Source organism: Glycomyces albidus, from assembly GCF_009451885.1.
Classification (GTDB): domain Bacteria; phylum Actinomycetota; class Actinomycetes; order Mycobacteriales; family Micromonosporaceae; genus Glycomyces; species Glycomyces albidus.
Genome location: NZ_WIAO01000008.1, coordinates 57,215 through 114,885, shown reverse-complemented (window position 1 = coordinate 114,885; position 57,671 = coordinate 57,215). Strand labels below are relative to the sequence as shown.

Below are 57,671 nucleotides of genomic sequence, written 5' to 3'. Positions count from 1 at the left end.
CCTCGAGCAGCGCATCGACGCCGACATCGACACCGGGCGCGCCGCGGGCGCGGTCGAGGAGCTGCGGCAGATCATCGCCGCCCACGACACCCGCCAGCGCCTCGTCGCCCTCCTCATGCGCGCCCTGCACGCGTCCGGTCGCACCGCCGAGGCGCTCGAAGCGTATGCGGCGCTGAAGGACCGGCTCGCGGACGCGCTGGGCGCCGACCCCGACCGGGAGCTCGTCGCCCTCCACACCGCGATCCTGCGCGACCAGCCGGCCGGCGTCCCCGAGGTGCCGGTCGTGCCCGCGCCGACGACTACCACGCCCGCGATGCTGCCGCGCGCCACGCCCCGCTTCACCGGCCGCGAGACCGAGATCCGCGCCCTCGACCGGTTCCTCATGGACGCCGGCGACGAGGCCGGGCTCGCCGCCGTGACCGGCATGGGCGGCATCGGGAAGACCGCGCTCGCCGTCCGCTGGGCGCACCGCGTCGCCCACCGCTTCCCCGACGGGCAGCTCTACTTCAACCTGCGCGGCTTCGACCCCGCCGCGCCCGGCGCGAGCCCCGAGGACGTCCTGGGTGAGGCGCTCGCCGCGCTCGGTGCGGCCGCGGTCCCGGCCGGGCTCGACGAGCGCGCCGGGCTCTACCGGACGATCCTCGCCCAGCGCCGGGTCCTCGTCCTGCTCGACAACGCCCGCGACGCCGCGCACGTGCGGCCCCTCCTGCTCACCGCCCCGGGCAGTTTCACGATCGTGACCAGCCGGGACCGGCTCGTCGGCCTCGACATGAACGAAGGCGCGGAGGTCATCCACTTGGGACCCATGCCGGAGGCCGAGTCGGCGGTGCTGCTCGCCCGCCGCATCGGCCCCGAACGCGCCGACGCCCACCGCGACGCCGTGGCCCGCATCGCCGCCGCGTGCGGGCGGCTCCCGCTCGCGCTCACCCTCGTCGGATCCTGGGCCGCCGCCGACCCCCGGCTGGCCCTGGACGCGCTCGCGGACCGGCTCGCGGGCGCCGCGAACGTCCTCAACGTGCTCGTCTCCACCGATCACGCCTCCGACCCGCGGACGGTCTTCGACTGCTCCTACCAGCTCCTGTCGGACCGCGACGCGTTCGCGTTCTCGCTCTTCGGGCTCCATCCCGGGCCCGACCTCACCGCGGAGGCGATGGCCAGCCTCATGGGCGCCCCGCTCGCCGAGGCCCGGGCCGCGCTCGACGCGCTCGCCGAGATCAACCTCATCGAGCCGCTCCCCGGCGACCGGTACTCGATCCACGACCTGCTGCGCGCCTACGCCGCCGAGTGCTTCGAAGACGAAGTGCTCGAACCCGAGCGGCGCGCGGCGGCGCTGCGGATGCTCGAGCACTACCTGCACGCCGCCGTCCGGGCCGACCGGCGGCGCCTCCCCCGCGTCCTCGGCGTCGACCCGGGCCGGCCCGCACCCGGCGTCCACCTCGAGGACCCGGGAGGGGACTGGTTCGACGCCGAGCACCGGATCCTCCACGGCCTCCTCCGCATCGAAGCGGGCTTCCAGGCGGACCTGCGGGTGTGGCAGCTCGCCCGCATCCTCGCCGAACGCGCGACCGACCGCACCGGCGGCCACGAACTCCTCGAGGCCCAGACCCTCGCGCTCGCCGCCGCCGAGCGGCGCGGCGGCGTCCGCGAGCAGCTCGTCTGCTTGGGCTACTTGGCGATCGAGCACGAGAAGCTCGGCGACCTCGACGCCGCGCGCGCGTGCGCCGACCGCGCCTCGGCCCTCGCCGGACGCGAGGGCGGGGCCTGGGCCGCGGCGCTCGACTCGTACCTGCGGGCGCGCCTGTGCCGCGACGACGGCGACGGCCTCGTGCACGCGCGCCGCGCGAGGAACGGCTTCCGCGAGGCCGGCGACCGCCGCTGGGAGCACCGCGCCGTGGAACTCGTCGGCCGCCGCGCCACCGCCGCCGGGGACCTCGCCGAGGCCCGCGGGAGCTTCACGGCCCTCCTGTCCGCCGCCGACCCGGTCGCCGTCGCCGCCGCGCACGCGGGGCTCGGCCTCGTCGCGCACCGCGAGGGCCGCCACCGCGACGCCCTCGACCACTACCGCAGCGCCGTCGAGGGGTTCACCGCCGCGGAGGCCCCGGACCGCGCCGGCCAGGTCCGCGAACTCGTCGGCGACACCCGCGAGGCGATGGGCGACACCACTGCCGCCCGCACCGAATGGCGCCTCGCCGAGCAGCGCAGCACCGCCTCGGGGGCGCGCGCCGAAGCCGCCCGCGTCCGCGCGAAACTCCATGCGCTCCAAGACGACCGGTGAGACGCGCAGCATGCGGGAAACTCAGAGCCCGCGCGGCCGGGCCGGTGCCATGATGGCCGCATGAGCGAACCGCACCCCGCCGACCCGCACTCCACGGAACCGCGCCCGATCGAGTTGTGCTGCCTCCTCCGCGCCCGCCCCGGCGCCGAAGCGGCCATGACCGCCTACGAGGACACCGTCCTCGCCCTCGTCCCCGAGCACGGCGGCGAACTCGTCTCCCGCGCCATCGGCGACGGCGCCGACGGGCACCCCCACGAAGTGCACACCTACCGGTTCCCCGACCAGGCCGCCATCGACGCCTACATGGCCGACCCCCGCCGCACCGCCCTCACCGCCGAACGGGACCGCGTCGTCGAGTCCACGATCCTGTTCCCCGTCCGCATCGCCTGAGCCGCACCGCAAGACCGCACCGGCCGCCCCGACTGTCGGATACCCGACAGGCCCGGGGGCGAATGTCGACGTCCACCGGAATCGCCGCAAACGGGCATCACCTCGTCGACCGGTCGACGAACCGCGCTCATGGGACCGCCTCACGAGATCGACCCCTCGAACCCGCCGTCCACCGAAGGGTGCATCCACACCACCGAAGGCGCGATCGCCACCATCACGTTGAACAGCGCCGGATGGAACGGCGATCACGCCGAAGGCGAGGCCGACGTGACCGTGTGGCATCGGGTCGAGTGACCGCGCCGATTCGCGGCAGGCGGCGGTCCGACCCCTATGGGACACTGGACGTTCCCCCGAGCGAAAGCGGAGCCATGCCAACCCTCGACGTGCGCCTCCTCGGCCCCCTTGAGGTCCGCATCGACGGCGCCGAGGTCGCCGTCCCCCGCGGGAAGACCGCGACGATCCTCGCGATCCTCCTCGACGACGCGAACAGCGTGGTCCCCCTCGACAGCCTCATCCGCGCCGTCTACGGCATCGACCTGCCGAAGGACCCCGACACCCAGATCCAGAACGCCGTCGGCGTCCTCCGCACCAAACTCGGGGCCGCCCGGGAGCGGATCGAGACCGTCGGCCGCGCCTACCGGCTCCGCATCGCACCCGGCGAACTGGACCTGCTGCGCTGCAAGCAGAACGAGGACCGCGCCCGGTCCCTGCGCCTCGAAGGACGCATCGAGGAGGCCGCCGCCGCCATGCGCGCGGCCCTCGCCGAATGGCGCGGCCCGGCACTCGCCGACCAGGCCGGCGCCGCCGTCGAATCGATCCGCCGCCGATACGACGAGCACCGCCTCGCCCTCCTCGAACGCCGCCTCGACCTCGACCTCGAACTCGGCCGCCACAGCGAGGTCGTCGACGAGCTGCGGCAGGTCGCCGCCGCCTACGGCACCCGCCAGCGCCTCACCGCGCTCCTCATGCGCGCCCTCCACGCCTCCGGACGGACCGCCGAAGCGCTCGAAGCATATGCGGCCCTCAAGGACCGGCTCGCCGACGCGCTCGGCGCCGACCCCGACCAGGAGCTCGTCGCCCTCCACACCGCGATCCTCCGCGACCGGCCCGCCGCGGTCCTGGAACGCCCCGTCGAACCGCCCGCGCCGGTCAGGGTCCCGTGGCTCGCCCCCGCCACCCTCCCGCGCGCCATCACCCGGTTCACCGGCCGCGAGACCGAGATCCGCCTCCTCGACGACGCGCTCGAGGCCTCCGAGGACGAGGCCGGCCTCGCCGTCGTCACGGGCATGGGCGGCGTCGGCAAGACCGCGCTCGCCGTCCGCTGGGCCCACCGCGTCGCCCACCGCTTCCCCGACGGGCAGCTCTACTTCAACCTCCGCGGCTTCGACCCGCTCAGCGACGGCGCCGACCCCGCCGCCGTGCTCGCCGAGGCGCTCGTCGCGCTCGGCGTCCCCGTGCAGCACCTCCCGGCCGGCCTGGACCAGCGCGTCAGCCTGTACCGCACCGTGATCGCGCGCCGCCGGATCCTCGTCGTGCTCGACAACGCCCGCGACGCCGCGCAGGTGCGGCCGCTCCTGCCCGTCGCCCCCGGCAGCTTCACGCTCGTCACCAGCCGCGACCGGCTCTCCGGTCTCGACGCGGGCGACGGCGCCGACGTCGTCGCCCTCAACCTCATGTCCGAAGCCGACGCGTGGGCGCTCCTGGTGCGCCGCATCGGCCGCACCCGGGCCATGGCCGAAGAGGAACCGGTCCGGCGGATCGTCGCCGCCTGCGGGCGCCTCCCGCTCGCGCTCACCCTCCTCGGGGCCTGGGCCGCCCGGCACCCGGACTTCTCCCTCGCCTCGCTCGCCGACCGGCTCGAGCAGACCACGAACGTGTTCAAGGTCCTCGCCGCGGCCGACCTGGCCTCCGACCCGCGCTCGGTGTTCGCGTGCTCCTACCAGGTGCTCGGCACCCGTGCGGCGCAGGCGTTCCGCCTGTTCGGGCTCCACCCGGGCCCCGAGGTCACGCCCGCGGCGATGGCGAGCCTCATGGGCGGGAGCGTCGCCGAGGCGGAGGCGGCCCTCGGCGAACTCGCCGAGGTCCACCTGGCCGAGCAGCCCCGCGAAGGCCGCTACGCCATGCACGACCTGCTGCGCGCCTACGCGAAGGAGCGGCTGACCGAGGAGGTCGCGCCCGAGCGCCGAACCGCGGCCGCCGACCGGGTGGTCGCCTACTACATCCACTCGGCCCGCGCCGCCGACCGCCTGCTCACCCTCAACGGCGAGGGGATCGACCCGGGCGGGCCCGGCGACGGCGTCCACCCCGAGCCCCTCGCCGACGCGCACGCCGCCCTCGCATGGTTCGAGACCGAGTACCCGGTCCTGTTCGACCTCGTGGTGCGTCCCGGGGCCGTCGCGGACGCCGCCGCCTGGCGGCTCGCATGGAGCCTCGCCGAGTACATGGTCATGCGCGCACTCAGCGCCGACCTGCACGCCGCCCAGACCGCCGCGCTCGCCGCCGCCGAACGCACCGGCGACCTGCTCGGCCAGGTCGTCGCCCACGGCTACATCGGGGCGGCCGCGATCCTCGCCGGCGACAAGGAGGGCGCCGAGCGCCGCCTCGAGGAGGCCGACCGCCTCGCCGACGCCTCCGGGCAGCCGTGGGCGAAGGGCTTCACCGAATACGGCCGCGCCGCCCTCGCCGCCAAGAGCGGCGAGGACGCGCCCGCGCTCGCCCACTGCCGCAACGCCCTCGAGCACTTCCGCCGGTCCGGCGAGCGGTTCTGGTCCTACCGCGCCCTCGCCGGGATCGGCTGGCACAGCGCCGCCCTCGGCGAGTTCGCGGAGGCCCGCCGCTGCTTCGACGACCTCGCGGACGCCGTCCGCGACTCCGACAACCCGCTCGCCATCGGCAACGCGCGGCTCGGGCTCGGATTCATCGACCACCTCCAGGGCCGCCACGACGCGGCCCTCGCCCACTACGCCGAGGCCGAGCGGATCCTGGTCGCGGGCGGCAACCTGCCCACCGCCGCGTTCGCCCGCGAACTGACCGGCGACGCCCGCATGGCGGCGGGCGCCGCCGCCGCGGCCCGGAACGACTGGCGGGCGGCCGAAGCGGTCTACAGCGAGTTCGGCTGCGTCTTCGAACTCGCCCGCGTCCGCGCGCGCCTCGCCGGCCCCGTCGAGGACGCCGCCGCGGAGGACGGGCTCATCGTCGTCGCCCCGGGCGCCGCGCACGAACGCGTGGAGGCCGCGGTCCGGGAGGCGCTGCACGCGTTCGGGTACCGGGTCCGGGAAGCGGAGCCCTCGAACGATGAGGCCGTCCGATGAGCACGCCGGCACCCGGCGAACCGCACGAGTGGAAGCACGCCTTCACGATCGTTCCGCTGGACGGGATCGGGCCCGAGGGGCTCGCCGCGCTCGCGGAGGCGGTCGAGGCCCGGGTGGCGCCGAACGGCCGCACCCCCGACCGGCCGCACCCCGGACCGGCCGAGTTCGATCATGTGCAGGTCGACTCGGTCGCCCGCCTGATCGACTCGCTGCACGGCTGCACCGACGCGGTGGTGAGCCTCCCGCCGCTGGTCGTGGTGAAGTCCGGCGGCCGGCTGCGCGCGCACCGGTTCACTCCGGAGGAGGCGGCCGACCCGGCGCTGACCCCGGCCGTCCTGCACTCGGCGGCGGACCTGATCGTCCTGATCGACCGCCTGGTCGCCGAACGGGCGCTGAAGGAGGGCCCGGGCCGGCACCGCCGCCCCTGAGACGGCCGCCGGGGACGGCGAAGGGCCCCGCCCGAAGGCGGGACCCTCACACCGGACTGGCCCTAGGCGGTCTCGGCGTCGAAATCGGTCGCCAGGAGCGCGTCGACCGCGCCCTGGTAGGAGTCGGTGCCGGACTGGGCGATGCTGGCGATGCCCAGGAACCCGTTGACGCCGTCGACGTCGACCACGAGGATCGCGGTGTCCTCGAACGTGTCGGTGCTCGAGGCGGTCGAGGTCCAGGAGTTGCGCCACTCGGCGAGCACGCCCGCCTTCCCGTCGACCTCCACGTCGGTGTAGGTGATCTCGCCCATCTCGTATCCCTCGACGGATCCGAACGCGCCCGACAGCCACACCTCGGCGGCGGTCGAGGCGCTCACCCGCAGGTCGGTCGGGTCGTGATGGGCGACCGCGTTGGAGAACAGGCCCACGCCGAAGAACGAGATCCACTCCTCGGTGTGGTGGAACGCGTAGGCCTCGGAGTCGGTCATCGGCTCGGCGCTCTCGCCCGGCCCGAAGTACGGCTGCCAGTCGCCGGCCGCCGGGATCGGCGTGACCGAGCCGATCGACTGGACCACCAGGCCGGTCCCGGACGGCGCGGGCGCCTCCTCCTCGGGGGCCTCCTCGCCGGACTCGCCCCCGTCGGGCTCGGCCTCCTGCGACGTCGCCGCGTCGTCCTGGGCGCCCGACAGCTCGCCCTCGTCGCGGTCGTCGCCGCCCAGCCAGAAGTACCCGCCGATCGCGCCGAGCGCCATCAGCAGCACCACGCCGATGACGAGCAGCGCGGTGCCGCCGCCGCCCTTCGTGGTCGCCTGCACCGGCGGCGGCCCGTACTGCTGGTACGGGCCGTACGGCTGGTTGGGGTCGTACCCGGGCTGCGGGTAGTACTGCGCGTTCGGGTCCGGCTGGTACGAGCCGGCCGGGAGCTGCGTCGTGGGCGGCGCGGTGGGGTAGGACGGCCCCACCTGGCCGGGCGCGTAGCCTCCCGCGGGCGGCTGCGCGGCGGGCTGGGACTGGCCGTAGGGGTCCGGTGCACCCGGAGGCACCGCGCCGGGCTCTTGCGGGGGGTACGTCATGGACCGATCGTATCCGGACCCCGCCGCCGCTGTCGCTGTCCGTTTCCTTAGAAAGCACGGCTTAGGAAGCGCTGCGCGGGCCGAACGGTAAACCGGGACGGGTTCGCACCCGCCCCGGTTTCAGGGATCCAAACTCATCCCCAGTATCACCGACCTGTCAATATCGGAATCGTTAGCTGACGAACACGGCCACCGTCCGGCCCGGCACGGTGAACGTCCCGGTCGCGTCGTCGAAGGCCGCGTCCTGGAACGCCGGGTCCGCCGAGTCCTCCAGGACCGGGTGGAGCCCCGCGCCCGAACCGGCCGCCTCCGGCACCGTCTGGTCCACCGCCTCCGGGGAGGCGTTGAACACGACCGTGACCGACGTGAACGCGTCGTCCAGGCCGGCCAGGTCGATCCGCATGGTGATCACGCCCGGCGCCTCCGCGGCGGTCCCCGACAGCGGGAACGAGACCCGTTCGGCCACCGCCTCGCCCGAGCCGAGGCTGAACGCGCACGTCGACGACGCGATCTCCAGCAGCTCCAGGTGGCGGTCGCCCGCGAGCGCGATGTCCCCGCACGACGGCGCCTCGACCGCGTCGAGCGCGGCCTCGGCGTACGGCCACTTCGCCTCCGTGGTCCACGCGGGCGGCAGCCCCGACCCGAACCCGTTCGACGAGGACCCGAACCCGTCGGTCCCCTCGCAGTCCCAGCGGATCGCGTTGAACCAGTCCCCGGAGTCGTACGAGTCCCGGTCGAGGGACTTCGACCGCAGCAGCTCCGAGCCGGCCGTGGTGAACCCGGTGCCCTGGCTGAGCACCGCGGTCGCGAGGCTCAGGACCTGCATCCGCGCCCGGTCCGCCCCGGAGGTGTCCGGGCCCAGCTTGTACGCCAGGGCGTCGAACAGGATCTCGTTGTCGTGGGCGTCCACGTAGTTCACCGCCTCGCCGGGGTCGGCGGTGTACCCGGCGGGCGCCCCGTTGTAGTCGAGCCCGGCGCCGGTCGCCTCCGTCCCGTCCGAAGCCGTGAACGAGTAGTCCGCGAGGTTCCCGACCAGGCCCAGCTTCGTCAGGTCCTGGGCGTGCATGAGCGCCGCCAGCTCCGCGTCCGTGGCCTCGCCGTCGTTGTCGGCCGTCCACAGGCCCGAACCGAAGCCCTGCACGGTGGGGTCGGCGTCGAACGGGCCGCCGCCGCGCACCGCGTCGCGCATCCGGTCGTTGAACGTCCCGATCCCGGTGCCGGCCATGTTCGCCTGCGTCGCCTGCTCGAACAGGGCGTCCCCGGCGACCTCGCCGAAGTCCCAGCCCTCGCCGTACAGGAGGAGGTCCTCGTCCAGGGCCGCCTGCACCGCGAGGAGGTTCGACTTCGGGTGGTGCCCCATGAGGTCGAACCGGAACCCGTCCACGTGGTAGGCGTCCTGCCACAGCACGGTCGACTCGACGATGAACTTGTCGAACATCGGCCGCTCCGTCGCGGTGTTCGCGCAGCACGTCGACGTGTACACCTCGCCGTTCGGGTCGAGCCGGTGGTAGTAGCCGGGCACGATCCGGTCCAGCACCGACTTCCCGGCGGTCCCCGACGCGGCCGTGTGGTTGTAGACGACGTCGTTCACCACCCGCAGCCCCATCCCGTGCAGCGCGGCGACCATCTGCCGGTACTCCAGGATGCGCTGCGCCCCGTCGGCGTCGGTCGCGTACGAGCCCTCCGGCGCGTTGAAGTGCAGCGGGTCGTAGCCCCAGTTGTAGGCGTCGCCGGCGCGGACCGCCCCGACGCACGCCTGCTGCCCGGTCGAGTTCGCCGCCATCAGGTCCAGGTCGCAGTCCACGACGGACTGGCCGGTCTCGGGGATTGACGCGATGTCGAAGGTCGGCAGCAGGTGCACGTGCGTCAACCCGGCCTCGGCGAGCGCCGCCAAGTGCCGCACCGACACCGAGTCCTCCTGCGTGAACGCCGCGTACGTGCCGCGCAGCTCCTCGCCGACCGACGCGTCGGCGATCGAGAAGTCCCGCACGTGGACCTCCCACACCTGCGCCTCGGCCGGAGCGACCGCGGCGGGCGCGTCCTCGCCGTCCCAGCCGTCCGGCTTCAGGTCCGCGTCGTCCAGGTTCACGATCTGGCTGTGCGTCGAGTCCGCCGCCAGTGACAGCGAGTACGGGTCCGTCACCGAATACGACTCGACCGCCTGCGACGCCGGATGCCACACCTCGACCGCGAACCGGTAGAACTTGCGGTCCCAGCCCTTGGCGCCCTTCACGGTCCACACGCCCGTCCGCTCCGAGAACGACATCTCGTGCAGCTCAGGGGAAGTGTCGTCCGGCGAGTCGTACAGCTCCAGGCTCACCGACCGCGCCGTCGGCGCCCACAGCGACAGGTGCGGCTTCTTCCCCTTCCACGTCACGCCCAGGTCGGCGTCGAGCGCCGCCGCGTACACGTCGTCGACGGCCCCCGCGGTCTGCACGCCCGTCGCGTACCAGGCCAGGCCGGTGTGGTCGCGTTCGACCGCGACGAGCTGCCCGCGCAGCGCCTCCCGGATCGCGTCGCCGCCCGCGTCCACCGTGAACGCCCGGTAGTCCCAGTACTGCGGCCACGCCCGCCGCTGCGCCTCGGTGAGCCCGCCCGCGGGCGTGAGGCCGATGGTCTCGAACGAGCCGGTGAGCGCGCCGTCCTCGACCGCGATGGAGCCGTCGGCGCTGGCGAGCAGCTCGAAGACCTTCCCGTCGGTGGTCTCGGTCTTCAGCGCGATCGTGTCGGCGTCGAGCCAGACCGCCTGCTCCTGCGCCAGGTCGAGGTCCGGGCCGCGGCCGGTGGAGGCCCCGGCGGGGCGCACGTAGCCCTCCGTGGCGGCGGTGATCCACACTTCGTGGCCGTACTCGGCGAACACGAGCCGCTGATCGGTCGGGAGGTCCTTCTGTTCTCCCTTGTGGAGGATGTACGAGAGCGCCTCCGCGCCGTCGGCGAGGTCGACTTCGTAGACGGCGCCGAAGGAGTCGGTGCGCACGGGCTGGAGTCCGGCGTTCCAGTCGGTCGGGTCGGCCGCGCCCTCCCAGGTGTGGAGGGTCCAGCCGTCGTGATCGCCTTCGGGGCGCTGGTAGTGGATGACGGCCTTGCCGTCGGCGGCCGCCTGCGAGGCGTGGGCGCCGGCGTCGGTCACCCAGGTCTCGCCGAGCTGCGAGGGGGCGAGCAGGATGTCGGCGTCGTGGAGCTTGGCGTCGCCGGCGTGGACGATGAGGCCCATCTGCGCGTCGACGTCGTCGACGGGCACCTGCCAGTACCGGCCCCATTCGTCGGTGCCGTCGGGCGGTCGCGGTGCGTCCCAGGCGGTCTCGGCGCCGGGGGCGAGGGCGTCGCCCCACAGGTGGAGGCCCCACGGGGTGCCGTCGTCCGGGGCGTGGACGGTGACGTACCCGTTGGCCTCGGCGAGCGAGTGGGCGATGTCGCCGGTGCCGGCATCGAGCCAGATCTCGGGGGTCGCGCCGGGGTCGAAGGACCGGTCGGCGGGGTGGTCCTTGTTCCCGTCCTCGTCGATGACGAGGAACCCGACCTCGTTGGCGTCCTCGGCGAGCCTGATCGGCGCGAAGGACCCGTAGGAGTCGGTGCCGCTGAACGGGTTCGAGTCGGGCCAGACGGTGCTCGACTCCTCGGCGACGTCGCCCCACACGTACAGGCCCCACTGCTCGGGGTCGCCGTTGTAGTGGATGTTGGCCCAGGTGGGCGAGCCGCCGGCCTGGGCGGGGGTGGCGACCGCGGTGGCGGCCTTCGCCGAGGCGCTGCGCCCGGAGCGGTCGACCGCGACGGCCTTGAACTCGACGGTCTGGTTCCCTTGCAGCCCTGCGAGGTCGTAGGCGATGCGGTGGTCGGGGCCGGGTGAGGTCCCGATGTAGGTCCAGTCGCCGCCGTCGACGGAGGCGGCGAAGGCGACGCGGGCGAGCGGGTCGCCGGCCACGTCGGCCTCGACGTGCGCGGTGGTCGCGGACTCCGCTGCGACCGTGAGCGTGACGCCCGGGGCGTCGCCGGATGGGACGGGCTCGTCGGCGCGGAAGACCACGGCCGACAGCGGCGGGACGGTGATCGTCGCGGTCCCGTCGGCGGCGTCGATCGCGCCGTCGCCGTAGACCGGGCTGAACGTGTCGGAGTAGGTCTCGACCGCGACGGTCTGCGACTCGGTCGAGTTCGAGACGGCGACGAGGTATTCGACGCCGTCGCCGTCCTCGATGCGCGAGAACGCGAAGACGCCGTCCTCGGCGGCGCGGGTGACCTGGGTGCCGTTCGCGAGGGCCGGGTGGTCCTTGCGGAGCCGCCCGAGTTCGGCGATGGCCTGGTAGACCGGGTGGCCGGTGTCGTAGTGGTCGTCGGCGTGGGTGGCCTCGGTGCCGATGAGCTCGTCGTCCAGGTATTCGTCCACTTCGGAGGCGAACATCGTCTGGCGCGAGTAGTCGTCGCCGCCGGAGCCGGTGAAGCCCTGCTCGTCGCCGTAGTAGACGACCGGCTGGCCGCGGGTGAGGAACATGAGCTGCTGGGCGAGGATCGCGCGCTGCGTCCAGGTCGACTCGTCGGTCGTCTCGACGATGGTCCTGCCCACGCGGCCGATGTCGTGGTTCGACACGAAGGTCGGCATCGACAGCGCGTCGGTGCCGGCGGCGGTGAACAGCGGATCCGATCCGTAGAGCGTCGCCAGGCCCTCGGGCCCGGCGCCGCCGGTCGCGAACCCGGTGGCGGCGCCGTGGAACCCGAAGTCGAGCACCGCGTCCAGCTCGCCTTGGCGCACATAGGTGCTGGTGTAGGTCGGGTCCCCGGAGTACACCTCGCCGAACGCGAAGAAGTCGATGCCCTCGGCCTCGGCCGCGTCGCGGATCCCGTCCATGAACTGCGGCCAGAACTCGAGGTTCACGTGCTTCGCGGTGTCGAGGCGGAAGCCGTCCACACCGGACTCGGCGATCCAGTCGGCGTAGACGTCGATCCAGCCGTCCACGACCTCGGGCCGCTCGGTCCACAGGTCGTCGAGGCCGGAGAAGTCGCCGTACGTGGAGGACTCGCCGGTGTAGGTCGAGTCGCCGCGGTTGTGGTACATCGCCGGGTCGTCGAGCCAGTCGGGGGACTTCAGGTCCTCCTCGCCCGCTTCGAGGACGGGCGTGTACGGCGAGCCCTCGGCGGTGACGTCGGGGAACTCGTCGGCGGCCGCGTAGTTCGCGTCGTCGAACGGCCGTCCCTCGGCATCGGTGTAGGGGGAGTCCTCTTTCGGCACATAGGCGTTCGCGTCCTCGGCGGGCTCGATCACGTCGGCGGTGTGGTTGACGACGACGTCGAGGTAGATCTCGATGCCCCGGTCGTGCGCGGCGTCGATGAGGCTCTGGAGCTGGGCGTCGTCGCCCAGGTGCGGGTCGACGGCGGTGAAGTCGGTGCCCCAGTAGCCGTGGTAGCCGGCGCCGGTCCAGGTGTCGGAGACCTGCACGGGCTGGTTGACGACGACGGGGGTCAGCCAGATCGCGGTGGTGCCGAGGCCCTCGATGTAGTCGAGCCGCTGCTCGACCCCGGCGAGGTCGCCGCCCTGGTAGAACATGCGCTTCGTCGGGTCGTAGCCGGTGGCGGTCGCGTCGCCGTCGAGTCCGCCGGTGTTGTTGGACGGGTCGCCGTCGGCGAACCGGTCGGTCATGACGAAGTAGAACTGCTCGGCGTCGTCGGCGGGGGCTTGGGCGAGGGCGGCGAGCTGCGAGTCGGCCGGTTCGTCGGTCCAGGAGCCGTCATCGGGCGGGTCGCCGGGGCTGGTGCAGGCGGTGAGGGCCAGGGCGGCGCCCAGCACTCCCGCCGCGGTTCGGGCGGTACGCGGCATTGCGCTTCTTCCTCCGGGGGTCGATCGGGGGTCGGGGTCGTCGGCGTGACGGGCGACGCACCCCGTGTGCGCAAGAACATACCACCTCTGAAATTTCCTTACAACATTCTGATAATCCGTTGCGAAGGCGCGAAGGCGCGAAGGCGCGAAGGCGCGAAGGCGCGAAGGCGCGAAGGCGCGAAGACGCGAAGAGGCGCGGAGGGCACGGAGAGGCGGAGACGCCGAGTCGGACGCGGGCAAGCAAGAAGCCCCCCGCGGCTGCGGAGGGCTTCGAAGCGTTCGGGGACTAGTGGCGCTCGTCCTCGAGGTGCCGGGCCGGGACCGGGCCGGTGTACTCGTAGTGGATCGTCGCGGCCGGCACGGGGAACGCGGAGGTCCCGAACGGCGACGACGCGCCGATCACGCTGGAGGTGAACTCCCCGACGTCCAGGTGTCCGGGCTTGACCGGGCGGGAGCGGAGGTTGGCGTCCTTCTGGGCGGGCGCGCTGTCGCTCTCGCGGCCCACCAGGTTCGAGTCACTCATGACCTGGATCTTAACGGGCGCCTCAGCGGCCGGGAACCGGATCACGGGTGCCTCGGGTCACGCCCGGCCGGCACCGCAGGATCCGCGCGAGCGCGAGCCGCCCGCCGGTGAGCAGCCCGTACCGCGACACCGCGCGGTACCCGTAGCCCGAGCAGCTCGGCACGAACCGGCACTGGACCTGGACGCGCGGGGACAGGTGCCGCCGGTAGCACGCGATCGCCCGGAGCCCGAACCGCCGCGGCCCTTCGCGGCGCCGCAGCCGCGCCCGCTCGAGCCGCTCGGGCGTGAGCCGCCCGAACCCCAAGAGCCCCAGAGCGAACGAATGGAACGGCCCGGGGTCGGTCGCGCCCCCGCAGGCCGCGGCGCAGGCGTTGCACGGCCCGCCCGGGTCGCACGAGGCGGCCATGGGTCCGCCGCAACCGGTCGAGCAGCCCGGTTCGTACACGCTGACGCACCCGGAGAACTCCACCCGACAATTTCTACACGCCGACGCGGCTCGCCCCGGACCGGATCAGCGAGGTGGGGTGAGATCGCGAACCCCGCGGCCCGGCGCCGAATGGGACGCCGCACCCTGCGGGCTCCACCCCGGACCTGCCCGAGGGCCGCGGCACGCGGCTCGGTCGGGACTGCTCGGCCGTGCCGCGGACGGCATGAACCGATGCCGTGGCCCGGCGTCGACCGACCGCTCGGCGCGCCGCGCGCCGCACCGATCCGATGCTTCGATGTCGATTGGGGATGGTTGCGGCGGTCTCGTGTCCCAAGCACGCACACCGTCCGTTATAGACCGAACACCCCTGTATCAGGGAATTGCCAGGTTCGGTTCAGGGCGCGCTCAGTCTCATGTCCCACGGTGAAGACCTCGGGGAATGAGGGGTTCCCGAGGGGTTATGGAACCCGGTGGGGCTATCGGACTCATCCTCCACTGACGATCGCCGCCGGCCTCACCGGGCACTCTTCCACCACCCCGCGCCACCCGACCCGAGCATCAATCACCTTGTGCCCCAGTGGATCCACCTGTCACACCCGTATGGCACGGTTCTTGAACCGGGGGCCCATCACTCGGAACATTTCGGGAATATCCCGAAATATCAACCGATCAGCGATATCGCTCGGGATTCGGCAGCAGCTCGTTCATCGCGCCCGACCGGAAGCCCTGCTCGTCGAGCCGCACCTCCGCGAAGCCGACCACGGCCGCGAGCAGCGAGGGCCGCGCCGCGACCTCGGCCACCAGTTCCGCGTCCACCTCCACTTTCGCGGTGCCGCCGCCCATGTCCCGCACCCGGAGGTTCCGCACCGGGATCGCGGCGGCGGCGAGCGCCTCCCGCAGCGCCTGCTCGGCGTCGGCGACCCGCCGGAGCCCGTCCGCGGTCACCTCCACCCCGTACGCGATGCGGCTGGCCAGGCAGGCCGCCGCCGGCTTGTCCCAAGTGGACAGTCCCCATGCCTTCGAGGCGGTGCGGATCTCGGCCTTGGTGAGCCCGGCGTCCGCGAGCGGCGTGATCGCCCCGGCTCCCGCGGCCGCGCGGATGCCCGGACGGAACCCGGCCGCGAGGTCGTCCGCGTTGGTACCGGTCGCCACCGCGGCGACGCCGCGTGACGCGGCGAGCGGGCCGACGACACTCATCAGCTCGGTCTTGCAGAAGAAGCAGCGGTCGCCCGCGTTGGCGCGGTAGCCCTCCCGGGACAGCTCGTCCGTGGCCGGCGCGTGGTGGACCACCCCGAGGCCCTCGGCGAACGCGCGGGCGCGTTCGAGTTCGGCCTGCGGCAGGGACGGCGAGACCGCGGTGGCGGCCTCGACCCGCTCCGGCCCGAGCGCGCGGACGGCGGCGGCGAGCAGGAACGCCGAGTCGGCGCCGCCGGAGAACGCCACCATGAGCGAGGGCAGCGAGGCGAGCCGTTCGAGCAGTGCGTCGACCGCGCCGCCGGCGGCCTGATCGGCCGGGGCGGGGGTCGTGTGGGGAGTCGCCTGAGAGGTCACCTCACAGAGCTTATCCCGCCGCGAGAGTCGCATCGTTTTCAACGGACATAACGGAAATGTCCCTACCGATGGGCCCCCGGTTCAACAACCCTGCCCCACGGGTCCGACGAATCGCCTGACGCGAGGGTCATTCGAGGTCGGTGGCGACTGCGCGGAGGAGTTCGGCGATCTTCGCCCCGGTCTTGCGGTCGGGGCGGCGTCCGCGCGCCAGCGGCGGCATGACCTGCTGCTCGAGCACGCCGATGAGGTCCTGGAGGAGGCTGTTGAGCTCCTCGGGCGAGCGCTTCGCCGCCTCGGGGGCCGCGGCGGCGCCGGTCTGCGGAGCGGCGAGCACGTGCAGGCCCATCGCCTGGACGCCGCGGCGCGTGTCGATGATGCTGTACTCGACCTTCGTTCCCTTGGCGAGTTCCTCCACGCCTTCGGGGAGCGCGTCGCGGTGCACGAAGACGTCCTTGCCGCCGTCGTCGCGGGAGACGAATCCGAATCCCTTCTCGGCGTCGAACCATTTCACTCGACCACTGGGCACCGCTGAACCTCGAACTTCTCTCTCTTTGCCGGCTACTGCTGAGTCCGTCAAGCCTAGCGTGGCATGAACCGGGCGATCCGGACCGTCGGGGTGAGCGCCCCGCCACGGACCGCGACCGGCGCTCGGCCGCTAAGGAATCGGGATGCGGAGCTCGGGAAGGAGCCCGAGTTCGGCGCCGCCGCCCAGGAGCCGCTCGACCGCGGATCGGCCCTCCTCGCCGAGGTCGCGGGAGAACTCGTTGACGTACAGCTCGATGTGCTTGCGGCACACGTCGTCCGACATCTCCTGGGCGTGCTCGGCGACGTACGCGCGGCTGGCCTCGGGGTTCGCCCACGCGTAGTCGAGCGAGGCGCGGATCGCGGCGGTGATCGCGTCGGTGTCGAGATGGGACTTGGCGACGATCGCGCCGAGCGGGATCGGGGCGCCGGTGCTGCCCTCCCACCACTCGCCGAGGTCGACCATGCTCTCGAGGCCGTACTCGCCGTACGTGAACCGGGCCTCGTGGATGACCAGCCCGGCGTCGAAGCGGCCGTCGCGCACCGCGGGCATGATCTGGTCGAACGGCACGACCTCGACCGCGACGTCGGGTGAGCCGAGGTCGCGCAGCCACAGGTTGAACAGGAGGAACGCGGTGCTGCGGTCCGAGGGGACCGCGACCTTCCGCCCCTCCAGGCCCGCGAGGCCGCCGGGCCCGGTGAGGACCAGCGGCCCGCATCCGCGCCCGAGCGCGCCGCCCGCCGGCAGCAGCCGCCATTCGGGGCCGAGATGCGGCAGGGCCGCGTAGGAGATCTTCGCGACGTCGAACTCGCCTCGCGCGCAAGCGCTGTTGGTGACGTCGATGTCGGCGAACGTCAGCCGCGTCGCCGGGGCGCCGTCGATGAGGCCCGACGTCCAGGCGTGGTAGATGAAGGTGTCGTTGGGGCACGGCGAGTGCGCCAGGTGCAGCGCGCCCTCCGCGGCGCCGGGCGCGGCGTCGTCGGCGTCGAACGGGATTCCGAGTGCGGCCATGCCTACAGCTCCCTGATGGCGGAGGTGAGGGACTTCAGGGCCGAGCCCCAGTCCCACTGCTCGACGTCGCGGTCGCCGACGAAGTTCGAGACCGTGCGGATCTCGGCGAACGGCAGGCCCGCCTGCTGGGCGGCCGTGGCCACGCCGAAGCCCTCCATCGCCTCGCCGACCGCGTCCGGGTACCGGTGCGCGAGGTTCGCGGCCTGCCCGTCGGAGCCGGTGATCGACGCGAGGGTGAGGATCTCGCCGCGCACGCCCTCGACCGCGACGGTGAGCACGGTGTTGCATCCGATCCGGTTGGTGCCGAAGCCGATCTCGTCGATCGGCTGGAACCGCCACGGCAGCGCCACCCCGAGTTCGGCGTGGACGGAGTCGGTGGCGATGAGCACGTCGCCGATCTTCGCGCGGCCCTGGAACGCGCCGCAGATGCCGGCGTTGACGACGACGTCGTAGGCGCGGCCCATGTGGCTGTTCTCCGCGATGGTCCGCGCGGTGGCGGCAGCGGCGGCGGCGGGGCCGACGCCGCAGACGAGGATGTCCAGCTCGTGGCGGAGGGATCGCCCGGCCTCGACGGCCTGGGCTTCCTCCGCGACCGCGCACACGACGAGTATTCGCATGAAAGCAACGGTACCGGCCTCGCGTGCCCTGCTGCCGCGGCAGTGAACGCGAGTGAGCGGCGAGCCGCCGGCGACAGCACGCCGTTGACCTCTGGGTGAGGAGCCCCGGTTTCAAAAGTCGCCCATGGGTCCGACATTTCCGGGCCCTCCCGGCCGGAATGTGGCGCATCCCGCGCCCCACCGGGCGCACCGACCGCCGGAGCCCGGCACGAGCTGACCTATGCTTGAAGACGTGCCTGACAGCTCCACCGCCTCCGCCAAGTCCCGGACCCGCAAACCGCGCCTGGACCGGGCCCTCGCCGATGCCGTCGACCTTGCCCGCGAGGCCGCCGAAGAGGCCGGCGAGGGGATCGGCGAGCACCTGGACGTCGAGGCCGAATCCGAGCGCGTCGTCACCCACTACTTCGAGTGCACCCTCGCGGGCTACCGCGGCTGGCGCTGGGCCGTCGTGCTCACCCGCGCCCCGCGCGCCCGCGCCGCCACCGTCTCCGAGACCGCGCTCCTGCCCGGCCCCGACGCGCTCCGGCCCCCCGCGTGGGTGCCGTGGGCCGAACGCCTCCAGGGCGGCGAGGTCGGCACCGGCGAGGTGCTCCCCACCGAGGACGACGACGACCGGCTCATGCCCGCGTACCAGCTCTCGGACGACGACGCCGTCGAGGACATCGCGTTCGAGCTCGGCCTGGGCCGCGAACGGGTCATGAACCGCGAGGGCCGCGCCGAGACCGCGCAGCGCTGGTACGACGGCGACCGGGGCCCGAACGCCCCGATCTCCGAGGCCGCGCCCGCGTCCGCGCGCTGCGGCACCTGCGGGTTCTTCCTCCCGCTCGCCGGCTCGATGCGCCTCGCCTTCGGCGCCTGCGCGAACCTCTACTCCTCCGAGGACGCCCGCGTCGTCTCCGCCGACCACGGCTGCGGCGCGCACTCCCAGATCCACGAGTTCGTGGACACGACGCCGCAGGGCGTCGAGAAGTCCGAGGTCATCTACGACGACGAGGGCTCCGAAATCCTCTAGTCCCCGTTCGGGTGACAGCGAGGGGCCGTGGGCCCGGAACTGTCGCACCCGTCGGCGACCGTTGAAACCGGGGCTCCTCACCCAGAGGACAACGGCGGGCTGCGCTCGTACTAGCTCCGGCCCCGCGCCGGTCGCCTGAAATGCCGCCGGTCGGCGATCACCATCGCGGCGGTGCCGAGGAGGCCGACGATGACGCCGGTGAGGGCGCACGACACCCACCATTCGCGCCCCGAATCGGCGAGTTCGTCGCGGAAGACCTGGGTGAGCACCAGGGCGATCGTCCACAGGAGAGTCCCGGCGGCGGCGATGGGCGTCATCCGCAGCTTCACCGCCTCGGGCGCCGGCAGCTCGGGCGTCTTCTTGACCCGGTGGTAGGCGGCGCGGGGGTTCGCCGACGAGCCGGACGCGGCCGGGGGCTGGGAAGTTCCGTCGGTGGACACGCTGCCAATGTACGCTGCGACAGTCCCCGCGACAATCGGTCATGCCGACGCGAGTCGGGTTCGCTCCGTCGCCGACGGGCCACTGCGGGGAGCCGAATCCCGTCGCGCCACCGGGATCGGTTATCGGCACCCCGCCGGTTGTGGTCCGCCGGTAGGGTTGGGCGTACGCTCGGATGAGCTGGCAATGCGGCGCTGACGGAAGACACGAGGGGTGGAAGGCATGAGGCCGGTACGGTTCGTAGCCCTCTCTGAGGACGGTCATGCGCTCGTGCTCGCCGACGAACTCGGCCGTCTGCTGGCGCTCCCGCTCGACGAGCGGGTCGCCGCCGTGGTCGACGTCCCCGAAGGCGGCAGCGCCCTCCGCGCCAAGACCGACGCCCCGGCGTCCAAGCCCGCGGCCGCGAGCCGGCCCGTGCCGCAGCGCCCGGCCGCCGTCAACCTGTCCCCGCGCGACATCCAGACCCGCATCCGCGCCGGCGAGAGCGCCGAGGACATCGCCGCCTCCGCGCAGGTCGCCGTCGACCGGGTACTCCGCTACGCCGGCCCGGTCCTCCAGGAGCGCGCCATGCTCGCCCAGGCCGCCCGCCGCTCGCGGCTGGCGACCTCCGAACGCGGCGAGCGCATGTCCAATGTGGTCGACGTGAAGCTCGGGACGCACGGGGTCGACCCCGAGGCCGTCTCGTGGGACGCGTGGCGCACCGAGGACGGCTCCTGGCTCGTGCAGGCGTCGTGGTCCTCCGGGAAGACGACCGCCCGCGCGCGCTGGAAGCTCGACCGGGCCCGCCAGACCGTGACGCCGGACGACGAGATGGCGCAGTTCCTCTCGACGCCGCTGCCGCAGCAGGTTCCGGGCCACAACGACGCGCCGAGCGACCTCGGGATCCGTCCGGGCGACCCGGTGCGGCCCTCGCGCGACCCGATGCACGGCCTCCGCGACCACGAGGACGACTCGCGTCCGGACCCGCTGCGCCGCGACCGCCTCCGCGAGGTCCTCGAGCGCCCGCTCGACGACATGCAGGGGCGCGGGAAGCGGACCTCGCAGCTCGGCCTGCCAGGCACGACCGCGCCGGAGCAGCGGGAGACCCCCGAGGTCCCCTCGCTCGCGGTGCTGCGCCCGAACAAGCGGCCGACGTCCGAGGACCTGAACGAGCTGCCGCTGGCGGCGGCCGGGTCGAAGCCGCGCAACCAGCTTCCGGGCTGGGACGACGTGCTGTTCGGCAGCGCCGGCAAGGACTAGCCTCCTCCCGCTTCGGACGAATCCGGAATACCGGATTCGTCCTCTGTGGTCGCCCCACTCCTGACCGTATCCGGCGGGTGCGACGGCCGGGGAATCCGGATCGATGCTTTCGCGGCGGGGCGGGCCTTCGGGTCCGCCCCGCCGCAGTGTTGTCGGGAGGTTCAGCTTTCTTCGGACGCGCTCGCGCGATGATGCCGTCGGGTGCGGGTGCGGGTGCGGGTGCGGGTGCGGGTGCGGGTGCGGGTGCGGGTGCAGTGCCGTTTTCGGGCAGCATCATGGCAATCGGAGCGCTGGGCCCCTGAGACAACCCTGCCACTGGGGTACGACAGCTGGTGAAAATCGGACTCGGACTCGGACTCGGACTCGGACTCGGACTCGGACTCGGACTCGGACTCGGACTCGGACTCGGACTCGGACTCCGCGTTTGGGGCTCAAGGCTTGGCCCGGACCGAGATTCGGACCCGCGTTCAGATTCCGGCCGGGAGCGGTGTGCTCCGGGTCGCCGAGAGAACTCGGTCATAATCCCTGGCTTGCCGACCGGTAAGTAAATATCATCGAATGCGATGTCTCCGGTCCTCCTCGGCCAGCTGCGCCACACGTTCAGAGCCCTCGCCTACCCCGCCTTCCGGGTGTACGCCGCAGGGCAGCTCCTGGGCACCCTCGCGTTCTGGCTCCAGACCACCGCCGTCTCCTGGCTGGTCCTCGAGCTCTCCGGGAACTCCGGCACCGCCCTCGGCTGGACCCTCGCGCTCCAGTTCGGCCCCTACCTCCTCTTCGGACTCCACGGCGGCAAGATCGCCGACAGCTTCGACAAGCGCCGGGTCCTCCTGCTGTGCTCGCTCGCCTCGGCGGCGGTCACCGCGTGCCTCGGCGCCGTCGTGCTCACCGGCCACATCGAACTGTGGATGGTGTACGTCGGCATGGCCGCCTTCGGCACCGTCTCCGTCGTCGAAGGCCCTGCGCGCCAAGCGTTCTACTCCGAGATCGTCGAGCTCGAGGCGCTCCCGAACGCCGTCGGCCTCGGCAGCGCCATCTTCAACACCAGCCGCATCGCCGGCCCCGCCCTCGCCGGGGTCCTCATCGCCGTGACCTCGACCGGGACCGTCATCATCACGTGCGCCGTCCTGGCCCTCGGCCCGGCAGCCGCCTGCATGGTCCTGCTGCGCCGCAGCCTCTCCAACCCGGTGCGCCGCCGCGAGGACGCCGGCGGCATCCGCGAAGCCCTGCGCTACACCGCCGCCCGGCCCGACATCATCGCCGTTCTCGTCGTCTCGCTCCTGGTCTCGGGCTTCACGTTCAACTTCGCGCTGACGCTCTCGATGCTCGCCCGCACCGAGTTCGAGACCGGCGCCGACTCGTACGGCCTGCTCCTGACCGCCCTCGCGGTCGGCGCGCTCGCCGGTTCGCTCGCCTCGGGCCGGCGCTCGGGGCGGCCGACGCTGAACACGATGCTCCTGTCCTCGGCGCTGCTCGGCGTCGGCACCCTGGTGGTCGGCTTCGCTCCGACCCTGTGGACGGCGATGGCGCTCCTCGCGCCCACCGGCTTCGCGATGGTCTACTACGCGCAGGCCGCGAACCAGCGGGTCCAGATGGGCGTGCGCGCCGACTACCGCGGCCGCGTCCTGAGCCTGTACATGCTCGTGTTCCTCGGCTCGACCGCCGTGTTCGCGCCGGTGGTCGGCTGGGTCATGGAGGAGTTCGGCGCCCGCTCCGGCCTGTGGCTCGGCGGGATCGTCGCGATCGCCGCCCCGGCGATGGTCGCGCTCGCCAAACGCTCCCAGATCCGCCGCCGCGCGGGGGCCCTCGCCGGCAAGGCCATGCCCTAGCGGGCGTGCCCTACGCTGGGGTCGATTCCACAAAGGCCCGCACCCGGTCGTTCAAACGGTGAATACCAAAGGTTGAACTGCGCTGAATTCCGCGTTCCCGCAGGTTGCCCGACTTCTCCGCAAACGCCCCGAACCTCCTGCGGCTCTACCGTCCCACGAGTGAACTCGAACGTTACTTCCACGAAATTACTGTCCCGTCCAATGGGATTTCACTGAATGAACGTCAGAGGATCCTGCGAGGATAGGCACATCGTGACAGCCCTCGACCACGCCGCGTCGACACACCATTCGCCGCAGGCGCGGGTCACCGATCCCGAGTAGAGCCCCTGGAGGGAATCCAGTGAGTGCCTCCGCCACCGCGACCGTACAGGCCGCAACCCAGGTACGGACCGAGCGACTGTTCGTCGCGCTCCCGCTTCCCGACAACGCCGTCGCCGATCTCGCCGAAGTCGTCTCCGACCTCAACATCGCGCGCCGCGGCGCTCCGAGCCGCCCCGGCGCCGCCGGCCGCAGGCCCGCCTCCGGCCGCCTCGTCCGGTCCGAGAACTGGCACCTCACGCTCGCCTTCCTCGGCGACGTCCCCGTATCGCGCAGCGCCGAGACCGCCGAGGTCATCGCCGCCGCCGCGCGCGAGGCCGCGCCGATGCGGCTGTGCGTCTCCGGCGGCGGGCGCTTCGGCCGCGGCCGCTACTCGGTCGTCTACGCAGGACTCGACGGCGACGTCGCCGCCCTCGTCGACCTCGTCCACAGCATCCGCGCCGGACTCCTCGCCGGGAACCTCCCCGTCGACCAGAAGCAGTACCGGCCGCACGTGACCCTCGCCCGCCCCGGCGACCGCGTCACCAACCAGCAGGCCGCCCAGGACCTGCTCACCCTGCGCCGCTACTACGGCCCGAGCTGGACCGCCGGCGAACTCGTCCTCTACAAGTCCGACTTCGGCAAGGGCCCGGTCGGAGCCCAGCCCAACTACACCGCCGTCGCGGCCGCGCCCCTCGGCGGCCGATAAACCGGCTCGCGATCTGGGCGAAAGCCCGGATCGCGCCGCCGGTGACCGGTAAAAAGAGGGCATGTCCCACAACGCCTCCGGTGCCGGGCGCCATCGCGCCTACGCGGCCCCCCAACCCGCGACCGAGTCCGGGCGCCCGCTCGCCCGCGTCTTCCTCCGCGCCGCCGGGATCACCGCGATCGCCTGCTGGGCGGTGCTCCTGGCATGGGCGGTGTTCGGGAACGGCGCCAGTTCGGGCTCCTCCGGGATCTACATGATCATCGGCACGGTCGCCTCCGTGCTCATCGCCGCCGCGGTCATCGCCATCGCCGCCGCCCGCCCCGGTCTGCGCGTCATCATCGCCGCGCTCTTCGCCGCCGTGTACGCCGCCGCCTGCGGCTGGGCCGTGTTCACCTCGATGCCCGAGGTCGGCCCCGGCCAGTTCATCACCCACCGGGACGGGATCGCGGCCCTCGCGTACGGCTTCGGCGTCCTCGGCGGCGGGCTCCTCGCCCTCTCCGAGTTCGTCGTCGAAGGCTACGCGGGCGGGCGCACCAGGCCCCCGAAGGCCATGCGCCGCAAGGTCGGCGTCTTCGCCGTCACCGTCGTCGTCCTCCTCGCCGCCGCCCTCGCACCCGCCATGCAGCACTGGGCGGAACTCGCGAACCAGGACGTCCACGTCGGCGACGCCGCCACCGTCGAGGCCGGCCTCGACGGCCTCGCCGCCCTCGCCGGCGTCGAGCGCTTCACCGACACGCCCTTCGGGCTCCTGCGCACCGACCACCCCACCGACCCGACCCCGCAGGCCGTCACCATGCTCGACCCCGCCAGCGGCGCGGCCATCTGGTACCACCGCCGCTGGAACTGGCTCGCCTCCCAGCAGCCGGTCCTCTCCCACGCCCAGGACCTCGTCGCCCTCACCGGCCCCCGCGCCGACAACCGGAACGACTTCCAGACCCGCGTCCTGCGCACCCGCGACGGGGACGAGGTCGCCACCGCCGACTTCGACGGCTCCCCCGGGACCCTCCTCGCCCTCGCCGACGACCGCCTCCTCTTCGCCGAGGACGGCAGCGAGGTCTTCCACGTCTACGACTTCGGCGGCGGCCTGAAGTGGGACGCCGAGCTGCCGCCCGGCTGCGAAGGCGCCGCCGCCCAGGTCGCCGGCCACCGGGTGGTGCTCCTCGCCGACTGCGTGCCCGCCCCCGACCGGACCGTCGCCCGCGACTACATCCTCGCCTTCGACCTCGACGACGGAGCCCCCGCCTGGGAGCAGGAGGTCGACAAGAGCGCCGAGATCCTCCCCGAGTCCTTCCTCGTCTCCGGCGACACCCTCCTCATCGACAGCCGCGTCGAGCACCGCGTCAGCGACGGCCCGTTCTCGGCCCGCCGCTTCGAGCACCGGCTCATCTCGTACGACATCGACGACGGCGACCGGCGCTGGCGCACGCGCGGCCACACCTTCGGCTCCACGAACTCCTCGGCGTGCGGCGGGACCCTGCACCTGTCGCAGCCCACGGGCACGTCCGCGTCCGGGGTGACCGCCGGGGGCGAGGCGAAGGCCGACGCGCCGCGGAGCGAGCGACGGACCGTACAGGTCATCGAGTGCTACACCGCGAAGGACCGCGAAGGCTCCTGGCTCGGCGTGATGGCCTACGACGCCGATTCGGGCCGGCGGCTCTACCAGGCCGAGGTGCGCCTGGGCTACACGCCGCTCGACCCCGAGGTGGCGCGCGGCTGGGGCACGGTGCTGCCGGACAACCGGGCACTGCTCGCCGCGGACCTCTCGCTCGACCCGACCCGGCCGGACTGCCGGCTGTACCAGGTCGACGAGGGCGTGTCGAGCGAGATCGAACTCGGCGACGAGGCCGGCGTCCCGGCGAACTGGTGCCACGACGCCCAGCTCAGCGCCGTCGGCTCGAGCGCGGCCATCAGCTACGTGACCGAGGACGGCACCCGCGGCATCGCCGTCGTGTCCTGAAGCGGCGCGTCTCGGAACGGCGTGCCGTGAAGCGTCGCGTCCTGACGTGTCGTGTCTTGAGGCGCCGTGTCTTGAGGCGCCGCTTCCAGGGGGATCGGCTCTGACGCGCCGCCTCCTGCCGGTTCGTCGCTCGTCGCCGCCTCAGCGGGCGCGTTCCGGCGGCCGTGCCGCCGGCGCGCGCGCCCGCGTCGCGCGATAGGCGCGCGTTCCGGGGTGCGCGCCGACACGTGAACGCCCGGTGCGGCCGGCCCCAACCGGGGGCGTCCAGGCGGTGAACGCAGGGCGAACACCCCAATGATCAAACTGTGTGATCGATTCCTACTGATCCGCGCATGAGTGATGCGCGAAACTGCGGTAGGGTTTCTCGCATGTGTGGAATCGTTGGATACGTCGGCGACCGGAAGATCACCGACGTCGTGCTCGACGGCCTGCGCCGTCTCGAATACCGCGGCTACGACTCGGCCGGCATCGCGCTCGTCGCCAAGTCGGACGCCGCGGACACCCGCCTGGAGGTCGAGAAGCGCGCGGGCAAGCTCGCCAACCTCGAGGCCGCGCTCCGCGAGCGCGACCTCGACCTGGACTTCGGCTGCGGCATCGGGCACACCCGGTGGGCGACGCACGGCGTCCCCTCCGACCGCAACGCCCACCCCCACCTCTCCGCCGACGGCCGGATCGCGCTGATTCACAACGGCATCATCGAGAACTTCGGGCAGCTCCGCGCCGAGCTCGAGTCCGCCGGGATCGAGTTCCTCTCCGACACCGACACCGAGGTCGCCGCCCACCTGCTGGGCCGCGAGTACGGCGTCGACGGCGACCTGACCGCGGCCATGACGCGCGTGTGCGGCCGCCTCGAGGGCGCGTTCACGCTCCTCGCGGTCGCCGCGGACGACCCCGACACGGTCGTGGGCGCCCGCCGCAACTCCCCGCTCGTGGTCGGCCTCGGCGAGGGCGAGTACTTCCTCGGCTCCGACGTGGCGGCGTTCATCGCCTACACGACCGAGGCGATCGAGCTGGGGCAGGACCAGATCGTGACGATCAGCCGCGAGGGCGGCGTCGTCGTGTCCGGCTTCGACGGGAGCCCGTCCGAAGGCAAGCCGTTCAGCGTCGACTGGGACATCGCGGCCGCCGAGAAGGGCGGCTTCGACACGTTCATGGCCAAGGAGATCCACGAGCAGCCGCAGGCGGTCGCGGACACGCTCCGCGGGCGCATCGACGAGTCCGGGCAGATCGTCCTCGACGAGGTGCGCATGTCCGACCAGGACTTCCGGGACATCGACAAGGTGTTCATCGTCGCGTGCGGCACCTCGTACCACGCGGGCCTGGTCACCAAGTACGCGATCGAGCACTGGACGCGGATCCCGTGCGAGGTCGAGCTGGCGAGCGAGTTCCGGTACCGGGACCCGGTGCTGGACCGGTCGACGCTCGTCGTCGCGATCTCGCAGTCCGGCGAGACCATGGACACGCTGATGGCGGTGCGGCACGCGAAGGACCAGAAGGCCCGGGTGCTGTCCATCTCCAATACCGTCGGCTCGACGATCCCGCGCGAGTCCGACGCGGTGCTGTACACGCGCGCCGGGATCGAGGTCGCGGTGGCGTCGACGAAGGCGTTCCTGACGCAGCTCGCCGCCTGCTACCTGGTCGGCCTGCACCTCGCGCAGGTGCGCGGCATCAAGTACGCCGACGAGGTGTCGGCGGTGCTCGACGAGCTCGTCGCGGCGCCGGGGAAGATCGCGAAGGTCATCGAGGGCCTCGACCCGGTGCGGCAGATGGCCCGCGAGTGCGCCGGCCAGGACCGGGTCCTGTTCATCGGCCGCCACGTCGGCTACCCGGTGGCCCTCGAGGGCGCGCTGAAGCTGAAGGAGCTGGCGTACCTGCACGCGGAGGGCTTCGCGGCGGGCGAGCTGAAGCACGGCCCGATCTCGCTGATCGAGGCGGGGACGCCGGTGGTCGCGATCGTGCCGAGCCCGCGGGGCCGGTCGCTTCTGCACGACAAGATCATCTCCAACATCCAGGAGGTGAAGGCGCGCGGCGCGAAGGTGATCGCGGTGTGCGAGGAGGGCGACAAGATCGCGGCCGTGCACGCCGACTTCGTGATCGAGACGCCCGCGTCGCCGACGCTGCTCGCGCCGCTGCTGACCGCGGTCCCGCTGCAGGAGTTCGCGGCCGAGCTGGCGACGGCCCTGGGCCGCGACATCGACCAGCCGCGGAACCTGGCGAAGTCCGTCACGGTGGAGTAGGCGCGGCCGAAGCGGCCCAGTCGAAGCGGCTCGGTCGAAGCGTCCCAGTCGAAGCGTCACGGTCGCGGCGGCGAGGTTTCAGCGTCAGAGTCGAACAGGTGCGGCCGAGACGGCGCGGTCGAAGCGGCGCAGCGATGCGGCGCGACCGAGTCTGAACGGCCGCACGGGACGGCGGCTCACCGCCTCCGACCGCACGCCCCGACACTGGCACAGTGGACTGCCGATCGGCGCTGACCGGGCGCGGCGGCGGGGAGTACGCTCCCCGCCGCCCTCGCGTTGCCCCCGGGAACGGCGATATCCGGCACTTCATGCCGTATGCGCGCAAACCCTGTCCGCTCCGCTTTTAGACTGCGGCTGTGAAGAAACGAACCCTCATATCGAGCGCCGTGGCGGTCACCGCCGCCGGTGCTCTCACCTTCGCGGGCACTGTGGTCGCACAGGCGCAGGAGACCGGCGACGAGGCGCTCGCCGCCGCGATCGACGCGATCCTCCAGGACCCCAAGCTCACCGACTCCCAGTCGAGCATCATCGTCAAGGACGCCGCCACCGGTGAGGTCGTATACGACCACAACGGGAACCAGCGCGGCCTCCCCGGATCGAACCAGAAGCTGACCACCGTCGCGGGCGCACTGGAGACCCTCGGCGAGGACTTCACCTTCGCCACCGAGGTCCTCGGCGACCGGCCCGTCGACGGCGTCGTCTCCGGCGACCTGTATCTGCGCGGCTCGGGCGACCCTTCCATGCTCGAAGCGGACTACCAGCGGCTCGCGGCGGACCTCGCCGACCTCGGGGTCAGCCGGATCGACGGCGACCTCGTCGCGGACGACACCGCGTTCGACGCCGCCCGCCACGGCGACGAGTGGGCCTGGGGCGACCTCCAGTACCAGGCCGCCGCCGAGATCTCCGCGCTCACCGTCGGCTCGGGCGCCGAGCACTGGGCCGGCACCGTCCGGCTGTTCATGACCGGCGGCGCCGCCGCCGGCGACCCGGTGCAGGTCGAGATGGTGCCCGAGAACGACTACGTGACCGTCGTGAACGAGGCGACGACCGGCACGACCACGAACCTGTCGGTCAACCGCGACGAGCACGCCAACACGCTGCGCGTCACCGGGACCGTCAAGGCCGGGGAGACCCCGGACTACTTCACCCGCGCGGTCATCGACCCGACCGCGCTCGTCGCGGACGTCTTCGCGAACGCGCTGGCCGACAACGGCATCGACCTCACCGGCGGCATCCGGCTGAGCGAGCCCACCCCGCAGGGCGCGGGCGAGTCGCTCGCCGTCCACGAGTCGGTCCCGCTCTCGCAGCTCTCCGCGGACCTGCTCAAGCCGTCGAACAACTCGTACGCGGAGGCCCTGTTCAAGACGATCGGGTACGCGAACACCGGCAAGGGCACCTTCGCCTCCGGCAAGGCCGGCGTCTACGCCGCGATCGAGAAGTACGGTGTGGACACCGACCCGATCCGCCAGGCCGACGGCTCGGGCATGTCCCGCTTCGACCAGGTCACCCCGGACGCGATCACGGACCTGCTGATCGGCGCCAAGGACGCGCCCTGGTTCGACGCGTACTACGACGCGCTGCCGGTGGCCTGCCAGGACGGCACCCTCGCCGGCCGCCTGTGCAACACCCCGGCGGCAGGGAACGCGCACGCCAAGTCCGGTTCGCTGACCTCGGTCTCGGCGCTCTCGGGGTACGTGACCGACGCCGACGGCCGGGAACTGGTCTTCAGCATCGTGTTCAACGACTACCTGGCCAGTACGGTCAAACCGCTGGAGGACAAGATCGTCGCCGCGCTCGCCGGCTACAGCGCGTCCTCGACCGAAGCCGAGATCACCGCGTTCGGCAACGTCGAGGAGGCCGAAGCGGCCGCCGAGGAGATCCCGGGCGACCGGGAGTGCACGTGGTACGAGCCGGCCGTCTGCTAGACGACCGCTGAAACCGGGGGCCCGGCCGCGCTCGCGGCCGGGCCCTATCGTGTCTGACTTACATGCGGCCGTAGGTGAGGCGGCGCAGCAGCACCTCGAACGGGCCGCGCATCCCGGCGCGGGCCATCCAGGCCGCGAGGACCACGGTCGCCGCCCAGATGAGGACGGCCACGCCGAAGGCCGCGGCGTCGCCGAGCACCGCCCCGAGGTTCCCCGCGTACGGGGTGAACAGGGCGGTGAACGCGACGGACTGGAGCAGGTAGCAGGTGAGCGACCGCTGCCCGCACGCGGCGAGCGCCCGCGTCAGGGGGCCCGCGGTGTCCTTGGCGCCGTTGCCTCCGTTGCCGTTCCGGGCCGCGGCCAGGGCCACGAACGCGGCGAGCCCGATCCCGGCGGGGATGCCGGTGACGGAGTGGAGCGCGTACATGGCGACGGCGACGGGCGCTTCGGGGTGCCACAGCTGGGTGTCGGCGAGCATGAGCGGGAGCCCGCCGACCACGCCGATCGCGATGCCGGCGAAGGCGGCGCGGCGCAGCAGCGGCAGGTGCCGGCCGGGTTCGTCGAGGACGCGGCGGCGCGCGGCCCAGATGCCGATCGCGAACGCGGGCACGACCGAGACGACGTAGAACGTGGGCGTGAGCGCCGACCACACCGTGAGGCGCATGACCACCGCTTCGACGGGGTCGGCGACGATGGTCGGGCTGGAGTTGGCGTGCCCGGCCGCCTCGGCGGAGGCGCCGAGCGCGGCGACGACGAGGACGTGGCAGGCCATGACGATCCAGGCGGCGCGCAGGAGCGTCCGGTCCTTCGCGGCGAGCAGCCCGGTGAAGACGAGCCCGATGAACCCGTACGCGGCGAGGATGTCGCCGAAGAACAGCAGGGCCGCGTGCGCGGCCCCGAACGCGAGCAGCCACCAGGAGCGGCGGCGCACGAGCTTGCGGGCCTGCGGCCAGTCGGCCCCGGATGCGGTGCGGCGCTGGACGAGCCGGGCGAGGCCGTAGCCGAACAGGCCGGCGAACATCGGCAGCGCCCGGCCGTCGACGAAGAGGACCTGGAGCCCGGCGACGACGCGGTCGAGGGCGGTGCCGTCCACGGCGTAGCCGCGGAACCCGGTGGTCTCGTGCGCGAGGAACATGTGCGCGTGGGCGAGGGCTATGAACAGGAGCATCGCGCCCCTGGCCAGGTCGGGTGCGAGCGAGCGCTCGGCGACGGGGGTGCTCATAATGGCGGGCGGGGAGAGTGACATCTCGACTCCACGAGTTTTAGGTACACGACTGTATCTAAAACGATAAGATACACGACTGTAGCTAAAACTTGGGGGCGGCTCATGTCCGAAAGCCGAACACGGCGGCGCGGCAAAGACCTGCTCGACGCCATCTACACCGCCGCCATCGCCGAAGCCGCCGAATCCGGACCCGGCCGACTCACCATGGACGCCATCGCCAAACGCGCCGCCACCGCCCGCACCACCCTCTACCGCCGCTGGTCCGACCCCGTCGACCTCCTCCTCGACGCCCTCGCCGAACGCCACCCCCGCGAACAGCCCGCCCCCGGCGCCGACGACCTCCGCGGCGACCTCATCGCCGCCCTCCGCCTCATGGTCGACTGGGGCTTCAGCCCCGCCGGCCGCGCCGTCCTCGCCATCCTCGCCGACCCCGCCCGCGACCCCGCCGTCGTCCAAGCCCTCTGGGAACGCGTCTTCGACCGGCACGGCGGCACCTTCACCCAGACCGTCCTGCGCCACTACGCCGACCGCGGGGCCCTCGACCCCGCCCGCCTCACCCCCGTCGTCCTCGACATCGGCGAAGCCATGGTCACCAAGCGCATCATGGACACAGGCGAAGCCCCCGACGACGACTACCTCGCCGCCATCGTCGACCAGGCGATCCTTCCGGCCGCCGGCCTACCGCCCCAACGCATCTGACACCGGACCGCCCCATCCCGTCCCACACCGTCCGCACACCGTCCACACCGATCCCGGTCCCGGGCGGCGACCAGAACCCCACGCTCGCGGATGAACCCGCCCGAACAGGGGCGGGACGCCCGATCCCGTGGCACTCTTGACGGGTGATCGTCGCCGTGGGCATAGACGTCGTAGCCGTGGACCGGTTCGAGCGCGTACTCGAACGGACCCCGCACGTCGCCGAAAAGCTCTTCACCGAAGCCGAGCGAAGCACCCCCGACGGGCGCCGACGCCGCACCGAATCCCTCGCCGCCCGCTTCGCCGCCAAGGAGGCCGTGGCCAAAGCCCTCGGCGCCCCCGGCGGCATGCACTGGGCCGACTGCCAAGTGCTCTCAGCACCCGACGGCCGGCCCTCGCTGGCCATCACCGGATCGGTGGCCGCCGTCGCCGCCCAGCGTGGCGTCTCGCGCTGGCACGTGTCGCTGTCGCATGATGGCGGTATAGCGACAGCGGTGGTGATCGCAGAAACGGCCTGACGGCCAACGAGGTTCCGGAGAGGAACAGCCATGGACGGTGCCTGGTCAGCAGCGGCGGTCCGCCGCGCGGAAGCCCAGCTGATGTCGAAGCTGCCGCCCGGAACCCTCATGCAGCGCGCGGCGGCCGGCCTCGCCGCCGAATGCGCCGCACTCCTGAAGCAGCAGCGCGCGACCCGCACCGCACGAGCGGGCGTGTACGGCTCCACCGTGATCGTCCTCGCCGGACCCGGCGACAACGGCGGCGACGCGCTCTTCGCCGCCGCCCGGCTCGCCCAGCGCGGCGCCAGGGTCTTCGCCGTCCCCGTCATGGGCGAGCGGGTCCACCCCGTCGCCGCCGCCGCGCTCACCCGCGCGGGCGGGCGCCTCGTCGCCGAGCCGCCGCGCCACTGCGACCTGCTCCTGGACGGCGTCCTCGGCATCGGCGGCCGCCCCGGGCTCCCCGGGCGCGCCATCGACCAGCTCTCGTCCATCGACGCCGACACCATTGTGGCCGTTGACGTCCCGTCCGGCGTCGACGTCGACACCGGGGCCGTCCCCGCCAGCGCCGTCACCGCCGACGTGACGGTGGCGTTCGGGTCGCGCAAGCCCTGCCACGTGCTCGGCCGCGCCGCGCTCCTGACGGGGCGGCTCGTCCTCGTCGACATCGGCCTCCTGCCGCACCTCGACCCGCACCCGGCGGTCCGCGTCGCCTCCGAGGCCGACATCGCGCAGTGGTGGCACCGGCCCGGACCCGACGACGACAAGTACACGCGCGGCGTCGTCGGCGTCGCCGCCGGCTCCGAGCAGTACCCCGGGGCGGCCGTCCTGTCGACCAGCGGCGCCCTCGCCGGGCCCGCCGGGTATGTGCGGTACGCGGGCAGCGCGGGCGACTTCGTGCGCCGCGGCCACCCCGAGGTGGTCTGCACGGCCACGGTGAAGGAGGCCGGGCGGGTCCAGGCGTGGCTCGCCGGGCCCGGGCTCGGCACGGACGAGGCCGCGCTCGGCGAGCTCCGGTCGGTCCTCGACTCCCCGGCTCCGGCCGTCCTCGACGCCGACGCCCTCACGCTCATCGGCGAGTATCCGTCGGTGCTCGCGCAGCGGGACGCGCCCGTCATCCTCACGCCGCACGACCGCGAGTACGAGCGGCTCTACGGCTCGCCCCCGAGCGAGGACCGCGGCGCGGCCGCTGCGGGGCTCGCCAAGCGGCTCAACTGCACCGTGCTCTTGAAGGGGCACCACACGGTCGTCGCCTCGAGCGACGGCGTGGTCTGGGCTAATCCGACCGGCCGGCCCCAGCTCGCGACCGCGGGCTCGGGCGATGTGCTCGCCGGCTTCATGGCCTCGCTGCTCGCGTCCGGAATGGACGCTGTGAGGGCCGCGGTCGCGGCGGCCTACCTCCACGGCCGCGCCGGCGGCATCGCCGGGAGGAACCACCGGACGATCACCGCCTCAGACGTCGCCCGGGCCCTCCCCGGCGCCGTCGGCGACGTCCTCTCCGCAGCCGGAGCCCCCACCCGCCGCCGCTGACCGGCTGTCGACCGGTCTCGGTGTCGGACCGCGCGGCCAGGGTTTGACCGGGGCCCGTCGATGCCCGTTTTGCGGTAGGCGCTCCGTTCACGTTCGAGCCGGCTCCGCCGAGCGGGCCCGCTGCCACAGGTCGCCGTCGCACCCCGCGGCTAGGGTTTGAACCGGGGGCCCGTCGATGTCCGATTTCTGGTAGGCCCTCCGTTCACGTTCGGCCCGTTACCAGTCCGCGCCCGCGCGCAGGATCTTCGCCGGGGCGAGGCCCGTCTCGTCCAGCAGGTACGTCCGCATCGCCTCCAGGCCCGGCGAGTAGACGTGCAGGCTCACGGCGGGCTCGTCGGAGTCGTTCCGCATGGCGTGCACCGTCCGGTCGTCGACCGTCGCGATGCCGCCCGCCTCGAGCGCGGTGCGCCGCAGGCCGGGGAAGTCGCCCGGTTCGACCGTGTACTCGGTGAGGCGGCCCGAGACGACCGCGACGGCACCGGCGGCCGGGCGGGCGACGCCGCCGTGGTCGTGGAGGTCGGTGCCCTGACCGGGAAGCCAGGCCAGGAGCCACGCCTCGTGGCCGGGCCCGGCGAGCACCCGGCGCGCCCAGCGGCTGCCCTTGGTGAAGCGCGGGCGGAGCGTGAGGTTCGCGGCGTAGAACCCGGCGAGGGCTTCGAGCCGAGCCGACTCGAGGACGCCGGGAGCGGCTCCCGCGGCAGCGCTGCGGACGGCGCCGTCGCCGAGCGTGCGGCCGAGGCGGGCGGGTGCGACGGGATTCATGGCGGACGTGCGCATGTGAGCGGAAGACCTTCGGTGTGTCGGAACGGTTGTCGGTGGCTGGGCGCGCCGAACCGCCGCAGGCGGGTCAGCGCTGGTGACAGCGGCGACAGGGACACGACTGGAAGGTCATGCCGGCCATCGTACCAACTCCCAGGCAACTCACAGGCGCGGCACACCAACCGTGGAAGCCTCGCTACGCTGCGAATTTGTCACGACGGGGGTCTACCGAACCGAAAACGGCCGCGCTAGGCTCATGTTCGGTCTCGCGGCGCCGTCCAGTCGCGCCGGTGAGGCCCGCCCTCGGAGAAGCCCCGGTACGCATCCCGACCTCCCGAATCCCGAAGGAGCACCCTCCTCGTGAAGCAGTCGTCTGTCCGACGCAAGTGGACCTCCGCCGCCATCATCGGCGGCCTCCTGGTCTCGACCGCCGCTTCCGCCCCCGCCTGGGGCCAGCGCGACACCGGCGACATCAGCGACGAACTCGAGCAGACCGACGAGGACCTCGCCGCGGTCGTCGAGGAGTACAACCAGCTCGCGCAGGAGATCGAGGACAACCAGCACCTCATCGAGGAGACCCAGGTCTACCTCGAGGATGCCGAGGCGAACCTGAACACGCTCCGCGACCAGCTCTCCGCGTACATCCAGTCCGCCTATGTGGACCAGGGGATCGGCGACGCGGCGATGCTGCTGGACGCCGGCTCCCCCGACGCGTTCGTGGAGCGCCTCGACCGGCTCAACTCCGCGAACCTCTACAACTTCGAGCTCATGGAGGAGCTCCGGGCCGCCTCCGAGGAGTACGCGACCCAGAGCCAGCTCCTGCTCGACCTCCAGGCGGACCTCGAGGCCGACCAGGACGCCCTCGAGGTGAAGACCGAGGAGCTGACCGAGCGGGTCGACGAGCTCAACGAGGAGTGGCAGACCGTCGCGGGTGAAGAGGTCCCCAGCTTCAACGAGTACGACCTGCCGGCGATGACCGACGACGAGTACACCGTCGTCAAGTTCGCGCTCAACCAGCTCGGCGAGGACTACGTGTGGGGCTCGGCCGGGCCGAACACGTGGGACTGCTCGGGCCTGATCATGGGCGCGTACGCGGAGCTCGGGATCGACCTGCCGCACAACGCCGCCGCCCAGTACGGCCGGACCGCGAGCATCAGCGAGGACGAGCTGAAACCGGGCGACCTGGTGTTCTACAACGGGCTCGCGCACGTGGGCATGTACATCGGCAACGGGTACATCGTGCACGCCCCGAACTCGAGCACCGTCGTCAAGGTGGTCCCGCTCCACCACGGCAACTCGTACTACGGCGCCACCACCATCCTGCACTAGGGCACTGACACGTCGAAGGCCCCGCGAGCGGTTTCGCGGGGCCTTTCGCTTGCGCCTCTGTGTATTCCGAGGGGCATGGCTTTCCGAGGGGCGCGGCATTCCGAGGCTCCTGCCGTGCTCCGAGGAGCGGGCCGTCAGAGGGGGTCGCAGCGGACGACGAGGATCGCGATGTCGTCCCGGGGCGACTCGGGGGAGAACGCCTCGACGGCCTCCAGGAGCGCCGTGGCGATGCTGCGGGCGTTCTTGCCGGCGGCGCCGCGGACGGCCCGCTCGATGCGCTCGTGGCCGAACATGGCGTCGCCGTCGCGGCGCTCGGTGACGCCGTCGGTGAAGAACACGAGGGCGTCGCCGATGCCGAGGCGGACCTCCTCGGGGTTGACCTTGACATCCGGGAACAGTCCGACGGCGGTGCCTTCGCGGCCGACCCATTCGATGCCGCCGTCGGCGCGCAGCAGCAGCGGGCGCTCATGGCCCGACAGGCAGAGCGTGGCGTTCACCGAGCCGTCGGCGTCGCGGTCGCGGTCGAGCAGCGCGGACGCGATCGTGGCGTACCGGAGGTCGCCGGGCTGCTCCAGGAGCGTGGCGTTGAGCAGTTCGAGGGCGCGCGGGAGCGGGCGGCCGTCGCGGGCCATGACCCGCAGGACGTCCCGGACGACGCCGGTGACGGCCGCGGCCTGGGCGCCCTTGCCGCACACGTCGCCGATCGCGACCCACAGCCGGTGGTCGGGCAGCTCGGTCGCGTCGTAGAAGTCGCCGCCGACCTCGGTGCCGGCCACGGGGCCCGGCCCGGAGCCGGGCAGGCGCCGCGCGGTCGCGGGCAGGTACTCGGCGGCGAACGAGACGCCCGAGACGTCCGGGAGCGACCCGGGCATGAGCGCGGCCTGGAGCTCGTGGGCGACGGCCTGGCGCTCGGCGTGGATGCGGGCGTTGTCGAGCGCGAGCGCCGACCGCTTCGCGAGGTCGGCGACGACCGCGCGCTCCTCGGAGGAGTGCTGCCGGTCGACGTGGCGGCCGACGGTGAGGACGCCGATCGTGGCGCCGCGCGCCGAGAGCGGGACGGCGATGCAGTCGAGGCCGCGCGGCACCGGCAGTTCCATGCCCGTCCAGCCGTCGGTGGTGAGCGCGGCCGCGAGCGGCGGCGACGCCGCGATCAGGCGGGTGCGCAGCAGCTCGAGTTCGCTCTCCTCGACGTGGGTGAGCGCGGCCAGACGCAGGCCCGCACCGTCGCCGGTGAGGTGGACGGCGGCCCAGCGGCCGAGCTGCGGGATGATGAGCTGCGGGATGAGCGCGACCGTGAGGTGCTCTTCGAGGGAGTGCGCGAGCAGCTCCCCGGCCTCGGCGAGGTAGGTGAGCCAGCCGGAGCGGCGCTGCTCGTCGGTGCGCATCCGGTCGATCTGGACGGCGAGGGCGACGCGTTCGGCGACGAGCTCGGCGAGGGGCCGCCAGGACGGCACCGGCTCCCCGGCGAGGAGGAGCCGTCCGTTCGCGGGCGCGGTGAGCGGCAGCGGGACCGCGACGGAGGCGGTGCCGATGTCGCCGAACTTGGCGATGATCTGGGTGCCGGTGCCGTCGCCCGCGTCGTACTCGATGGCGCCGCCGTCGGCGGCGGTCGCGTCGTGGCAGCGGGCGAGGAGTTCGGTGACGATCTGGTCGACCGGCAGCCGCGACTGGAGCGCGGGCGCGACGGTGAGGAGCGCGGCGAGCTGCGCGAGGTCCGGTTCGGGCTCGCGGTGGCCGGAGTCGGGGACCGGCCGCGGCGCCGGGGGCTTGTCGGGGTCCCGGTCGATGCGGAACCAGATCGACTTGCCGGTCGCGTCGTGGGTGGTCCCCCACGAGGACGCGAAGCGGTCCACCAGGAGCAGGCCGCGGCCGCCTTCGGCGGTGACCTCCGGCATGGCCGTGTCGAGCGGGTCGATTCCGCCGGAGCGGTAGTCGGTGACGGTGACGCGCACGCCGATCGGGTCGGCGGCCACGGTCAGGTTGATGTCGGTGCCGGCGTGGACGACGCCGTTGGTCGCGAGTTCGGTGGTGAGCAGCAGCGTCTCGTCGAGCAGCTCGGTGAGCCCGGCCTCGGCGAGCACCGCGCGGACGGCGGCGCGCGCGGCGGCGGGGGAGCGGTCGTCGGCCGGCAGCCGCAGCCGCCGGGCCGCCCTCTCGGGGTACGTCACGGGGCCAGTCTATGCCCGTCGCGTCCGGGGCCGCTGCACCCGTTCGGCACCGTTCACCAGCCTTTGGGCCGGGCAGCGCAACGGCCGCCCCGGTCGACATCCGACCAGGGCGGCCGCTGTTCAGTGCGTCGCCGCGAAACCTTGCGGCGCAGAGTGAACCGGCGTCGGCGCGCGCGTTCGAGGTGACTGGGAACTCACTTCTGCGCAAGCGCTCGACGCGATCGGGCTACTCCCAGTGCTGCGCGGCCTTGCGGCGGCGGAGCATGAAGAACACCACGGCGCCGGCGAGCAGCGCGGCGGCCGCCGAGGAGACCATGATGATCGAGGAGTTGCCGGTCACCGGGAGGCCCGGCTCGTCGGCGGTGGGGACGTCCGGCAGGACCAGGTCGGCCTCGAAGTAGAACAGGCCGAAGTCGAAGAACCAGTCGCCCTCGGAGCCCTCGGTCTCGACCAGCTCGAACTGGTTGTCCGACTCGAGGTCGTAGAAGCCCTCGGCGAGCGCCTCTTCGAGGCCCGCCGCGTCGACGTCCACCGCGTAGTAGGCGGCGGCGTCATCCTCGTCGACCTCGCCGACGATGTCGTAGTACAGCGGGGTCGCCTCGGACGGGGTGTAGGTCTTGCCGGCCTCGGCCTCGAAGTCGGTCACGATGCAGGTCGCGCCCCACTCCCAGATCGTGCAGTTGTCGTACATCGGGGCGGCGTACGCGTGGTGGGTGAGGTTCCACGAGCCGTCCTCGAGCAGGTCGCTGAAGCTCATGCTGTCGGTGAAGACGAGCACGGTGGCGGCGGTCAGCTCGGGGTTCGCGGCCGCCTCCTCCACGTAGAACTCGGGCTGCGCGAGGACGGACTCACCCTCGTTCGCGCCCTGGAGGAGCTGGTCGAGGTACTGGTAGGAGTAGACGTGCTCCCAGCCCTCGTCCTCGTCGTCCTCGTTCTCGGCGGGCAGCTCCCCTTCGGGGACCTCCTGCTCGGGGACCTCGTCGTCGGCCGCGGGGTCCTTCTCGTCCTCGACCTCGGTGTCGTCGCCGGCGTTCTCGTCCTCGGTCTCGGTCTCCTCCTCCGTCGCCTCGGTCTCGGTCGACTCCGTCTCCGCCGGGGTGGTGGCCTCGTCGCTCGGGGTCTCCTCCTGCGCGAAGGCGGGGGCTCCGGCCGCGAGCGCGATCGCCGCGGCGGCTCCGGCCGCGGCGAGGCGCAGGCCGGTCTTGTTGAGGGTGGACATAAGTCTCCTATACAGGTTTCCATCTTGGGGGTGCGGCGCCGTGCGCTTCCGCGGGGGTTGACGCGGGTCAGCAAAGGGCTGCACCCGTATAAACGCGCCTCAGTGGACAACGGTTGCGAGTAGTCGTCACTTTTCTTTCCGTGACTTCAGGTGACCGGGTACCTCCCCCTGCGTAACCTGCCTTCACGTTTGCCCCCAGGATGTGACAACCTGGAAGGACCGCCTGTCTCCGCAGCTGAGGAATCACGCCATGACGGACACCGTTTCCCGTACAGCGAACCCGACCGATGAGTCCGACCTGCTCCGAAGCCTGGCCGATGCGCTGGGCGCCGTCGAGCGGGGCGACTTCTCGGTGCGGCTGCCACGCGGGGAGGGCCTGGCCGGGGAGGTGGTCGACCGGTTCAACGCCGTCGTCGAGCAGGCGGACCGGCAGACCCGCGACCTCGCGCTCATCGCCCGCGTGGTCGGCGAGGAGGGCTCCTGGAACCACCGGCTCATCGTCGAGCACCTCGACGGCGGCTGGTCCGAGGGCGCGGCCAGCGTCAACCGGCTCGTGGAGGACCTGATGCGGCCCACGGCCGAGCTCGGGCGCGTCCTCGAGGCGGTCGCCGCCGGCGACCTGTCCCAGGAGGCCGACCTCGAGATCGACGGCAAGCAGCTCCGCGGCGAGTTCCGCCGCCTCGGCGAGACCGTCAACCGGATGGTCGGGCTGCTGCGCTCCTTCGCGGGCGAGGTGACGCGCGTCGCGCGGGAGGTCGGCACCGAGGGCCGCCTCGGCGGGCAGGCCGACGTCCAGGGCGTCTCGGGCACCTGGCGGTCGCTGACCGACGCGGTGAACACCATGGCCTCGAACCTGACCGAGCAGGTCCGCTCCATCTCGACCGTGACCCAGGCCATCGCCTCGGGCGACCTGAACCAGAAGATCACCGTCAAGGCCTCGGGCGAGGTCGCCGAGCTCGCCGACACGATCAACTCGCTCACCGAGACCCTCCAGGTCTTCGCGGGCGAGGTGACGCGCGTCGCGCGCGAGGTCGGCACCGAGGGCCGCCTCGGCGGCCAGGCGGACGTGCCCGGCGTCTCGGGCACGTGGAAGGACCTCACCGAGTCGGTGAACGACATGGCCTCGAGCCTCACCGACCAGGTCCGCGACATCGCGAAGGTCACCAGCGCGGTCGCGCGCGGCGACCTGAACCAGAAGATCGCCGTCTCCGCCCAGGGCGAGATCCTGGAGCTGAAGACCACCGTCAACACCATGGTCGACCAGCTCTCGAACTTCGCCGACGAGGTCACGCGCGTCGCCCGCGAGGTCGGCACCGACGGCCGCCTCGGCGGCCAGGCGCAGGTGTTCGGCGTCTCCGGCACCTGGCGCGACCTCACCCAGAACGTGAACCAGCTCGCCGCGAACCTCACCGAGCAGGTCCGCAACATCGCGAAGGTCACCAGCGCGGTCGCCGCCGGGGACCTGGGGCAGAAGATGACCGTCGACGCCAAGGGCGAGGTCGCCGAGGTCAAGACCACCGTGAACACGATGGTCGACCAGCTGTCGCGGTTCGCCGACGAGGTGACCCGCGTGGCGCGCGAAGTCGGCTCGCAGGGCCGGCTGGGCGGCCAGGCGGACGTTCCGGGCGTGTCCGGCACCTGGAAGGACCTCACCGAGAACGTCAACCTGATGGCCGCCAACCTGACCGCGCAGGTGCGGAACATCTCCTCGGTCGCCAGCGCCGTCGCCTCCGGCGACCTGAACCGGCAGATCACCGTCGACGCGCAGGGCGAGATGCTCGAGCTGAAGTCGACGATGAACTCGATGGTGGCGCAGCTCTCGCAGTTCGCCGACGAGGTCACGCGCGTCGCCCGCGAGGTGGGCACCGACGGCAAGCTCGGCGGGCAGGCGAACGTGCAGGGCGTCTCCGGCATCTGGGAGGCCCTCACCGACAACGTGAACTCGATGGCCTCGAATCTGACCAGCCAGGTGCGGAACATCTCGTCCGTGGCGAGCGCGATCGCCCGGGGCGACCTGAGCCGCCAGATCACCGTCGACGCGCAAGGGGAGATGCTCGAGCTGAAGACGACCATGAACGCGATGGTCGACCGGCTCTCCTCGTTCGCCGACGAGGTCACCCGCGTCGCCCGCGAGGTCGGCACCGAGGGGCGCCTCGGCGGCCAGGCCACCGTGCCGGGCGTGTCCGGGACCTGGAAGGACCTCACCGACAACGTCAACTCGATGGCGACGAACCTGACGCTCCAGGTCCGCAACATCGCCGAGGTCACCACCGCGGTCGCGCGCGGCGACCTCACCGGGCAGATCACCGTCGACGCCCAGGGCGAGTTCCTCGAGATGAAGAACACCGTGAACACGATGGTCAACCAGCTCTCGAGCTTCGCCACGGAGGTCACGCGCGTGGCGCGCGAGGTCGGCGTCGAGGGCAACCTCGGCGGCCAGGCCGAGGTCGCCGGCGTCTCCGGCACCTGGCTCGCCCTGACCCGCAACGTGAACTCGCTCGCGGCGACGCTGACGCTGCAGCTCCGCGCGATCGCGAACGTCGCGCACGCCGTGGCCCGCGGCGACCTGACCCAGTCGGTCGACTTCGAGGCCGCAGGCGAGATCGCCGACCTGACCGAGTCGATCAACCAGATGATCACCGCCCTGCGCGACAAGACCCGCCAGAACACCGACGCGGACTGGCTGAACTCGAACCTCGCCCGGATCTCCTCGCTCCTCCAGGGCCGCCGCGGCGTCGAAGAGGTCACCCGGATGGTCCTCGACGAGGTCACGCCGCTCATCGACGCGCAGACCTCGACGTTCTACGTCCGCCACGAGGACGTCGCCGGGCACGTCACGTACCGGCTCAACGCCGTCTACGGGCACCCGAACCCGGGAGAGAAGAAGCTCATCGAGGACAACGAGGGCATGGTCGGCCAGGCGGCCGCGTCGAAGCGGACCATCCACCTGCACGACATCCCCGAGGGCTACCTCGAGATCTCCTCCGGGCTCGGCCAGGCCACCCCGACGGACCTGATCATCCTGCCGGTCCAGTTCGGCGACAAGGTGCGCGGCGTCATCGAGTTCGCGTCGTTCAACACGTACTCGGGGCTGCACAAGCGGTTCCTGGACGCGCTCGCCCCGAACGTCGGGGTCACGCTCGCGACCATCGAGGGCAACGCCCGCACCGAGGTGCTGCTGCGCGAGTCCCAGCGGATGGCGCAGGAGCTGCGGGCCCAGTCGAACCGGCTGCAGGAGACCAATGTCGAGCTCGAGGAGAAGGCGCAGCTCCTGTCGGCGCAGAACAAGGCGATCGAGCTGAAGAACGAAGAGGTCGAGACCGCCCGCAAGGACATCGAGGAGAAGGCCGAGCAGCTCGCGCAGGCGTCGAAGTACAAGTCGGAGTTCCTCGCGAACGTCTCGCACGAGCTGCGCACGCCCCTGAACTCGCTGCTCCTGCTCGCGCGGCTGCTGTCGGAGAACTCCGACGGGAACCTCACCGAGCGGCAGATCGAGTTCGCGCGGACCATCTACAACGCCGGCACCGACCTGCTCACGCTCATCGACGACATCCTCGACCTGTCGAAGATCGAGGCGGGGCGGATGGTCGTCTCCGTGCACCCGGTCGACCTCGCGGAGGTCCTCGGGGACATCGAGGCGGCGTTCCGGCCCCAGGCCGAGGACAAGGGCCTGGAATTCAACGTGGACGTCGGCCCCGGGGTGCCGCAGCTCATGCAGACCGACGGGCAGAAGTTCCAGCAGGTCCTGCGGAATCTCCTGTCGAACGCGGTCAAGTTCACGCGGGTCGGATCGGTGACCCTCGCGGTGCGCCGCGTCCCCGCGGACCTGCGGTTCGACGCCCCGCACCTGAACGCCGCGGCCGAGCGGATCGCCTTGAGCGTCATCGACACCGGCATCGGCGTCGCAGAGTCGAAGAAGTCGATCATCTTCGAGCCGTTCCAGCAGGCCGACGGCACGACCCGCCGCAACTTCGGCGGCACCGGCCTGGGCCTGTCGATCTCGAAGTCCCTGTCGAACGCGCTCGGCGGCGACGTGTTCATCGAGCACACCGGCGACCACGGCTCCAAGTTCACGTTCGTGGTGCCGGTCGAGATCGACGCCGACGGCGACCTTCCGCTGGTGCCGGCCGAGCTGCCGATGCACATCGAGGAGCCGGGGATCCTCACCGGCGCGCCCGAGACGCCGTCCTCGTCGGCGGCCGCGCAGCACCTCGAGGGGACGACGGTGCTCATCATCGACGACGACATCCGCAACGTCTTCGCGCTCACCGCGGCCCTGGAGCTCCACGGCATCGACGTCCACTACGCCGAGAACGGCGCCGACGGCATCGACGCCCTCCAACACCACCCGGGGATCGACATCGTCCTGATGGACTCGATGATGCCGGGCATGGACGGCAACGAGACGACGCGGGTCATCCGGCGGATGCCCCAGTTCGCGGACCTGCCGATCGTGTTCCTCACCGCGCAGGCGCTCGCCGAGCAGCGGGAGCAGTCCGTGGAGGCCGGCGCGAGCGCGTACCTGACCAAGCCCGTCGACCTCGACCTGCTGCTGGACACCATGTCGCACTGGATCGGCGCCGACGGGACCGAGCGCGGCGGCGCACAAGGCGCGGCACCCGCGGGCCCGGGCGGCGAGTCCGGACGGGACAATGGCGAACCGACTTCTGGAGGCAACGCATGAGCACCGCCCGCGTCCTGCTCGTGGACGACCGATCCGAGAACCTCCTCGCCCTCGAGGCGATCCTGCAGGGACTGCCCGTCAACACGATCGCGGTCACCTCCGGAGAGGAGGCGCTCAAGCGGCTGCTCTCCGAGGACTACGCGGCGATCCTGCTCGACGCCCAGATGCCGGGCATGGACGGGTTCGAGACCGCGCGGCACATCAAGCAGCGCGAGAAGACCCGGCACACGCCGATCATCTTCCTCACCGCGGCCGACCGGGACGCGCACCTGGCGATGCGCGGGTACTCGGTCGGCGCCGTGGACTACATCACGAAGCCGTTCGACCCGTGGATGCTCCGCACCAAGGTCAAGGTCTTCATCGACCTGTGGGCGCAGGGCCAGGCCCTCCGCCAGACCTCCGAGCGCACCAAGGACCTCCGCGAACGCGAGGGGCTGCTCACCAAGCGCATCGACCAGGCCCGCGAGGCCCTCGCCGCCTGGCACGAAGGCCGCGGCGACGACCCCGAGATCGAACGCATCCTCGCCCTCCTGGAACCCGGAGCGGCGTAAGGGGCGCAAAGGGGCGGGAGCGGCGCGGCCGGGCGGCCGAGCCGAGAGCACACCGACTGGCGGGGGCGCGAGCGCCCCCGATACTCAATCCTCCCGCGGGGGTCCGACACCCTCGGTCACTGGCGGTGTTCGAACCGTTGCGCCGATCGGCACCGCAGGGCACGCCGACTGGCGGGGGCGTGAGGCCCCCCGATATTCAAGCCTCCCTCGCGGGTCCGACAGTCCGCTCACTGCCCGTGTTCGAATCGGAACTGCGACAACGATTCGCGTTCGTGATCGCCTCGGGCCTCCTGCCGCGGCGGAAAACCGGCTAGGGTTGTCGCGTGGTGCACCAGAAGCTCGACATCTCGGTATACCGCGAGTCGAATGAGACGATCGTGGCGTTGACCGGCGAAATCGACCTGCACACCGCCCCGCGGCTCACCAGCGCCGTCGACGCCGCACTCGCGGAGGACCCCGTCCGGGTCGTCCTCGACATGCGCGGCGTGACGTTCTGCGACTCGCGCGGGCTCGGCACCCTCGTCATCCTCGCCCGCGCCGCCGCCCGCTCGCGGGCCGTCCTCGTCCTCGCGAACCTCGGCGACTTCCTCAAGCGCCTGCTGACCGTCTCCGGCATCGGCGACCACTTCGTCATCCGCGAAGACCCCGACGAGCCCGGACGGGAAGCCGACGACCCCGACCAGGAGACCGCCCGATGATCCCCGCCCTCTCCGAAGCGGCAGTGACCCTCCTGACCGTCCTCGGCATCGCCGCCGCCCTCGCCCTCACCGGCATCACCCTCGCCTGGATCGGCCTGGCCCGCAAGGCCCGGGGCCTCACCCTGGCCGGCGTCCTCCTGCTCTTCGCGGGGGGCCTCACCGTCCTCGGCTGGGCCATCGTCGACGGCACCGGCGCCCGCGCCGCCACCGTCGGCCTCATCGCCGCGCTCCTGCCCGCCCCGATCCTCGTCGGCACGTTCCTGTGGCTCGGCCGCTACCGGCGCCGCCCCTGGCTCGTCCTCGCGTTCTGCTTCGGCTGGGGCGCGTGCGTGTCCACCGCGATCTCCCTCGGCGTCAACACCGGCGTCGCCTACATCCTGTTCCGCAACGACCTCGACCAGAACCTCGCCGCCGTCGTCTCCGCGCCCGTGATCGAGGAGATCACCAAGCTCCTCGGCCCGCTCATGGTCTACTGGTTCGCCCGCCGCCACCTCACCGGCACCCTCGACGCGATCGTCTACTGCGGACTCGCCGGGGCCGGCTTCGCCGTCTCCGAGAACGTCCTGTACGCCTCCGGCGCCTACCTGTACGGCGCCTCCCTCGACGACGCCGCCGGCATCGCCCAGGTCACCATCCTCGTCGTCGTCCGCGGCCTCGCCACCATGTTCGCCCACCCGCTCATGACCGGCCTCTCCGCGATCGGCCTCGGCAAGGCCGCCCGCCGTCCCGGACGCAAAGGCGTCCAGACGGTCTGGATCATCGGCATGCTCCTGTGCGGCATGGGCCTCCACGCCCTCTGGAACGGCTCCTCCGTCCTCGGCGTGGCCCTCGACATGCCCGCGCTCTGGTTCGCCCTCTACCCGGCGTTCCTCGCGCCCCTGTTCTTCACCATGGTCGGCGCCGCCCTGTGGCTGCGCGCCGCCGACGCGCGCCGCACCCAGGCCGCCCTCGCCCCGCTCGTCGCGGCCGCCCAGATGTCGCCGCCCGAGCTCGCGTCCCTCGCCACGTTCTCCCGCCGCGCCTCCGCCCGCGCCTGGGCCCTCCGCTGGGCCGGGAAGCCCGGCGAGGCCGCCATGAAGGAGTTCCAGCGAGCCGCCTCCGACGTCGCCGAGCAGTACGACCTCGCGAGCATCGGCGCGCCCTGGAGCCAGCAGGCCGTCCACGAAGGCGTGCACCGCATGAACGCCGCCCGGACCGCCTACGCCGGCCGCGACCCGCGCACCCCGCCCGCGCTGTGGGACGGGAGCCGCTACCACGTCGCGTTCCCCGACGGCCGGATGCGCCCCATCGAACCGCCCGCGCAGCCGGTCATGCCGCTGCCGCTCGCCCCGCCGCCCCCGCCCCCTGCGTACCCTGTGACCTATGCATGAGGGACCCATAGGACCCACCTCCTGGACCGGCCCCGCCGCACCATCGCACGACGTGCCGCCGCCGCGCGCCGGGCGCCCGCACTGGAGGGAGCCCCACCCCGTCCGGGTCGGCCCCGTGGCCGCCGGCGCCGCGCTGTGCGGCATCTGGGTGCTGTTGTGGCTCTTGGCCTACGGCAACGGCACGGGCGAGGAGCCCCTGACGGGGGCGGGCTTCGCCTGGGTGACTTTGGCCGCGAGTACGATCGGGGCTGTCGCCGCAGCTGCACTGGCGCGCTACGGTGACCGCGGAGCCGCGGTCGGCGTAGCGGCGGTCGCAGGGACGGCCGCTGGGGTCGCGGGGCTCTCATGCGAGCTGTATCTTTTGCTGACCGGCGATTGGATCCTGTGGTTACATCGACCACGGGCCGCCACATCCTTCAGTAGGTCGTTCGAACAGCAGCCGCGCCGGGCCGCTGGTTCCATTGAGTGAGAAGACGGGGACGGATCGTGTCGTATTTCGCTGTGGCTGTGGGCCGCGAGGGCGACGAATGGGAGGCCGCAGAGGTCGACCTCGACGCTGTTGCCGACGTCGAGGACGCGGCCGAGGTCATGCGTGAGGCATTCCCTGACGCGGACCTGACGCTGCTCTTCGTCGACGCCGACGACGAGTACCTGACGGTGATGCGCCTCGACAACGGCGACGACCTGCGCACCTTCGGCTCTGACGCCGAATACGCGTCGCAGTCGCGCCTGGGCGAGGCCCTGCTGGGCGACCTCGAGCCCGAGGACACCGAGGAGATCGACTCCGAAGACGAGGAGTCCATCGCCGCCCGCCCGACCGAGCTCGACGCCGAGCCCGTCGGCGAGGCCGACCTCCTGGGCGACCTGGGCGTGCCCGGCTCGACCCTGCTGGCCCTGTGCGCCAAAGAGGGCATGATGCCCTCCGACGTGGTCGCCGAGGTCGCGAAGTCGCTCGGTTTCGCCGAAGCCCTGGAAGACGCCGCCGGCGCCTAGCCCCCATGCAGTCCCGCCGCGAGGTCCACGAGCACTGGATGCGGCGCGCCCTCGACGTCGCGCGCGGTACCGGCCTCCCGGCGGGCCAGGCGGTGCACCGGCGGCCCGGCAGCCCGGCACGCCAGGCCGACCGACCCCTGACCGGCCCCGACCCCCGGCCCGACCTCCCCGTCGGGGCCGTCGTCATCGGCCCGGACGGGCGCGAGCTCGCGGCCGCCGCCAACGCCCGCGAAGCGCTCGGCGACCCGACCGCGCACGCCGAGATCCTCGCCCTCCGCGCCGCCGCGGCCCTCCACGGCGACGGCTGGCGGCTCGAGGACTGCACCCTCGTCGTCACCCTGGAGCCGTGCACGATGTGCGCGGGCGCCGCAGTCCTCGCCCGGGTGGGTGAAATCGTGTTCGGCGCGTGGGAGCCGAAGACCGGCGCCGTCGGCTCCCTCTGGGACGTCGTCCGCGACCCCCGCCTCAACCACAACCCCGACGTCTACGCCGGCGTCCTCGAAGTCGAATCAGCAGCCCTTTTGAGGGAGCACTTCGGGCGAAGCCCGAACAAGAAGTAGAGCGGGCGGAGCCCGAACAGGTAGTTCAGCGGGCGAAGCCCGAACAAGAAGTAGAGCGGGCGGAGCCCGAACAGGTAGTTCAACGGGCGGAGCCCGAACGGTAAGTAGAGCGGACGCAGTCCGAACGGGTAGCACAGCGGGCGAAGCCCGAACGGTAAGTAGAGCGGACGCAGTCCGAACGGGTAGCACAGCGGGCGAAGCCCGAACGAGAATTGCAGCCGGGAGGTAAGCCGAAGGGCGGCATGGGAATCCCAAACCGCCCTGCACGGACGCCTCTGCGGCTTCTCCGGTTCTCTAGGGCTTCAACTCGATGCAGTCGACTCCGGGGAGGTCGCCGAACCGGGCCGCTATGTCGGTTGTGACGAGTTTGGCGCCGATCATCACCGCAGTCGCGGCGATCATGAGGTCGTGTGCTCCGCGCGGGCTGCCAGTCCGCCTGGCCTGGACGGAGAGGTCCGCATGGACTCGGGCCGTGTCCGCGGTGAAGTCCACCACCGGGAACGTCTCGAGTACGAAGTCGACCATCCGCTGGCGTTCGGCGCGGCGGGCCTCGTTGGCGAGTATGGCGCCGACCATCAGTTCGGACAGCGTGATGGAGGCGATCAGCGCGTCGTCGTCATATCCGATTGAGTCGAGGCGGAGCTCACCCCGGTCGACGCCGATCAGGACTCCGGTGTCGAGGATCAATTTTCTTCCCACGGGTCCCTGATTTCGTGATCGAGGCCGTCGACGGCGTCGCGGATGTCGGACAGGTAGTGCTCGTCGACGCGTTCACCGCGGTTCGCGAGTTTCTCCAGGGCCTCGCGTGCCGACACGTGGGGTTCGGGACCGATCCGGGCGATGCGGTGGTTGCCGCGGGTGATCGTGATGGTCTCGCCGTGCTCGACCGCGTCGAGCACGGCGGCGAAATTCCGCGACACCTCGGTCGCCGTCATAAGTTTCATGCTATCAGAGTATCTGATTTTTGCTCGTAAGTGCCACCACTCTTCGTATTTTATCGGCTACCGCCCGTGAGGATGTTTCACGCCGACTCGGCGGCTGCCGCCTTCTCGGCCTTCTTCTCGCGGCTTCGGGCCAGGAGCTGGGCGATGTCGATGACCTCGACGTCCTCGCGTCCGGCGTCGGCGACGCCGTCGCGGAGCATCGTGGAGCAGAACGGGCAGCCGACGGCGACCGTGTTCGCGCCGGTGGCGACGGCCTCGTCGGCGCGCTCGCGGTTGACGCGCTTGCCGAGCGGCTCCTCCAGCCACATGCGGGCGCCGCCGGCGCCGCAGCAGAACGAGCGCTCCGCGTTGCGCGGCATCTCGGTGACCTCCGAGAAGGTGCCGAGGAGCTCGCGCGGGGGCGTGAAGATCCGGTTGTGGCGGCCCAGGTAGCAGGGGTCGTGGTAGGTGAGCTTGCCTTCGTGCTGCTCGACCGGGGTGATCTTCCCGGCCTGCACGAGGTCGCCCAGCAGCTCGGTGTGGTGCACGACCTCGTACTTGCCGCCGGCCTCCTCGTACTCGTTGCCGATCGTGTTGAGGCAGTGCGGGCAGGTCGCGACGATCTTCACCGCCTTGACCTCGTTCAGCGTCTCCACGTTCTGCTCGGCGAGCATCTGGAACATGAACTCGTGCCCGATGCGCCGGGCGGGGTCGCCCGTGCACGTCTCGGCCTCGCCGAGGACCGCGAACTTGACGCCCGCGTCGTGCAGCAGTGTCGCCACCGCCTGGGAGGTCTTCTGCGCCTTCGGGTCGTACGCTCCGGCGCAGCCGACCCAGTACAGGTACTCGAACTCGGTGCTCCCGTCGGCGACCGGCACCTCGAAGTCGAGGCCCTCGGCCCACTTGAGGCGGTGCGCGGGGTTCTCGCCCCACGGGTTGCCCTTGTTCTCGAGGTTCCGCAGCATCGTCTGCGCCTCGGACGGGAACGCCGACTCGATCATCGTCTGGTGGCGGCGCAGGTCGAGGATGTGGTCGACGTGCTCGATGTCGACCGGGCACTGCTCGACGCAGGCGCCGCAGGTGGTGCAGGACCACAGCACGTCCGGGTCGATCACCGAGCCGATGATGTTGATCTTCTCGTGCGGGTCGGCCGCGTCGCCCCGCTCCTTCGCGATGGCCGCGGCCTTCAGGTACGGCGCCTGCTCGTACAGGTGGTCGCGCAGGTCCGTGATGAGCGTCTTCGGCGACAGCGGCTTCCCGGTGTTCCACGCGGGGCACTGCGACTGGCAGCGGCCGCACTCGGTGCAGGTGGAGAAGTCCAGCAGGCCCTTCCACGAGAAGTCCTCGATCGTGGCGACGCCGAACGGGTCCGTCTCCGGGTCGGCGGTCTCGAAGTCGGCCGGCTCGCCCTTGACGAGCATCGGCTTGGCCGCGCCCAGCGAGACCGCGCCGTCGGCGTGCCGCTTGAAGTACAGGTTGAAGAACGCGGTGACCCGGTGCCAGCCGATGCCCATCGACGGGATCAGCGCCAGCATCAGGAAGAACGTCCACGACACGAGGATGTCGAGTCCCGCGACGAGGGTGATCGCCGTCAGCAGCGACTCCTCGGACGCACCGCTCCACACGCCCGCGATCAGCGAGGAGACCGGGGAGGTCCACTCGTGCTCGATGTCCCCGAGCGCCACCTTGAACGTGCGGATCGCCATGTGCGACAGGACGATCGTGAAGATCGTGGCCTCGATGTAGAAGGCCATCCACTGCCGCGAGTTCTCGAACCGCGACGACGAGCGCCGCTGGCCGGCGTCGGAGGCGACGCCCTGCGGCGGCACCCGGTGAGCGCTCGGCTGCCGGAACATGCGGATGGCGAAGAGCGTGACGATGGCCAGGCCCGTGAGCACCGTGAGCAGCTCCGAGAACAGCAGCCACGGGCCCCAGTGCCCGACGATCGGCAGGCTCCACTCCGGGTTGATCACCTCGAAGTACGACTGGGCGAGCGCCGGGAACAGCAGGAAGAACCCGAAGAACACGGCCCAGTGCGCCGCGCCCACCCAGTGCCACTTGAGCATCCTGGTGTGCCCCAGGGACTCCCGCAGCATCGTCTTCACCCGCGTGCCGCGGTCGCCCTTCCGGGTCAGGTCCGGCGACCCGAGCCTGACGAGCGCGAGCATCCCCAGCCCGGCGCGGACGAACAGCCCGATGGCGAGCGCGGTGTACGCGAACGCGATCACGGCCGTGACGATCTGGACGACTCCCATGGCGACCTCTCGACGGTGCTTTCACACGTGCTGTCAGACGACAGTGGTGCTGCCGATCACGATACATGTTACTGGTCGGTAGCCACCTTGTCGAGCAGGACAGGGCCGAGCAGGACAGGGCCGAGCAGGACAGGCGTATGAGGACCACGTCCCCACTACCGCCAGGCCATGCCTGCCCGCCCGCCGAACGGCGCCCCCGATCCGCCGCGCGGCCCGGCACCGGAATGTCCGCCTGTCCGAGCGGTCTCCTGTGCGACTGGTGTGCAACCGGTTCCCGCGGTACCGCGTGTTTCGGAAGCCGCAGGCCCCTCAGCCCCTACAACCCCCGGGACATCTGAATGAACGAAGCTTCGAGACCGGAGCGCCGCCCCTTCCGCCGGGCCGCGCCGGTCGCGGCAGTCGCCGTGGCCGTAGCCGCAACACTCGCCGCCCCCGGCCCCGTCTCCGCCCAGACGATCGACTGCTCGACCCTCGGCGACAACCCGAGGCGCAGCGGCATCGCCGCCGCACTCGACGCGGCTGCCGCATGCGCGGTCGAAGTCCGGGTCTCAGCCCGCGCCTGGGACCAGATGACGGTCTACGCGACCCCCGCGGGCCAACTGCACCTCGTCTCCACCGCCGAGGCCGTACAGGAGTACCTCGACTCCGGACCGTCCGACCCGACGCTTGAGGCCTTCGCGGGGACACTGGCGCAGACGAACTCCCGATGGTGGGCGTACCTCCGCTACGACGACCCCGAGGCCCCGCTGTTCGACACCCTGGTCGGCGGACTCGATTGGGCAGGCGACATCCCGGTTCCGACCTACGAGGGCACCACTGCCTTCTACGACGAACTGAGCCCCGGACTCGACCTCACCGCCGATGTCGGCTCCACCGACGTCGGCTTCCGGTTCAATGTCGCCGACCTCGACGCCTGGAACGCACTCGCGACCGGCCTGCTGACAGACGCCTCCAGGGCCGAGGCCGTCGACGGATCGTTGCGCTTCGACGACACCGACTCCAAGCCGGACACCGAATGGACGACCCCGTTCACCGTGCGCGATGCCGCCGGCGCCGTGCATCGAGCGGACCTCGATCTCGCGGGAGACGGTGCGCTCACCGTGACCCTCTCCGAGGAGGCGCTCGCCGCCGCGGAGTTCCCGCTGACGCTCTCCACCCAGTGGGCGGACCGCTCCTACCGGGCGAACGAGTGGGGCGCCGTCACGTCGGCCGCCGCCGACTCGACTCTCTACCGGGGCGAAGCGGGCCTCGATGAGCCGTACTTCGCCGCCGCCGGGCAGTCCGCGGACGCGGTCGGCGGCTCCTACTGCGACGACCTCGCCGGAGGGGAGTGCGCACAGGCCGAAGCGGCCGTCTACTGGAACTTCGAATGGCCCATGCTGGCGGGTCTCGACCCGGACACGTCCTACACGTTCGAGTACCCCGTGTCCGCCGCGGTCTTCAGTGTCGACGCGGCCGAGGGCGCCGCGTGCTCCGCTCCCAAACTGAACCTCACCGAGGAGTACTCCGCCGCCGCGACCTGGAACGACCGCCCCGCCGTCATCGGATCCGCGGGAGCAGGCGAATGTGAGGGCGGCACCGCCCGCTACGACCTGACCGATGCGGTCTCCGGCGCGTGGAGCGACCCGGAAGCGTCCGGATCGGTCACATTCGGCACCGCGGACAGCACCGAGACCGCTCGCTTCGACGGCGGCTCTGCACGCCTCGACGTCTTCTTCGACATCGCGGGCTTCTTCTACGCAGGCCCGCACTACTCGCTGTGCCGGAGCCTTCTCGATGCCGCGCCGTTCTTCAAGACGGCAACGCCCGAGTACGGCAACACCCTGGTCAAGACCTGGCGGTCCGAGACGCTGGACCTCGGTCTCACCTGGACCGCCACGTTCACCGACCAGACCACCGGTGCGGTCGCCTTGACGACCGACCCGAAGCCGGTGCCGCTCGGCTCCAGCCCGTACTACGTCCTCGAGGATCCGCTGCCCAACGGGAAGTACCGCGTCGAGTATGACTTCTCCTCGACCACCGTCGACTTCTCCTACCGGGCCGCGCCCTGCTACCTGGTCGTCGACACCGCCGCACCGGAGTTCCTCGACATCACGGTGGAACCCGGTCAGCGCTACGTCGGTGACACCGTCGGTGCCGCGATCGAGGTCGCCGACGAAGGGTTCCCGGACGGTCTCAACGCGCTGACGGTCGGATGCTCCGTGTGCACCGGCCCGGCCGGCGTCCTCACCGAGAACGGCGTGCACGACGTCGAAATCCAGGTCACCGACACCAACGGCAGGGCGTCCTTCTACCTGCTGGACAAGGCGGGGAACTCCGCTGAACTACCGGTCCTCGACCTGCCCGCGACCTACTCGAAGAACGACTTCGACGGCGACCGCCACCAGGACCTGGTGACGGTCCGGCGCTCGGACGGGGCGCTCCTGCTCCATGCGGGGAAGGGGGACGGCACCTTCGCCGCGCCCACGGTCCTCGCGACCGGCTGGGGCCACATGGACGTGACCATGCCGGGCGACATCACCTCCGACGGACGCCCCGATCTGTTCGCCCGTGACAACCGGAACGGGAACCTCTACACCTACCCCGGCGACGGCGACGGCGGGTTCGGGACCCGGATCAGCGCCGGGTCTGGATGGAACACGGTCGAGTCGTTCGCTGTCGGCGAGTTCTTCTACAGCGGGTTCGTCGACCTGATCGGCGTCAAGTCCGACGGCGCCGTGGTCGTGCACCGCGGGAACGGCGACGGCACGTTCGGCGCCTCACCCGTGGGAACCAGCCAGCTCGGCCGCAGCGTCGACATGATCGTGAACCTCGACAACCTCTCGGGCGAGAACGAGGACGAGCTCATGGTTCGTGACGCGCGCACCGGCGAGTACTGGATCTACCACCTCCGCGCGGGCCAGACGTCCTCGGCCATGGCCGGACTCGCCGATCTCGAGTCGAGCGCCTTCAACACCCGCCTGTTCAGCAGCGTGACGAGCGCGGGCGACACCGACGGCGACAACTACGCGGACCTGGTGGCGGTCGACGCCGCCACCGGTGAACTCGTCCGCGAGTCCTTCCGCTACGACTACGGACTCCACGCCGTGGCGACCGACCAGGTCGAGGGCACCGGCTGGGGCCGGTACCGCCTCCCGTCCGTTCAGGCCGACGGCACCTACGACTACACCGGCGACGGGAACGCCGACGTGTTCGCGCGGCGGGCCTCGGACGGGAAGCTGTACGTGTACAACGGGAACGGCTCGACCGGGTTCGGCCCGATCGGCACGTGGGGCACCGGCCTGAAGAGCCTGACGCTGCTGGAGACCGCCGGCGACTTCGACGGCGACGGGTTCGCGGACCTGCTCGGCAGGGACTCGGACGGGGCCCTGTACCTGTACCCGGGGAACGGCGGGGGCGGGCACGACCCTGCGAGCCGCCTGCGGATCGGGACCGGCTGGAACGCCATGAGCGCCATCGTCTCCGGGCAGGACTTCAACGGCGACGGCAAGGTCGACCTCATCGCACGCGACAAGGCCACCGGCTACCTGTGGCTCTACCCGGGCAAGGGCGACGGGACGCTCGCCGCCCGGGTGCAGTTCAGCACCGGCTGGAACGGCATGCGGGAGATCACCTCGCCCGGGGACCTCGACCACGACGGCCACGCCGACGTGATCGGCATCCGGTCCTCGAACGACTGCATGTACTTCTACGGCGGCCGCGGCGACGGCACACTCAAGGCCGGGGTGCTGGTGAGCTGCAACTGGACCGGGTACGACCAGGTCGCCGCCGTCGAGGACTTCGACGGCGACGGCCACGGCGACTGGATCGCCCGCCGCCAGGCGGACGGCCGCATGTACCTGTACCGCGGCAACGGCACCGGCGGTTTCGACGTGCGCGTCACCATCGTGACCGGCTGGACGTGGGCGAACGCCGTCGCCTGACGACCCCGCACCTGCCCGGCCGCGGTCCGCTCGGACCGCGGCCGGGCCCGGTTTCGTCTATCGTGGAACCGAATCCCCTTCGAACACCCAGGACACCTGAATGAACTTCACCCCTCCCCGAGGCAGGACGGCCGCCTTCACCGCCGCCGCAGTCGGCGCCGCCCTCCTGGCCGTGCCCGGTGCCGCGGCCGCGCAGACCACCGAGATCGACTGCGGCGCCCTGGGCGAGCGCCCGTCGGCCGCCGCCACCGAGCCCGCGCTCGAGATCGCGAACGCGTGCGGGGTCGAAGTGGTGATCGAAGCGGTGACCACCGACTACGACACCTACTCCGCAACCCCCGAAGGCCGGCTCCGCCGGGTCTCGACCGTCCCCTCCGCCGAGATGCTCCAAGCACAGGGCGCGGCCGATCCCACGCTCACCGAGGCGGACGGCTCACTGGTCCAAGCCGACTCCGAATGGGATCTCACCCTCGGTCTCGGCGGCGACGCGCCGCTGCTCAGCACCCCGGCCGCCGGCCTCCACTGGGCCGAGAGCACACCGGCGCCGACGTACTCCGGCACGGAGGTCCACTACGACGACCTCGCCCCCGGACTCGACCTCACCCTCGACGCGCGCGTCTCGGACCTGGGACTCCGCTTCGACATCGCCGACGAGGCCGCTTGGAACGCCCTTTCCTCGGGCCTGGACCTCGACTACTGGGCGGTCGCCGGCGGCGGCCGCCTCCAGAACACGCTCGACCTGGCATATCCGGTGGGCCATCCGGAGCGCCAGACCGCCGGGGAGCAGACCACGCCGTTCTACCTGCGCGACAGCGCGGGAGACGGGCAGGCGCTCAATCTCGCCGTCGGCACGGACGGCGTCCTCTCGCTGACCCCGGCAGGAGGCGGCCTCGGCGAGGCCGCCTTCCCGCTGACCGTGACCGCCCAGTGGACGTACCGGCAGTACGGCGTCAACGAATGGGCCTCGGTCACGTCCGCCGAGCCCGACCTCACCCTCTTCCGCGGCGACGGGGGCCGCGGGGAGCCCTACTTCGTCGCGGCCGGACAGAACGCGGACGCGGTCGTCGGCCCCTACTGCGACGCGACGGCCGACCCCGAATGCTCCGCACCCGCCCAAGCGGCCACCTACTGGAACTTCTGGGGCGGGACCCTCGGCGACCTGCTGCCCTCCTCCGTCCCGGCCGGCGCCACCGTCAGCGTCGCCGAAGCCGAGTTCCGAGTCGATGCGGCCGAAGGCGCCGAATGCGTCGCACCCGAGCTCCTGGTCACCAGGGTCTACCGCCCGCACCTCTCCTGGACCGACCGGCCGCTGCCGACCGGTACCAGGCCCCCGGCGGCCGGCGCCTGCATCGACGGCACGGCCGTGTACGACCTCGGCCCCTGGAGCCTCGCCTCCGGATTCCCCGGCCCCACCTTCGGCATGACCGCGAGCGAGGAGACCGCCCGGTTCGACGGCGGCTCCGCCCGCCTCGACCTCCTCTGGGACATCGAGGCCGCGAACTTCACGACGAGGTCCTGCAACACCATGCCTACGTACCCCCAGCTTCGCACCGGGACGGTTCCCTACGGCGGATTCACCGCCGACCTGTGGCGCCCCGACCTCGTCGACCAGGACATCACCTGGACCGCGACCGTCCGCAACGCCGACACCGGTGAAGTCGTCGCGGTCTCAGCCCCGGCCGAGGTCGCCGACGGCACCGCGCCCGCGTCCACGTTCGCCGTGGACGACGGCTACTACTCCGTCCGACACGAGTTCAAGCACCCGAGCGGCGCCGTTGAAGTCTCGGACACCTGCTATTACATGGTCGACGACAGCAAGCCCGAGTTCGTCGCCATCGAAGTCCCGCCCGGGCCCCACTTCGTCGGCGACATCGTCCCCGTCGAGGTCACGGTCGCCGACGCCGGGTTCCCCAACGGCGTCAGCAAGCTGACGATCCACTGCCTCGGCGACGACGACTGCGAGCCGGAGACGACCGTGCTCGTCGACGACACCACCTTCACCCTGAACCTGGAGATCAAGCAGACCGGCACCACGCTCTGGATGCTCCAGATGTACGACCAGCGGAGCCTCGTCACCTACAGCCAGGAGATCGCCGTCTCCGCCTCCTACAACCGCGGGGACTACAACGGCGACGACCACCAGGACCTCTTCGCCGTGCGCAGGTCCGACGGGAACCTGCTCTTCTTCGCCGGAAACGGCGACGGCACCCTCGCGAGCGGCGTCTCCCGCGGCGCCGGATGGGGCGCGATGGACATCGCCATGGCCGGCGACCTCACCGGCGACGGCATCGCCGACCTCCTCGCCCGGGACACCCGGACCGGCGTCCTGTACACCTACCCCGGGAACGGCGCCGGCGGGCTCGGGACCCGCATCCAGGCGGGCACCGGTTGGAACGCCCAGGGCGTCTTCACCTCCAGCGGCGACTTCGACGGGGACGGGAAGACCGACCTCTACGCCGTCGGCAAGAGCGACCGCAAGCTGTACTTCTATCCCGGCCTCGGCAACGGCACGTTCGGCGCCAGGACCGCCGTGAGCACCGGCTGGGGCGGGATCGACACCATCACCACCCTCGCCGACGCCAACCGCGACGGGCGGCCCGACCTGCTCGCCCGCAAGCACGCCACCGGCGAGTACTTCCTCTACCACGGCCAGGGCGACGGCACCGTCGGCGCGCGCCAGAAGGTCTACGACGACGAGGACGGCCTCAGCTCGGCCCAG

40 protein-coding genes (2 of these 40 running past the window's edge) are annotated in these 57,671 nt (G+C 72.0%); 24 read left to right on the top strand and 16 right to left on the bottom strand.

Features of this window, described 5'->3' with window-relative positions; genetic code table 11:
- The 5 genes from GFD30_RS09145 to GFD30_RS09130 all read left to right on the top strand — a co-directional run.
- Positions 1–2,275 carry the 3' portion of an AfsR/SARP family transcriptional regulator gene (locus tag GFD30_RS09145; RefSeq protein ID WP_153024879.1) on the top strand. Its footprint begins 479 nt before the window's first position, so the window shows 2,275 of its 2,754 coding nt (coding positions 480–2,754); the start codon falls outside the window, past its left edge; the stop codon is at positions 2,273–2,275.
- A gap of 60 nt (positions 2,276–2,335) precedes the next feature.
- A complete protein-coding gene (locus tag GFD30_RS09140; protein ID WP_153024878.1) occupies positions 2,336–2,665 on the top strand; it encodes a hypothetical protein in 330 nt (109 codons plus the stop codon).
- Between the two features lie 129 nt (positions 2,666–2,794).
- A complete protein-coding gene (locus GFD30_RS26225) occupies positions 2,795–2,959 on the top strand; it encodes a hypothetical protein (RefSeq protein ID WP_194201902.1) in 165 nt (54 codons plus the stop codon).
- Between the two features lie 74 nt (positions 2,960–3,033).
- The gene (locus GFD30_RS09135; protein ID WP_194201901.1) at positions 3,034–5,976 is read left to right on the top strand and encodes an AfsR/SARP family transcriptional regulator; all 2,943 of its coding nucleotides are present in this window, start codon (positions 3,034–3,036) and stop codon (positions 5,974–5,976) included.
- On the top strand, positions 5,973–6,404 hold the full coding sequence (locus tag GFD30_RS09130; RefSeq protein ID WP_153024876.1) for a hypothetical protein: 432 nt from the start codon (positions 5,973–5,975) through the stop codon (positions 6,402–6,404). The genes GFD30_RS09135 and GFD30_RS09130 overlap by 4 nt, the downstream gene beginning before the upstream one ends.
- 62 nt (positions 6,405–6,466) lie before the next feature.
- Here GFD30_RS09130 and GFD30_RS09125 read toward each other — a convergent pair whose 3' ends face one another.
- The 8 genes from GFD30_RS09125 to mqnB all read right to left on the bottom strand — a co-directional run bounded on the left by GFD30_RS09125 (position 6,467) and on the right by mqnB (position 17,935).
- Complete coding sequence (locus GFD30_RS09125; RefSeq protein ID WP_153024875.1) at positions 6,467–7,477, bottom strand: hypothetical protein; 1,011 nt, start codon at positions 7,475–7,477, stop codon at positions 6,467–6,469.
- 172 nt (positions 7,478–7,649) lie between these two features.
- Positions 7,650–13,283, bottom strand: coding sequence for a pullulanase-type alpha-1,6-glucosidase (gene pulA / locus GFD30_RS09120; protein WP_153024874.1), 5,634 nt, complete (start codon positions 13,281–13,283; stop codon positions 7,650–7,652).
- A gap of 286 nt (positions 13,284–13,569) precedes the next feature.
- Positions 13,570–13,806, bottom strand: coding sequence for a hypothetical protein (locus GFD30_RS09115; protein ID WP_153024873.1), 237 nt, complete (start codon positions 13,804–13,806; stop codon positions 13,570–13,572).
- 22 nt (positions 13,807–13,828) lie between these two features.
- Positions 13,829–14,275, bottom strand: a complete 447-nt coding sequence (gene yidD / locus GFD30_RS09110) for a membrane protein insertion efficiency factor YidD (RefSeq protein ID WP_322633094.1) — start codon at positions 14,273–14,275, stop codon at positions 13,829–13,831.
- Positions 14,276–14,902: 627 nt separating this feature from the next.
- Entirely contained in the window at positions 14,903–15,784 is an 882-nt protein-coding gene (gene larE / locus GFD30_RS09105; protein WP_322633093.1) for an ATP-dependent sacrificial sulfur transferase LarE, read from the bottom strand.
- A 127-nt stretch (positions 15,785–15,911) separates the two neighbouring features.
- Positions 15,912–16,310 carry a cold-shock protein gene (locus GFD30_RS28235; RefSeq protein ID WP_407648999.1) on the bottom strand — a complete coding sequence of 133 codons (399 nt, stop codon included), beginning with the start codon at positions 16,308–16,310 and terminating at the stop codon, positions 15,912–15,914.
- 129 nt (positions 16,311–16,439) lie between these two features.
- Positions 16,440–17,255: a 1,4-dihydroxy-6-naphthoate synthase gene (locus GFD30_RS09095; protein ID WP_153024936.1), complete on the bottom strand. Its 816-nt coding sequence runs from the start codon at positions 17,253–17,255 to the stop codon at positions 16,440–16,442.
- Between the two features lie 65 nt (positions 17,256–17,320).
- Positions 17,321–17,935, bottom strand: a complete 615-nt coding sequence (gene mqnB / locus GFD30_RS09090; protein ID WP_153024870.1) for a futalosine hydrolase — start codon at positions 17,933–17,935, stop codon at positions 17,321–17,323.
- Positions 17,936–18,167: 232 nt separating this feature from the next.
- On the opposite strand from mqnB, the gene GFD30_RS09085 reads away from it, so the two are divergent.
- Entirely contained in the window at positions 18,168–18,947 is a 780-nt protein-coding gene (locus GFD30_RS09085) for a DUF3027 domain-containing protein (protein WP_322633092.1), read from the top strand.
- Positions 18,948–19,057: 110 nt separating this feature from the next.
- Here GFD30_RS09085 and GFD30_RS09080 read toward each other — a convergent pair whose 3' ends face one another.
- On the bottom strand, positions 19,058–19,387 hold the full coding sequence (locus tag GFD30_RS09080; protein ID WP_153024868.1) for a DUF2530 domain-containing protein: 330 nt from the start codon (positions 19,385–19,387) through the stop codon (positions 19,058–19,060).
- A gap of 220 nt (positions 19,388–19,607) precedes the next feature.
- Between GFD30_RS09080 and sepH the strand changes: the two genes are divergently transcribed.
- The 6 genes from sepH to dacB all read left to right on the top strand — a co-directional run bounded on the left by sepH (position 19,608) and on the right by dacB (position 29,575).
- Positions 19,608–20,624, top strand: coding sequence for a septation protein SepH (gene sepH, locus GFD30_RS09075; protein WP_153024867.1), 1,017 nt, complete (start codon positions 19,608–19,610; stop codon positions 20,622–20,624).
- A 563-nt stretch (positions 20,625–21,187) separates the two neighbouring features.
- Positions 21,188–22,450, top strand: a complete 1,263-nt coding sequence (locus tag GFD30_RS09065) for an MFS transporter (protein WP_153024866.1) — start codon at positions 21,188–21,190, stop codon at positions 22,448–22,450.
- Positions 22,451–22,790: 340 nt separating this feature from the next.
- Positions 22,791–23,456, top strand: coding sequence for an RNA 2',3'-cyclic phosphodiesterase (gene thpR / locus GFD30_RS09060; RefSeq protein ID WP_153024865.1), 666 nt, complete (start codon positions 22,791–22,793; stop codon positions 23,454–23,456).
- A gap of 61 nt (positions 23,457–23,517) precedes the next feature.
- A complete protein-coding gene (locus tag GFD30_RS09055) occupies positions 23,518–25,413 on the top strand; it encodes an outer membrane protein assembly factor BamB family protein (protein WP_153024864.1) in 1,896 nt (631 codons plus the stop codon).
- A 368-nt stretch (positions 25,414–25,781) separates the two neighbouring features.
- Positions 25,782–27,650, top strand: a complete 1,869-nt coding sequence (gene glmS, locus GFD30_RS09050; protein ID WP_153024863.1) for a glutamine--fructose-6-phosphate transaminase (isomerizing) — start codon at positions 25,782–25,784, stop codon at positions 27,648–27,650.
- 356 nt (positions 27,651–28,006) lie between these two features.
- Entirely contained in the window at positions 28,007–29,575 is a 1,569-nt protein-coding gene (gene dacB / locus GFD30_RS09045) for a D-alanyl-D-alanine carboxypeptidase/D-alanyl-D-alanine endopeptidase (protein ID WP_153024862.1), read from the top strand.
- 58 nt (positions 29,576–29,633) lie between these two features.
- On the opposite strand, the gene GFD30_RS09040 is transcribed toward dacB, so the two are convergent.
- Entirely contained in the window at positions 29,634–30,821 is a 1,188-nt protein-coding gene (locus GFD30_RS09040; protein WP_153024861.1) for a DUF418 domain-containing protein, read from the bottom strand.
- 81 nt (positions 30,822–30,902) lie between these two features.
- On the opposite strand from GFD30_RS09040, the gene GFD30_RS27525 reads away from it, so the two are divergent.
- The 3 genes from GFD30_RS27525 (at position 30,903) to GFD30_RS09025 (ending at position 33,520) form a co-directional block, all read left to right on the top strand.
- Entirely contained in the window at positions 30,903–31,499 is a 597-nt protein-coding gene (locus GFD30_RS27525; RefSeq protein WP_153024860.1) for a TetR/AcrR family transcriptional regulator, read from the top strand.
- Positions 31,500–31,642: 143 nt separating this feature from the next.
- Positions 31,643–32,014, top strand: coding sequence for a holo-ACP synthase (locus tag GFD30_RS09030; RefSeq protein ID WP_322633091.1), 372 nt, complete (start codon positions 31,643–31,645; stop codon positions 32,012–32,014).
- Positions 32,015–32,044: 30 nt separating this feature from the next.
- Complete coding sequence (locus GFD30_RS09025; RefSeq protein WP_153024859.1) at positions 32,045–33,520, top strand: NAD(P)H-hydrate dehydratase; 1,476 nt, start codon at positions 32,045–32,047, stop codon at positions 33,518–33,520.
- A gap of 216 nt (positions 33,521–33,736) precedes the next feature.
- Here the strand turns inward: GFD30_RS09025 and GFD30_RS09020 are convergent, their stop codons facing one another.
- Positions 33,737–34,282, bottom strand: coding sequence for a cysteine dioxygenase (locus GFD30_RS09020; RefSeq protein WP_153024858.1), 546 nt, complete (start codon positions 34,280–34,282; stop codon positions 33,737–33,739).
- A 357-nt stretch (positions 34,283–34,639) separates the two neighbouring features.
- On the opposite strand from GFD30_RS09020, the gene GFD30_RS27855 reads away from it, so the two are divergent.
- Positions 34,640–35,608, top strand: a complete 969-nt coding sequence (locus GFD30_RS27855; RefSeq protein ID WP_153024857.1) for a C40 family peptidase — start codon at positions 34,640–34,642, stop codon at positions 35,606–35,608.
- A 134-nt stretch (positions 35,609–35,742) separates the two neighbouring features.
- On the opposite strand, the gene GFD30_RS09010 is transcribed toward GFD30_RS27855, so the two are convergent.
- Together GFD30_RS09010 and GFD30_RS09005 are read right to left on the bottom strand one after the other, a co-directional pair.
- On the bottom strand, positions 35,743–37,776 hold the full coding sequence (locus tag GFD30_RS09010; protein ID WP_322633090.1) for a SpoIIE family protein phosphatase: 2,034 nt from the start codon (positions 37,774–37,776) through the stop codon (positions 35,743–35,745).
- Between the two features lie 226 nt (positions 37,777–38,002).
- A complete protein-coding gene (locus GFD30_RS09005) occupies positions 38,003–38,995 on the bottom strand; it encodes an LPXTG cell wall anchor domain-containing protein (protein WP_153024856.1) in 993 nt (330 codons plus the stop codon).
- A gap of 250 nt (positions 38,996–39,245) precedes the next feature.
- On the opposite strand from GFD30_RS09005, the gene GFD30_RS09000 reads away from it, so the two are divergent.
- The 6 genes from GFD30_RS09000 (at position 39,246) to GFD30_RS08975 (ending at position 47,851) form a co-directional block, all read left to right on the top strand.
- A complete protein-coding gene (locus GFD30_RS09000) occupies positions 39,246–43,679 on the top strand; it encodes a HAMP domain-containing protein (protein ID WP_153024855.1) in 4,434 nt (1,477 codons plus the stop codon).
- The gene (locus tag GFD30_RS08995; RefSeq protein WP_153024854.1) at positions 43,676–44,230 is read left to right on the top strand and encodes a response regulator; all 555 of its coding nucleotides are present in this window, start codon (positions 43,676–43,678) and stop codon (positions 44,228–44,230) included. Before GFD30_RS09000 ends, GFD30_RS08995 begins: the two co-directional genes overlap by 4 nt.
- A 323-nt stretch (positions 44,231–44,553) precedes the next feature.
- Complete coding sequence (locus tag GFD30_RS08990; RefSeq protein WP_322633089.1) at positions 44,554–44,928, top strand: STAS domain-containing protein; 375 nt, start codon at positions 44,554–44,556, stop codon at positions 44,926–44,928.
- A complete protein-coding gene (locus tag GFD30_RS08985) occupies positions 44,925–46,298 on the top strand; it encodes a PrsW family intramembrane metalloprotease (RefSeq protein WP_153024853.1) in 1,374 nt (457 codons plus the stop codon). Before GFD30_RS08990 ends, GFD30_RS08985 begins: the two co-directional genes overlap by 4 nt.
- 486 nt (positions 46,299–46,784) lie before the next feature.
- A complete protein-coding gene (locus GFD30_RS08980; protein ID WP_322633088.1) occupies positions 46,785–47,291 on the top strand; it encodes a tRNA adenosine deaminase-associated protein in 507 nt (168 codons plus the stop codon).
- A 5-nt stretch (positions 47,292–47,296) separates the two neighbouring features.
- Entirely contained in the window at positions 47,297–47,851 is a 555-nt protein-coding gene (locus tag GFD30_RS08975) for a nucleoside deaminase (RefSeq protein WP_153024852.1), read from the top strand.
- A 294-nt stretch (positions 47,852–48,145) separates the two neighbouring features.
- On the opposite strand, the gene GFD30_RS08970 is transcribed toward GFD30_RS08975, so the two are convergent.
- The 3 genes from GFD30_RS08970 to GFD30_RS08960 all read right to left on the bottom strand — a co-directional run bounded on the left by GFD30_RS08970 (position 48,146) and on the right by GFD30_RS08960 (position 51,029).
- Positions 48,146–48,550 (bottom strand): PIN domain-containing protein, encoded by a 405-nt coding sequence (locus GFD30_RS08970; RefSeq protein ID WP_322633087.1) that lies wholly within the window; start codon positions 48,548–48,550, stop codon positions 48,146–48,148.
- Positions 48,535–48,795 carry a type II toxin-antitoxin system Phd/YefM family antitoxin gene (locus GFD30_RS08965; RefSeq protein ID WP_153024851.1) on the bottom strand — a complete coding sequence of 87 codons (261 nt, stop codon included), beginning with the start codon at positions 48,793–48,795 and terminating at the stop codon, positions 48,535–48,537. The genes GFD30_RS08970 and GFD30_RS08965 overlap by 16 nt, the downstream gene beginning before the upstream one ends.
- 77 nt (positions 48,796–48,872) lie before the next feature.
- Positions 48,873–51,029, bottom strand: coding sequence for a (Fe-S)-binding protein (locus GFD30_RS08960; RefSeq protein WP_153024850.1), 2,157 nt, complete (start codon positions 51,027–51,029; stop codon positions 48,873–48,875).
- Positions 51,030–51,367: 338 nt separating this feature from the next.
- On the opposite strand from GFD30_RS08960, the gene GFD30_RS08955 reads away from it, so the two are divergent.
- Together GFD30_RS08955 and GFD30_RS08950 are read left to right on the top strand one after the other, a co-directional pair.
- Complete coding sequence (locus GFD30_RS08955) at positions 51,368–54,952, top strand: FG-GAP repeat domain-containing protein (RefSeq protein ID WP_153024849.1); 3,585 nt, start codon at positions 51,368–51,370, stop codon at positions 54,950–54,952.
- Between the two features lie 100 nt (positions 54,953–55,052).
- Positions 55,053–57,671: the 5' portion of an FG-GAP repeat domain-containing protein gene (locus tag GFD30_RS08950; RefSeq protein WP_153024848.1), read on the top strand. Its footprint extends 951 nt past the window's final position; 2,619 of the gene's 3,570 nt are visible here — the first part of the coding sequence; its start codon is at positions 55,053–55,055; the stop codon falls past the right edge of the window.

What these genes read in the sequence shown, in the direction of transcription:
- GFD30_RS09020 (WP_153024858.1), bottom strand. Translation starts at nt 34,282, where the DNA reads ATGAATCCCGTCGCACCCGCCCGCCTCGGCCGCACGCTCGGCGACGGC.
- GFD30_RS26225 (WP_194201902.1), top strand. Translation starts at nt 2,795, where the DNA reads ATGGGACCGCCTCACGAGATCGACCCCTCGAACCCGCCGTCCACCGAA.
- GFD30_RS08965 (WP_153024851.1), bottom strand. Translation starts at nt 48,795, where the DNA reads ATGAAACTTATGACGGCGACCGAGGTGTCGCGGAATTTCGCCGCCGTG.
- GFD30_RS08995 (WP_153024854.1), top strand. Translation starts at nt 43,676, where the DNA reads ATGAGCACCGCCCGCGTCCTGCTCGTGGACGACCGATCCGAGAACCTC.
- GFD30_RS08975 (WP_153024852.1), top strand. Translation starts at nt 47,297, where the DNA reads ATGCAGTCCCGCCGCGAGGTCCACGAGCACTGGATGCGGCGCGCCCTC.
- GFD30_RS08955 (WP_153024849.1), top strand. Translation starts at nt 51,368, where the DNA reads ATGAACGAAGCTTCGAGACCGGAGCGCCGCCCCTTCCGCCGGGCCGCG.
- GFD30_RS09000 (WP_153024855.1), top strand. Translation starts at nt 39,246, where the DNA reads ATGACGGACACCGTTTCCCGTACAGCGAACCCGACCGATGAGTCCGAC.
- mqnB (WP_153024870.1), bottom strand. Translation starts at nt 17,935, where the DNA reads ATGCGAATACTCGTCGTGTGCGCGGTCGCGGAGGAAGCCCAGGCCGTC.
- GFD30_RS09025 (WP_153024859.1), top strand. Translation starts at nt 32,045, where the DNA reads ATGGACGGTGCCTGGTCAGCAGCGGCGGTCCGCCGCGCGGAAGCCCAG.
- GFD30_RS09140 (WP_153024878.1), top strand. Translation starts at nt 2,336, where the DNA reads ATGAGCGAACCGCACCCCGCCGACCCGCACTCCACGGAACCGCGCCCG.
- GFD30_RS09130 (WP_153024876.1), top strand. Translation starts at nt 5,973, where the DNA reads ATGAGCACGCCGGCACCCGGCGAACCGCACGAGTGGAAGCACGCCTTC.
- GFD30_RS09125 (WP_153024875.1), bottom strand. Translation starts at nt 7,477, where the DNA reads ATGACGTACCCCCCGCAAGAGCCCGGCGCGGTGCCTCCGGGTGCACCG.
- glmS (WP_153024863.1), top strand. Translation starts at nt 25,782, where the DNA reads ATGTGTGGAATCGTTGGATACGTCGGCGACCGGAAGATCACCGACGTC.
- GFD30_RS09065 (WP_153024866.1), top strand. Translation starts at nt 21,188, where the DNA reads ATGTCTCCGGTCCTCCTCGGCCAGCTGCGCCACACGTTCAGAGCCCTC.
- GFD30_RS09040 (WP_153024861.1), bottom strand. Translation starts at nt 30,821, where the DNA reads ATGTCACTCTCCCCGCCCGCCATTATGAGCACCCCCGTCGCCGAGCGC.
- GFD30_RS09005 (WP_153024856.1), bottom strand. Translation starts at nt 38,995, where the DNA reads ATGTCCACCCTCAACAAGACCGGCCTGCGCCTCGCCGCGGCCGGAGCC.
- GFD30_RS09115 (WP_153024873.1), bottom strand. Translation starts at nt 13,806, where the DNA reads ATGAGTGACTCGAACCTGGTGGGCCGCGAGAGCGACAGCGCGCCCGCC.
- pulA (WP_153024874.1), bottom strand. Translation starts at nt 13,283, where the DNA reads ATGCCGCGTACCGCCCGAACCGCGGCGGGAGTGCTGGGCGCCGCCCTG.
- GFD30_RS09055 (WP_153024864.1), top strand. Translation starts at nt 23,518, where the DNA reads ATGTCCCACAACGCCTCCGGTGCCGGGCGCCATCGCGCCTACGCGGCC.
- sepH (WP_153024867.1), top strand. Translation starts at nt 19,608, where the DNA reads ATGAGGCCGGTACGGTTCGTAGCCCTCTCTGAGGACGGTCATGCGCTC.
- GFD30_RS27525 (WP_153024860.1), top strand. Translation starts at nt 30,903, where the DNA reads ATGTCCGAAAGCCGAACACGGCGGCGCGGCAAAGACCTGCTCGACGCC.
- GFD30_RS08985 (WP_153024853.1), top strand. Translation starts at nt 44,925, where the DNA reads ATGATCCCCGCCCTCTCCGAAGCGGCAGTGACCCTCCTGACCGTCCTC.
- GFD30_RS09135 (WP_194201901.1), top strand. Translation starts at nt 3,034, where the DNA reads ATGCCAACCCTCGACGTGCGCCTCCTCGGCCCCCTTGAGGTCCGCATC.
- GFD30_RS08960 (WP_153024850.1), bottom strand. Translation starts at nt 51,029, where the DNA reads ATGGGAGTCGTCCAGATCGTCACGGCCGTGATCGCGTTCGCGTACACC.